This window comes from Variovorax sp. LjRoot130 (assembly GCF_964253755.1).
GTDB lineage: Bacteria > Pseudomonadota > Gammaproteobacteria > Burkholderiales > Burkholderiaceae_C > Variovorax.
Window position 1 is genome coordinate 4,959,828 of record NZ_CAXURM020000001.1, and the last position, 55,583, is coordinate 5,015,410.

The following is a 55,583-nucleotide window of genomic DNA, read 5'->3' on the forward strand; positions in this document are numbered from 1 at the left end:
AAGCGAGAAAGCCGTCGAAGCCCTGGAACACGGGGACGATGCGACGCGCGAGCGACGGCTGGTTGAACACGGCTGACATGGGCGCGGATTATCCGCGTCCCGGCGCGCTTCCGTAACAATCCAGCAGCATGAACCCGTTGCCCGCCACCCATTTGTTGTATCTCCATGGCTTTCGCTCCTCGCCGCTGTCGACCAAGGCGCGGCAGATGGCGCAGCGCGTGGCCGAACGGCACCCGCAACTGCAGTGGTGGTGCCCGCAACTGCCGCCCTCCCCCCGCGAGGCCATCGATCTCGTGATGAACGGCATCGCGCAATGGCCGCGCAGCTCGATGGCGGTCGTGGGTTCCTCGCTCGGCGGCTTCTATGCCACCCATGTGACCGGCATGACAGGCTGCCGCGCCGTGCTGCTGAACCCCGCGGTCCATCCGGCACGCGACCTGGCGAACTACATCGGCGAGCAGAGCTCCTGGCACGACCCGGCCGGGCACTTTTTTTTCCGGCCCGAGTACATCGATCAACTGCGTGCGCTCGAACTCGGGCCGCTGGCACAGCCCGAGCAGGTCTTCGCCGTCATCGCCAAGGGCGACGAGCTCCTGGACTGGCGCGAGATGTCGGCCCGCTACCCCGGAAGCCGCATCAAGCTGCTCGAGGGCAGTGACCATGCGCTGTCCGATTTCGAGCGCCATCACCTGGACGATGTGATGGCCTTCATCGACCCGGCCTGAACGCGGTCCGCGGCCGGCGTTCATCGCCGCGCATGGGACAATCCGCGTCATGTTTGTTTTGTTCGAAGAAGCCGGCAAGTACCTCGGCGGCCGCGTGTTGTCGGAGGCCGAGGCCTCGGCGCAGGTCGAGCTCGAGTCCGGCAAACGCGTCAAGGTCAAGGGCGCCAACATCGTGCTGCGCTTCGAGAAGCCGGCTCCGGCCGAATTGCTGGCCGAAGCGCGCACCCTGGCCGCCGGCATGGATCTCGACCTGGCCTGGGAATTCGCGCCCGAAGGCGAGTTCGCCTTTGCCGAGCTCGCGGTTGACTACTTTCAGGCTCATCCGACGCTGGCGCAGCAGGCCGCCGCGCTGCTGGCGCTGTTCGAGGCGCCGCACTATTTCCGCCGCGCGGGCAAGGGCCGCTTCAAGAAGGCGCCGGCCGAGATCGTGCAGCAGGCGTTGGCCGCTATCGAGAAGAAAAAAGCGGTACAGGCGCAGATCGCCGAATGGTCCGCGCAGCTGGCGGAAGGCGTTTGCCCGGCGCCGGTGCGCGAGCAGCTCTTCAAGATCCTCTTCCGGCCCGACAAGAACGCGCCCGAGTACAAGGCCGTGGTCGAAGCCGCGCGTGCGACGCAGCGACCGCCGCTCGAGTTGCTCAAGCAGGCGGGCGCGATCGATTCGCCCTACCAGTTCCACTGGCGCCGCTTCCTGTTCGAGAACTTCCCCAAGGGCACCGGCTTCCCGGCCCTGCAAGCGCCAGCCATCACCGACGAACTGCCGCTCGCCGAGGTGCAGGCCTTCTCGATCGACGATTCGCAGACCACCGAGATCGACGATGCGCTCTCGGTCACGGGCCTCGGCAGCGGCACGGTGCGCGTCGGCATCCACATCGCGGCGCCCGGCCTGGCGCTGGCGCCGGGCAGCCCGATCGACCAAGTGGCGCGCGCGCGCATGTCGACGGTCTACATGCCGGGCCACAAGATCACCATGCTGCCCGACGACGTGGTGGAGGCCTACACCCTGCAGGAAGGGCGCGACTGCCCGGCCGTCTCGCTCTACGCCAGCTTCGACGAAGCGACGCTGGAACTGAAAGGCGCAGAGACCCAGCTCGAGCGCGTGCCGATCGTGGCCAACCTGCGCCATGACCAGCTCGACGGCGTCGTCACGCAGGGCTGGCTCGAAGATGCCTCGGTGGACGGCGAGAACACGCCCGAGGTCGCGAAACGCGCGCGCGCCCCGCTGTCCTTCCTGTTCCGCCTCGCGAAGCAGCTGAAAGCGCAGCGCGAAGTGGTGCGCGGCAAGCCCGAGAGCTTCAACCGGCCCGACTACAACTTCCGACTGATCGGCAACGACAGCGAACCCACCGGCAACGAGCAGGTGCAGATCAGCACCCGCCAGCGCGGCGCACCGCTCGACCTGATCGTTTCCGAGGCCATGATCCTGGCCAACAGCAGCTGGGGCGGCTGGCTCGGCGAACTCGGCGTGCCCGGCCTCTACCGCAGCCAGGCCAGCCTGGCGCCCGGCATCAAGGTGCGCATGGGCACGCGGGCCCTGCCGCATGCCGGCCTCGGCGTGAAGAGCTACGCCTGGAGCACCTCGCCGCTGCGCCGCTACACCGACCTCGTGAACCAGTGGCAGATCATCGCGGCCGCGCGCCACGGCAAGACCGCGGCGTTGGCTGCGCCTTTCAAGCCCAAGGACGCCGACCTGTTCTCGATCCTCTCGGGTTTCGACGCGGCCTACGCCGCCTACAACGCCCACCAGGGCGGCATGGAGCGCTTCTGGACGCTCAAGTACCTCCAGCAGCGGGGCATCGCCGAACTCGACGCGACCCTGATCAAGGACGTGGGCAACGGCGCCCTGGTGCGCGCCGACACGCTGCCGCTGGTGTTCCAGGTCACCGGCACGCAAGGCTTGATGCGCGGCGCTCGCGTGCGCGTCAGGCTCGGTGAGATCGACGAGATCGCGCTCGACGTGCACGGCACCGTCATCGAGCGCCTCGATGCGGCGCCGGCCGAGGCTGCCGCGGAAGACGAGAGCGGCGAGGACGAGGAAGAAGTGGCCGGGCCGATCGCCATTGCGGTCGACCTCGCCGACAGCGACGAGGCTGCCCCGGAGAAGGTAACAGCATGAACCTGCGCGACCTGAGCAGCCTGCAGATCGCGCTCGGCCTGTCGGTCGCGGCGCACGCGCTGCTGCTCGGGCTGCGCTTTGCCGACCCGGAGACTTTCAACCGCGTGTTCACCGAAACGCCGCTCGAGGTCATCCTGGTCAACGCCAAGACCAACGAGCGCCCCGACAAGGCCCGGGCCATCGCCCAGACCTCGCTGGCCGGCGGCGGCGATCTCGAACGCGGCCGCGCCACCAGCCCGCTGCCGCCCTCCACCTTCACCGCCGTCGGCGACTCGATGGAAGACGCGCAGCGCCAGGTGGAGGCGATGCAGGCGCAGCAGATGCTGCTTTTGGCGCAGATCAAGCAGCAGCTCGCCGCCATGCCGATGCCCGACCCGCGCAACCAGGGCAGCCCGAGCGAGAACGCGGCGCGCGAGGAAAAGCGCCGCCAGCTGATCAAGATGCTGGCCGAGATCGAACGCCGCGTGAACGAAGAGAACGCGCGGCCCAAGAAGCGCTATCTGAGCCCGGCGACCCGCGAAGCCACGTATGCCGTCTACGTCGACGCGCTGCGCAGGCGCATCGAGCAACGCGGCACCGAGAACTTCCCCGAGCTCGCCGGCAAAAAACTGTACGGCGAGCTCACGATGATGGTGACCGTCAACTTCGACGGCTCGATCCTCGGCACCGAGGTCATCGAAGGTTCGGGCAACCAGGCCTTGGACCGGCGCGCCCAGGCGATCGTGCGCAGCATCGGCAATTTCGGCAAGTTCACCGACGCGATGCGCCGCCAGACCGACCAGATCGTGCTGCCCTCGCGCTTCAAGTTCACCCGCGACGAGACGCTCGAAACCCAGGTGTCTTCTTCATCGAGGCAATGAGCATGGACCAGTACTGCGTGATGGGCAATCCGGTGGAGCACAGCCGCTCGCCATGGATCCATGCGCGCTTTGCCGAACTGACGGGCCAGACGCTGGACTACGGCCGCCGGCTGGTGCCGATCGACGGCTTCGATGAAGCGGTGGCGGCCTTCCGCGCCGAACCGGCCGGCACCGCGCGCGGCTGCAACATCACCGTGCCCTTCAAGTTCGACGCGGCGGCACTCGCCCAGCACCTGAGCCCGCGCGCCGCGCTGGCGCGCGCCGTCAATGTGCTGAGCTTCGAGGAAGACGGCATTCATGGCGACAACAGCGACGGCGCCGGCCTCGTCAACGACATCACGGTCCATGCAGGGGTGTCGCTCGCCGGCAGCGAGCTGCTGCTGCTCGGCGCCGGCGGTGCCGCGGCCGGCGTGCTGGGCCCGCTGCTGGAAGGCGGCCCGCGCCGCGTGGTGGTCGCCAACCGCACGCTGGCCAAGGCCATCACGCTGGTGCAGCGCCATGCGGCGCTCGCGCTTGCGCACCACGTCACGCTGGAAGCACAGGAACTGCACGCGGTGCCCGGCAACTTCGACATCGTGGTGAACGCCACGGCCTCGAGCCTGGCGGGCGGCGAAGTGCCGGTCGCGGCGAGCGTGCTGAAGCGCGGCGCGCTGGCGGTCGACATGATGTACGGCCCCGCCGCCGCGGGCTTCATGAACTGGGCGCGCGACCACGGCGCCGTGCCGCGCGACGGCCTCGGCATGCTGGTCGAGCAGGCGGCCGAGGCCTTTGCGCTCTGGCGCGGCGTGCGGCCGCCCGCGGCACAGGTGCTGGCCGAGCTGCGCGCCATTGTTGATCGGACGTGAAAGCGCTTCTTCGCTGGGCGCTGTGCCTGATCGTCGCGGGCTTCGCGCTCGAAGTCTTTTTCATCGCGCGCATCGCCGCGATGGCGGCGATCGATCCGCAGTCCACCGCCTTCCAGCGCTCCGAGGCCTGGCAACTCGCCACCGAGGGGCGCAGCAATGGGGAGCGGGACTGGAAGCAGCGCTGGGTCCCCTACACGCAGATCTCCGACACGCTCAAGCGCGCGGTGATCGCCAGCGAAGACGACCAGTTCATCTACCACCAGGGTGTCGAGTGGGAAGCGATCGAGCGCGCGCGCCAGCGCAATGCCAAGGCCGAGCAGATCGCCGCGCGGCGTGCTGCCAAGATGCGGGCACGCGGCAAGGAACCGCGCCCGCCCCAGCTGCGCGGCGGTTCGACCATCACCCAGCAGCTCGCGAAGAACCTGCTGCTCTCGGGCGAGCGCACGCTGCTGCGCAAGGGCCAGGAGCTGGTGCTGGCCACGGCACTGGAGCTTCTGCTCGACAAGGAACGCATCCTCGAGATCTACCTCAACAGCGTGGAATGGGGCGAAGGCGTGTTCGGCGCCGAAGCGGCCGCACAGCACTACTTCAGGAAGCCGGCCGCGCGGCTTAGCGCCGGCGAAGCGGCGCGGCTCGCGGTGATGCTGCCGAGCCCCAAGTCCTACGAACGCCGGTCCGGCTCGGCCTATCTCTCGGGCCGCGCGGCCACGATCGCGGCGCGCATGCCGTCGGCGGAACTGCCCTGAGTTCCCCAAACCGTTCGGGCTGAGCCTGTCGAAGCCTTGCGCAGCCCTTCGACCCTTCGACAAGCTCAGGACAGGCCAAGCTCAGAGTGAACGGGTTCGGGCCCGTATCATCGCCGCCATGCTTGCAAAGTTCACGGGGTGGGCCCTGCTGGTCGTGATCCGGCTCCTCACCGGCGCCCAGGCGCGCTGGTGGGGCTGCCCGCCCAAGGCCGAGCAGCGCATCTATTTCGCCAACCACCAGAGCCATCTCGACCTGGTGATGATCTGGGCCGCGCTGCCCGAGGAACTGCGCAGCATCACGCGGCCGATCGCGGCGCGCGACTACTGGGCCACGACGCCCTTCAAGCGCTGGATCACGACCGAGGTGTTCAATGCGATCTATGTGGAGCGTGGCGGCAGTGCGCCGGTTCCGCCGCCCACCGCGGCGCCAGGGCCCGCGGAGCGCATCGAGCCCTCGTTCGACGGGGTGGTGCAAACGGAACTGCCGCTCGCGCCGCCGGCGGCCGAGATCGCGGAACCGGCGGCTGCGGTAGTGCCCGGCAGCGCCGAAGCCCTCGCGCCGCTGCAGCCCCTGATCGAGGCGCTGCAGAGCGGCGACTCGATCATCATCTTTCCCGAGGGCACGCGCGGCCACACGGGCGAGCCGCAGAAGTTCAAGTCGGGCCTCTTCGCGCTGGCCCAGATGTTCCCGGAGGCGGTGCTGGTGCCGGCCTGGATCGACAACGTGCAGCGCGTGATGCCCAAGGGCGAGGTCGTGCCGGTGCCCATTCTTTGCTCGGTCACTTTCGGCGAGCCGGTTCGCCTCGAAGAAGGTGAAGAGCGCCGGCCCTTCCTCGATCGGGCGCGCGAAGCGGTCGTCGCGCTGCGCTACGTATGAACGAATACCTGCGCCATCTCGCGCCGAACCACCAGGTCGCGGCCCTGTTCCTGATCGTCTTCGGCCTGCTCGTCATCGTCAGCACCGTGGCCTTCCTGCTGACCTTCAGGGAGCGCCGCAACCCGGTGCACGACGAGACCTGGCAACGCGAACTGCTGCACTTCCTCACCCTGCTGCGCACCACCTGGGTCATGGTGGTGATCTTCTGGATCGGCTGGGCGCTGGGCGAAACGGTCGCCACCGTGCTGTTCGCGCTGATCTCTTTCTTCGCGCTGCGCGAGTTCATCACGCTCTCGCCGACGCGGCGCGGCGACCATCGCAGCCTGATCCTGGCCTTCTTCGTCGTACTGCCAATCCAGTTCTGGCTGGTCGCAACCGCGCACTTCGACCTGTTCACCGTGTTCATCCCGGTCTATGTGTTCATCGCGATTCCCGTGGTGAGCGCGCTGGCCGACGACCCCAACCACTTCCTGGAACGCAACGCCAAGCTGCAGTGGGGCATCATGGTCTGCGTCTACGGCATGAGCCATGTGCCGGCGCTGCTCCTGCTGTCCTTTCCGGGCTACGAGGGTAAGAGCGCCTTCCTCGTGTTCTTCCTGGTGTTCGTGGTCCAGACCTGCGTGCTGACGCAGCATTTGATCTCGCGGCGCAGCACCATGCCCGGGGATGCTTCCGCACCGGCGCCCGAGGAACAGGCCAAGGCCCGGCTCGGCAAGCTCGGGCACTGGCTGTTCCGGCAGGAACCCGTCGCACCCCACGTGAGCCGCAGCTTCAACTGGACCAGCTGGGCGATCGGCATGGGCATCGCGAGCCTGGTCGGCGCGCTGTTCTCCTTCATCACGCCCTTCAAGTTCGCCCAGGCGCTCGCGGTGTCGCTGATCGCCTGCGTCGCCGGCTCGATGGGCCACCTCGTGATGAAGGCGCTCAAGCGTGACCGCGGCATTCCCAACTGGGGGCAACGCGGCGTCGGCGTGACGGGCGCCAACGGCCTGCTGGACCGCGTCGATGCGCTCTGCTTCGCGGCACCCGTGTTCTTCCATTCGGTGCGCTGGTATTTCGGCGCATAAGGCTCGCATGCGCATCCTCGGCATCGACCCCGGCTTGCAGACCACCGGCTTCGGCGTGGTGGACATGGACGGCCACACGCTGCGCTATGTCGCGAGCGGCACCATCAGCACCAAGCGCGTCGCGCAGGGCGAGCTGCCGGCCCGGCTGAAGGTGCTGTTCGACGGCATCTGCGAAGTCGTCGAGCGCTACAAGCCCGATGCAGCAGCGGTGGAGATCGTGTTCGTCAACGTCAATCCGCAATCGACCCTGCTGCTCGGGCAGGCGCGCGGCGCCTGCCTCACGGCGCTGGTGACGAGCAACCTGTCGGTCGCCGAATACACCGCGCTGCAGATGAAGCAGGCGGTCGCGGGCCACGGCAAGGCCGCGAAGGCGCAGGTGCAGGAGATGGTCAAGCGCTTGCTGCAACTACCCGGCCTGCCCGGCAGCGACGCGGCCGATGCGCTCGGCATCGCGATCACGCACGCCCATGTCGGCAGCTCGATGGCCCGGCTCGGCCAGGCCGCGGTGCTCGCACGCAGCACCAGCGGGATGTACAGGCAGGGGCGGACGCGCTGATTCGGACGCGTCAGCGCAGCAACCGATGCGTTGGTGTTTTGGCCGCCTTCTTATCGAAGGTCAGCACCGGCGCGTAGCCGGCGGCCTGCGCACGCACGGCCAGCAGGTAGTCCGAAAAGTCGGCCGGACCAGCTTCGTACAGGCCAAGCGCCTGCCGAACCAGGCCCGGTGATTCGACCTTGAGTTGATCATGGTTCAGCAATGCGCTCATGGCTTGGTGAACAGCATCACGCGCGTAGCCATAGCTGCGCTCCAAGACCCAACTCAGCTCGCAAAGAACGACGTGATCGACGTAAGCCGGTGAACGCGCGCTGGCGTTGTCGCGAAGCCAAGCTTCGGCTTTGGCCGCCTGCCGCGCATCGTCGTTGGTGAGGAGCCTCACCAACAGGTTGGTATCGAGCGCGATCACTTCGCCGTGCCGGGGCGATGTTTCTCGCCCAGGTGGGCCGCAACCCCAACGTCCATCTCTTCGACGGTCAGCGCCCGCTTGGGCCGCGCCAGCAGACCCCGCAGCGCCTTGACAGGCGTTGGTGTCGGCCTTTTCAGAACGATGGTGTCGTCGTCCACCACCGTCACCAGAAGCCGATCGCCTGCCTCCAGGCCTAGCCGCGCCCTGGCGGCACTTGGCAGCGTCATCTGGCCCTTTGATGTCAGGGTGGTTTGCATGCTAACCTTCCTTACCAAAAGGTAAGGATATCACGTCAAACCACGCGCTCCGCGATCAGCACCGCGAAGAAGCCGAAGGCCGCGAACAGCGTCCACTTGAGCACGATCCAGCCGAAGCGCTTGTACTTGGGCTGCCCGGTGCCGGCGAAGAAGGCGAAAGAGATGCCGGCCACCAGCAGAAGCAGCAGGATGGCCCAGCGAAACAGCAGCATCGTCTGGAAGGCCCCGCGCTACCAGGCGCGCGCGACTTCGGCGAAGCCAGCCGGCGCGCGACTCTGGTCGTCGAAAGTGACGATCTCGTAGGCGTCTTCGTGCGCGAGCAGTTCGCGCAGCAGCTTGTTGTTGAGCGCGTGGCCCGAGCGGAACGCGCTGTAGGCCGCGAGCAGCGGCCGGCCGATGACGTAGAGGTCGCCCATGGCGTCCAGAATCTTGTGCTTGACGAACTCGTCGTCGTAGCGCAGTCCGCCCGCATTCAGCACCTTGGTGTCGTCCATCACGATCGCGTTGTCGAGCCCGCCGCCGAGCGCCAGGCCCTTGGAGCGCATGTACTCGACCTCCTTGGTGAAGCCGAAGGTGCGCGCGCGCGCGATGTCGCGGCTGTACGAGCCCGACCCCAGGTCGAACTCGACGCGCTGGCCGGTCGAATTGACCACGCGATGATCGAAGTCGATCTCGAAGCTGAGCTTGTAGCCGTGGTAGGGCGAAAGCCGCGCCCACTTGGTATCGGCCCCCTCGCCTTCGCGCACCTCGACCGGCTTGGTGACGCGGATGAAGCGGCGCGGCGCCTTCTGCAGCTCGATGCCCGCGCTTTGCAGCAGGAACACGAAGGACGATGCCGAGCCGTCGAGGATCGGCACCTCGTCGGCCGTGATGTCGATCAGGAGGTTGTCGATGCCGAGGCCCGCGCAGGCCGACATCAGGTGCTCGACGGTCTGGACCTTGGCACCCTTGGACGACACGGTGGACGCGAGCCGCGTGTCGGTGACGGCCTCGGCCGTCATCGCGATCTCGACCGGTTCCGGCAGGTCGACGCGGCGGAACACGATGCCGGCATCGATGGGCGCCGGCCTGAGCGTGAGTTCCACGCGCTGCCCGCTGTGCAGCCCCACGCCGACCGCGCGGGTGATGGATTTGAGGGTACGTTGTTGGAGCACGGCAGCGATTTTAGGAGGGCGAGGCGCCCGGCGTGCCGTGCGCCTCGCTATGTCCGTGATAGCTGCCATCTGGGACGGTCAATCGGCCTGGCGGCGGAGAAAGGCCGGGATCTCGAAATCATCCATCCCACCCGAGGACAGCGCATCCACTTTGGCAGCGGCCATGGTGCGGTTGGTGCGCCACACGCTGGGCACCGCCATGCCGTCGTAGTTGGGCTGGCCGCTCGCATGCCCGTGGCCCGCGCCGCCGAGCGTCGGCACGTTGAACGGGATGTTGTCGGTGCCGGTGCGGATCACTTCCAGCGTCGGCGCCTGGCGGCGCGCATCCGCGCGCGAGAGGCCGGTCGCGACCACGGTCACGCGCATCTCGTCGCCCAGGTTGTCGTCGTAGGCAGCGCCGTAGATCACGTGCGCGTCCGGCGAAGCGTAGGCACGGATGGTGTTCATCGCGAGCTTCGATTCGCTGAGCTTCAACGAGGACTTCGACGCCGTCACCAGCACCAGCACGCCCTTGGCGCCCGAGAGGTCGATGCCTTCGAGCAGCGGGCAGGCCACGGCCTGTTCGGCGGCGATGCGCGCGCGGTCCGGGCCGGCGGCCGCGGCGGTGCCCATCATGGCCTTGCCGGGCTCGCCCATCACGGTGCGCACGTCTTCGAAGTCGACGTTCACGCCGCCGTACTCGTTGATGATTTCCGAGATGCCGCCGACCGCGTTCTTGAGCACGTCGTTGGCATGCGCAAAGGCCTCGTCCTGCGTGACGTCCTCGCCCAGCACGTCGAGCAGCTTCTCATTGAGCACCACGATCAGCGAATCGACATTCGCCTCGAGCTCGGCCAGGCCGGCATCGGCGTTGGTCATGCGGCGGCCGCCTTCCCAGTCGAAGGGCTTGGTCACCACGCCCACGGTGAGAATGCCCATCTCCTTGGCCACGCGCGCGATCACCGGCGCCGCGCCGGTGCCGGTGCCGCCGCCCATGCCGGCCGTGATGAACAGCATGTGCGCGCCGGCGATGGCTTCGCGGATGTCGTCGATCGCGGCTTCCGCGGCATCGCGCCCCTTCTCGGGCTTGCTGCCGGCGCCCAGCCCGTTGGTACCGAGCTGGATGGTCTTGTGCGCGTTGCTGCGCGAGAGCGCCTGCGCGTCGGTGTTGGCGCAGACGAACTGAACGCCCTGCACGCCGCGCTCCATCATGTGCGCGACCGCATTGCCGCCGCCGCCGCCGACGCCGATCACCTTGATCTGCGTGCCTAGGTTGAACTCTTCGATTTCGATCATTTCGATGGCCATTTCTGACTCCTTGAATATTTGCAGTTGCCGTGTATGTATCAGTGAATTTTTTCTAGGGAACCGTCAACGATCGAGCGGTGGGCCGGTTCGTCGCCATCGCTCGTTGAAATGACGTTGAGGACTTCCGCGTGCCAACCAAAGTGGGTAGAAGTTCATGATCAGAAGTTCCCCACAATGAAGTCCTTGAAGCGTCCGAAGGCCGTCTTGACAGAGCCGTTCTTCTGCGCCACCTTGAAGCCGCGCAGCCGCGCATAGCGCGCCTCCTCGAGCAGGCCCATCACGGTCGCGGCGCGCGGCTGCGCCACCATGTCCGACAACGCGCTCGAATACTTCGGGATGCCGCGCCGCACCGGCTTCAGGAAGATGTCTTCGCCGAGCTCGACCATGCCGGGCATCACGGCGCTGCCGCCGGTCAGCACCACGCCCGAGGAGAGCACCTCTTCGTAGCCCGACTCGCGCACCACCTGCTGCACCAGCGAGAAGATCTCTTCCACCCGCGGCTCGATCACGCCGGCCAGCGCCTGCTTGCTCAGCATGCGCGGCCCGCGGTCGCCCAGGCCGGGCACCTCGACCTGCGTGTCCGGATCGGCCAATAGCTGCTTGGCATAGCCGTTCTCGACCTTGATGTCCTCGGCGTCCTTGGTCGGCGTGCGCAGCGCCATCGCGATGTCGCTGGTGATCAGGTCGCCGGCGATCGGGATCACCGCCGTGTGGCGGATCGCACCGTTGGTGAAGATCGCGACGTCGGTGGTGCCGGCGCCGATATCGACCAGCACCACGCCCAGCTCGCGCTCGTCCTCGGTCAGCACCGCCAGGCTGGAGGCCAGCGGGTTCAGCATCAGCTGGTCGACCTCCAGGCCGCAGCGGCGCACGCACTTGATGATGTTCTCGGCCGCGCTCTGGGCGCCGGTGACGATGTGCACCTTGGCCTCGAGACGCATGCCGCTCATGCCGATCGGCTCCTTCACGTCCTGGCCGTCGATCACGAACTCCTGCGGCTCCACCAAGAGCAGGCGCTGGTCGCTCGAGATGTTGATCGCGCGCGCCGTCTCCACCACGCGGGCCACGTCCGCCTGCGTGACTTCCTTGTCCTTGACCGCGACCATGCCGCTCGAGTTGATGCCGCGGATGTGGCTGCCGGTGATGCCGGTGTAGACGCGGCTGATCTTGCAGTCGGCCATCAGCTCGGCTTCCTTGAGCGCCTGCTGGATGCTCTGCACGGTGGCGTCGATGTTCACCACCACGCCGCGCTTGAGCCCGTTGCTGGGCGCAATGCCGAGCCCGGCCAGCTTGAGCTCGCCGTTGGGCAGCACTTCGGCCACCACCGCCATCACCTTGGCGGTGCCGATGTCGAGTCCGACAACCAGGTCTTTGTATTCCTTGGACATGAAGCTTCCTCAGTTCCTATTTCTTCTTGGGGTCGGTGACGACCGTGGTGACACCGCGCAAGCGCAGCGCGTAGCCTTCGTTGTGCCGCAGGTCGGCGCCCTCGACCGAAGCGACCGTGCGCCCGTACTGCCGCGCGACCGGCGCCACCGTGACCAGAAAACGCTGCGTGCGCGCCGCCACTTCCTCGCTCTGCCCGCGGCCGAGTTCGATCGCGGCGCCGGTGTCCAGCACCGCGCGCCAGCTGCCGCGGCTCGACAGCGTGAGCGCGTCGAGCGACAGCTCGTAGGGCGCAAACAGCGGCTGCAGCACGCGGTACATGCCCAGCACCTGGCCGGACTGCTCGGTCGGCCCGTCCAGCCGCGGCAGGCTGTCGTCGACCTCGGCCACGTTGGCCTCGAACACTTCGCCGAAGCCGTTGATGAGGCGCGATTGCGCCTCATCGCCCCAGTGCGCCACCGGCACATGCTCGGTGAGGGTGGCGCGCAGCTTGTTCGGGAACTCGCGCCGCACCACCGCCTTGCGCACCCAGGGTACGGCCTCGAAGGCGACACGCGCGCGCGCCAGGTCGACCGTGAAGAAGTTGCCCGCCAGCTGCGGCGCGACGTTGGCGCGCAACGTGACCGCGTTGTTGTGCGTGACCTCGCCGTCGACCTTGATGCCGGCCAGCGGGAAGAAGGGCTGGCGCAGCACCCACCATGCGCCCGCCGCCAGCAACACGAGCGCGAACAACGCGTACACCAGGGTCGCGGTCACGTTCATGAGCTTGACGTCGAAGGGCACGGGGATGCTGGCAGCCATCAGACCTCCGCTTTCGAGTCCAGGGTGGCCGATGCCAGCACGCGCAGGCACAGGTCCTCGTAGGAGATGCCGGCCGCGCGCGCCGACATGGGCACCAGCGAATGGGTGGTCATACCGGGCGAGGTGTTCATCTCCAGTAGGAAGGGCTTGCGGTCGCTGGCGCGGATCATCAGGTCGGCGCGGCCCCAGCCGCGGCAGCCGAGCTGGTGGTAGGCCGCCAGCGTGATGCGCCGGATCTCCTGCTCCTCCGCATCGGGCAGGCCGCTCGGGCAGTGGTACTTCACGTCGTCGGTGAAGTACTTGTTCTGGTAGTCGTAGGCGCCCTCGGGCGCGGCGATGCGCACCACCGGCAGCGCCTCGGCGCCGAGGCCGCCGCCGAGCACGGCGCAGGTGACTTCCTCGCCCTCGATGAACTCCTCGCAGAGCACGTCGGTGTCGTAGCCGACGGCCAGCGTCACGGCGTCCTGCATCTGCGAGTAGCCCTCGACCTTGGTCACGCCGATGGAGGAACCCTCGCGCGGCGGCTTCACGATCAGCGGCAGCCCCAGCACGTCGGGCACGGCCAGCACCTGCTCGCGGCTCTGCTGGTCGAAGGCCAGGCGCACATAGCGCGGCGTCGGCAGGCCGTCGGCCTGCCAGATGCGCTTGGTCATGACCTTGTCCATCGCCACGCTCGAGGCCATCACGCCGGAGCCGGTGTAGGGAATGCCGAGCAGTTCCAGCGCGCCCTGCACCGTGCCGTCCTCGCCGTGTCGGCCATGCAGCACGACGAAGCAGCGTGCGAAGCCTTCGTGCTTGAGCTCGACCAGCTCGCGCTCGGCCGGATCGAAGGCGTGGGCGTCGACGCCGCGCGAGCGCAGTGCCTCCAGCACGCCGGTGCCCGACATGATGGAAATCTCGCGTTCGGCCGACGTGCCGCCGAAAAGCACGGCCACCTTGCCGAAGTCCTGCGGGTTCACAGTGCTCTCCCTTCGCGCGTGAAGCGCTCCGATTTCTTGGAAGAGGCCGCGCCGCCGAGCTCGACCACCTTGGCGGGCACGGCTCCGATCGAGCCCGCACCCATGCAGATCACCACGTCGCCCTCGCGCGCGTTGTCGAGGATGGCCTGCGGCATGTCCGCGATCTCGTCGACGAACACCGGCTCCACTTTGCCCGCCACGCGCAGCGCGCGTGCCAGCGAGCGGCCGTCGGCGGCCACGATCGGCGCTTCACCGGCCGCATAGACCTCGCCCAGCAGCACCGCGTCGGCCGCGCCGATGACCTTGACGAAATCCTCGAAGCAGTCGCGCGTGCGCGTGAAGCGGTGCGGCTGGAAAGCCAGCACCAGGCGCCGCCCCGGGAAAGCGCCGCGCGCGGCGGCGATGGTGGCCGCCATCTCGACCGGGTGGTGGCCGTAATCGTCGATCAGCGTGAAGCTGCCGGGCCCGTGTGCGCGCGGCAGCTTGACCTCGCCGTAGCGCTGGAAGCGCCGGCCCACGCCCTTGAAGTCAGCCAGGCCGCGCTGCACCGCCTCGTCGGGCACGTTGAGCTCGACCGCCACCGCGATCACTGACAGCGCATTGCGCACGTTGTGCTCGCCGGGCAGGTTCAGCACGATGTCCAGGTCCGGCAGCGTAACGCCGTTGCGCCGCTGCGCGGTGAAGTGCATCTGCGCGCCGACCGCGCGCACGTTGACCGCACGCACCTGCGCGTCCTCGCTGAAGCCGTAGCTGGTGACCGGGCAGGACACCTCGGTCACGATCTCGCGCACCGCCGGATCGTCGGTGCAGAGGATCGCCGTGCCATAGAAAGGCATGCGATGCAGGAAATCGACGAAAGCCTTCTTGAGCTTCGCGAAATCGTGCCCGTAGGTCTCCATGTGGTCGGCATCGATGTTCGTGACCACCGCCATCACCGGCAGCAGGTTCAGGAAGGAAGCGTCCGACTCGTCGGCCTCGACCACGATGTAGTCGCCGCTGCCGAGCTGCGCATTGGCGCCCGCGCTGTTGAGCCGGCCGCCGATGACGAAGGTCGGATCGAGCCCTGCCGCCGCGAGCACGCTCGCGACCAGGCTGGTCGTCGTGGTCTTGCCGTGCGTGCCGGCGATCGCGATGCCCTGCTTGAGCCGCATCAGCTCGGCCAGCATCAGCGCCCGCGGCACGACAGGGATGCGCTTCTCGCGCGCGGCGACCACCTCGGGGTTGTCGGCATTCACGGCGGTGGAAGTCACGACCGCGTCGGCGCCCGCGATGTTCGCCGCGTCGTGGCCCACGAAGGTGGTGATGCCCAGCCCCGCGAGCCGCTTGAGCGTCGCGCTGTCGGCCAGGTCGGAGCCGGTGATCTTGTAGCCCAGGTTGAACAACACCTCGGCGATGCCGCTCATGCCGGAGCCGCCGATGCCGACGAAGTGGATATGACGAATTGCGTGCTTCATTTGACAAGCTCCTCACAGGCCTGCACGAGCACGTTGACCGCCTCGGTTTTCTGCATCGTCTTGGCCTTCACGGCGCGTTCCATGAGCGCAGGGCGCCCGGTTTTCTGTAGCAAGTCGGCCAACAATTCGGGAGTCAATTCGGTTTGCTGAACGAGCCAGCCGCCGCCTGCGTCGACAAGAAAGCGCGCATTGGTGGTCTGGTGGTCGTCCACGGCGGATGGAAATGGCACGAACAGCGCTGCTGCGCCGACGGCCGCGATTTCGGTGACGGTGCTCGCGCCGGCGCGCGCGACGATCAGGTCGGCGTCGGCATAGGCGCTTGCGGTGTCTTCGATGAAAGGGGTGAGCTCGCCTTCGACGCCGGCAGCCGCATAGTTGGCGCGCAGCTCGTCGATCTGCTTGGCGCCGCTCTGGTGCGTGACCGTCGGACGCTGCTCGGGTGCGATGCGCGCGAGCGCCTTCGGCACGACGGCGTTGAGCGCCTTCGCGCCCAGGCTGCCGCCGACGACCAGCAGCTTGAGCGGACCGCTGCGGCCCGCGAAGCGCGTGGCCGGGTCGGGCTGCGAAGTGAAGGCCGCGCGCAGCGGGTTGCCGACCCACTGGGCTTTCTTCATCACGTTCGGGAACGCGGTGAAGACGCGGTCCGCGACGCTGGCAAGCACCTTGTTGGCGAGCCCGGCGACCGAGTTCTGCTCGTGCAGCACCAGCGGCTTGTTGAGCAGCACGCTCATCATGCCGCCCGGAAAGGTGATGTAGCCGCCGAGGCCAACCACCACATCGGGCTTGACGCGGCGAACGACGGCGATGCTCTGCAAAAACGCGCGCAAGAGGCGCATCGGCAGCAGGAACAGCGTGATCGGCCCCTTGCCGCGCACGCCGCCGAAATGCACCGGCTCGAAGGCGAAGCCGCGCGGCGGCACCAGCTTTTCTTCCATGCTGCCGGGCGCGCCCAGCCAGTGCACGCGCCAGCCGCGCTCGCGCAGGGCCTCGGCCACGGCCAGTCCCGGGAAGATATGCCCGCCCGTGCCGCCCGCCATGACCAGTGCCGTCCTGCTCATACGCGGCCTCCGCGCATGAGAACCCGGTTCTCATAGTCGATGCGCAGCACGATCGCGAGCGCGACTACGTTCATCAGGATGGCCGAGCCCCCGAAGCTCATCAGCGGCAAGGTCAGCCCCTTGGTCGGCAGCGCACCCAGGTTCACGCCCATGTTGATGAAGGCCTGGAAGCCGATCCAGATGCCGACGCCCTGCGCCACGAGGCCGGAGAACACGCGGTCGAGCGCGATCGCCTGGCGGCCGATGTGCATGATGCGGCGCGTGAGCCAGAGGAAGAGGCCGATCGCGAGCAGCACGCCGACCAGGCCGAACTCCTCGCCGATCACCGCGAGCAGGAAGTCGGTGTGCGCCTCGGGCAGCCAGTGCAGCTTCTCGACGCTGCCACCGAGGCCGACGCCGAAGATCTCGCCGCGGCCGATCGCGATCAGCGAATGCGACAGCTGATAGCCCTTGCCCAGCGCATGCTCTTCGCTCCACGGATCGAGGTAGGCGAAGATGCGCTCGCGCCGCCACGGACTGGTGGCCACGATGGTGCCGAACGCGACGACCACCAGCGCGGCGATCACGAAGAACATGCGCGCGTTGACGCCGCCGAGGAACAGGATGCCCATCGCGATCACCGCGATCACCATGAAGGCGCCCATGTCGGGCTCCGCCATCACCAGCATGCCGACCACCACCACCGCGATGCCCATCGGCAGCACGGCGCGGAAGAAGCGCTCCTTGATTTCCATCTTGCGCACCATGTAGCTGGCGGCGTAGAGGATCATCGCGAGCTTGGCCAGCTCGGAAGGCTGGAAGCGCATGAAGCCCATCGGCAGCCAGCGGCGCGCGCCGTTGACGTTGATGCCGATGTGCGGAATCAGCACCGCGACCAGCAGCAGCAGCGAGGCGACGAAGAGCCAGGGCGCCGCGCGCTCCCAGATCGCCATCGGGATCTGGAAGGCCAAGAGCGCGGCGATGAAGGCGATCACCACCGAGGCCGCATGGCGCGTGAGGAAGAAGGCCGGGCCGTAGCCCTGGCGCGCGAAGCGCGGGTTGTCCGGCAATGCGATGGAGGCCGAATAGACCATCACCAGGCCCCAGGCGAGCAAGGCGACCGTGACCCAGACCAGCGCCTGGTCGAAGCCCAGCACGCGCACCGGCGCCGCCTTGGTCTGCGTCATCCCGGCATTGCCGAGACGCACCGGCAGGTGCATGGGCAACGCGTCGATGCCGCTCGTGGCGCGGCTGAACCAGCCGGCGAAGCGGCTCGTCTTGTTGGGGGTGGCTGCGGCGGTCGTGCTCATGCGAGCTCCTCCCCGCCGGTGCCACGCGGTGCCTCGGCGAGTTCCTGCACCGCCTCGCAGAACACCGTCGCGCGGTGTTCGTAGTCCTTGAACATGTCGAAGCTCGCGCAGGCCGGCGACAGCAGCACGGCATCGCCGGGATGCGCGCGGCCGGCGGCCAGCGTCACGGCCTCGGGCAGCGAGGCGGCGGGCAGCAGCGGCACGCCGGTCGATGCCAGCGCCGCCTCGATCAGCGGCGCGTCGCGGCCGATCAACACCACGGCGCGCACGTACTGGCGCACCGGTTCCGCGAGCGGCGCGAAGTCCTGGCCCTTGCCCTCGCCGCCGAGGATCACGACCAGGCGGCGCTCTTCGCCCAGCCCGATCAGGGCCGCGACCGTCGCGCCCACGTTGGTGCCCTTGCTGTCGTCGAAATACTCGACCTCGTCGACGATCATGACCGGCTCGACCCGATGCGGCTCGCCACGGTATTCGCGCAGGCCGTAGAGCATGGGCGCGAGCTGGCAGCCGGCCGCGGCGGCGAGCGCGAGCGCCGCCAGGGCGTTGAGGGCGTTGTGCCGGCCGCGGATGCGCAGCGCATCGGCCGGCATCAGGCGCTGGATGTGGATCTCTTCCTCTTCGGCCGCGGCGCCGCGCTTGCGCTTCTGCGTCTCGTCGGCTTCCAGCGCGCGCACCAGCCAGGGCATTCCATTCAGCCGTTCGAGCCCGTAGTCGCCGGGACGCAGCGGCATGCCGGCGCCGAACGTGACGATGCTGCGCGGCGACTGGCCCTTCGCCAGCTTCACCGGCGCGGGCTGCATCGCCATCACCGCCTCGTCCTCGCGATTGAGCACCATGGTGCCCTTGGCGCCGAAGATACGCGCCTTGGCCGCTGCGTAAGAAGCCATGTCGCCATGCCAGTCGAGGTGGTCCTGCGTCAGGTTGAGCACCGCGGCCGCGGTCGGCTCGAAGCCCTGCACGCCGTCGAGCTGGAAGCTCGAGAGCTCGAGCACCCACACCTCGGGCAGCGTGCCGGCGTCGAGGTGCGCGGCCAGCGTGTCGAGCAAGGTGGGGCCGATGTTGCCGGCCACCGCGACCGTCTTGCCGGCGCGTTCCACCAGTTGGCCGGCGAGCGCGGTGACCGTCGTCTTGCCATTGGTGCCGGTCACGGCCAGCACCGCCGGCGTGTAGCCCTGGGGCGCCGGCGGGACGGGCACGAGGATCGGGGTCGGCGCTTCGGCGTCGTCGTCGTCGTCCTCGATAGCGGCGGATTCGGCTTCCTGCTCCTGCGGCGGCGACACCGGCGCCGGCTCGGCCTCTTCCACCGGCGCATCAACTGCGTGGGCAGCTTCCACGGTGCGCAGGTCCGCCAGCGCCTGCGCGAACAGATCGAGCTCGCCGCCCACGGGAAGGCCCATGGCGCGCGCCGCATCGACCACCACCGCGATCGAAGCCGGCGACAGGCCCGGCGAGCGATAGACGGCGCGCACCGACGTGCCTTCGACCAGTGCGGCCGAGAACGGCCCGCCGACAAAATCCGCTTCGGGCAGCTCGGCAAGCAGCGCATCGCGCTGCGGCGGCGCCTCGCGCGTGTCGGCCACGGTCAGCCTGGCGCCATGGCGCGCGCACCAGCGCGCCATCGCCAGTCCCGAGGCGCCCAGGCCCAGGATCAGCACGTGTTGGTCTTGAAGATGCCGCATGTGTCCTACCGCAGCTTCAAGGTGGAAAGACCCACCAGGCACAACAGCATGGTGATGATCCAGAAACGCACCACGACCTGCGTCTCGCGCCAGCCGCTCTTCTCGAAGTGGTGGTGCAAGGGCGCCATCTTGAGCACGCGGCGGCCTTCGCCGAAGCGCTTCTTGGTGTACTTGAAGTAGGTCACCTGCGCCATCACCGAGATCGCCTCGACCACGAAGATGCCGCCCATGACGAAGAACACGATTTCCTGGCGCACGATCACCGCGATGGTGCCGAGCGCGCCGCCCAGCGCGAGCGCGCCCACGTCGCCCATGAAGACCTGCGCCGGATGGGTGTTGAACCAGAGGAATGCGAGCCCGGCGCCGGCCATGGCCGAGCAGAACACCAGCAGTTCGCCCGAGCCCGGGATGTGCGGGAACAGCAGGTACTTGGAATAGACCGCGCTGCCGGTCACGTAGGCGAACACGCCCAGGGCGGAGCCGACCATCACCACCGGCATGATCGCCAGGCCGTCGAGCCCGTCGGTCAGGTTCACCGCGTTGCTGGCGCCGACGATCACGAGGTAGGTCAGGATCACGAAGCCGATGCCGCCGAGCGGGTAGCTCACTTCCTTGAAGAAGGGCACCAGGAGGTTGATCTTGGGCGGAAAGTCGAGGTCGAAGCCCGAGCCGACCCAGCTGTAGAACAGCTCGAGCACGCGCCAGTTGGAGCTTTCGGAGATGCTGAACAGCAGGTAGAAGCCCGCCACCAGCCCGACCACCGATTGCCAGAAGTACTTCTCGCGCGAACGCATGCCTTCCGGATCTTTGCGCACCACCTTGCGCCAGTCGTCGACCCAGCCGATGGCGCCGAAGCCCAGCGTGACCCACAGCACGATCCAGACGAAGCGGTTGGACGGGTCGAACCACAGCAGCGTCGCGAAGGCGATCGAGAACAGCACCAGCACGCCGCCCATGGTGGGCGTGCCGCTCTTGGTCAGGTGCGTCTCCATGCCGTAGCCGCGTATCGGCTGGCCGATCTTGAGCGCGGCAAGGCGGCGGATCACGTAGGGCCCGGCCAGGAGGCCGACCAGCAGCGCGGTCAGCGCGGCCATCAGCGCGCGGAAGGTCAGATACTGGAAGACGCGCAGGAAGCCGAACTCCGGCGAGAGCGTCTGCAGCCACAGGGCGAGGCTCACTAGCATGATGCGCAGGCCGGGTTCATTGGCTGCCCTCCTTGTCTTGTTGTTCTTTGGCAGCCGCCGCGACGGCCTGCACCACACGCTCCATCTGCATGAAGCGCGAGCCCTTGACCAGCATGCTGGCCGTGCGCGGCACCTGCGCCAGGACCGCCGCGTTGAGTGCCGCGATGTCGTCGAAATGCCGGGCCTCGGCGCCGCCGGCGGCCTTGAAGGCCGCGATGCCGTGCGCCGATTCGCGGCCGAGCGCGAAAAGTGTTTCGATGCCGCGCTGGCTCGCCCATGCACCGACCTCGGCGTGGAATTGCGGTCCCTGGTCGCCGACCTCGCCCATGTCGCCCAGCACCAGGAGGCGCGGGCCCGGCAGGCCGCTCAACACATCGATCGCGGCGCGCACCGAGTCGGGGTTGGCGTTGTAGCTGTCGTCGACCAGCGTGATCGTGTGCCGACCCGCGAAACGCAGCTCGGTGGCCTTCGAACGCCCCTTGACCGGCTCGAACGCGGCCAGCCCCTCGGCAATCTTCTCGAGCGACACGCCGCTGGCGAGCGAGCAGGCCACGGCGGCGAGCGCATTGACCACGTTGTGCCGGCCGGCGATCCGCAGGGTGGACTTGATGTCGCCGAGCGGCGTGCGCGCCTCGAAGCGCCAGGCGTCGCCCCGCCATTCGGCGCCGGCCAGCGCGATGTCCGCGTCGGGCCGCTCGCCGAAGGTCAGGCAGCGGCGCGATGCACCCTCGTGCGCCATTTCGTTCCACAGCGAGGTGAAGGCGTCGCCGTAGGGGAACACGGCGGTGCCGCTGTCCGGCAGCGCGCTGATCGCGGCGCCGTTCTCGCGCGCCACCGCGTCGACGCTCGCCATGAACTCCAGGTGCTCGCGCTGCGCGTTGTTGACCAGCGCGATGGTGGGACGCGCAATCGCCGCCAGCCGCGCGATCTCGCCCGGGTGATTCATGCCGAGCTCGACCACCGCGAGCTGGTGCTGTTCGCGCAGGCGCAGCAGCGTCAGTGGCACGCCGATCTCGTTGTTGTAGTTGCCGGCCGTCGCGAGCGCGCGCTCGGCACCGGCGGCGCGCAGGATCGACGCAATCATCTGCGTGACGGTGGTCTTACCGTTGCTGCCGGTGACCGCGACCAGCGGCAGCTCGAACTGCGCGCGCCAGCCCGCAGCCAGGGCGCCGAGCGCAGCCAGCGTGTCCGGCACCTCGAGCCCCGGCAGCCCGGCGGCCGCCAGTCCGCGGTGCGCGATCGCAGCGACCGCGCCGCGCGCGCGCGCATCGGCCAGGAAGTCGTTGGCGTCGAAGCGTTCGCCCTTGAGGGCGACGAACAGGTCGCCGGCCGCCAGCGTGCGCGTGTCGGTGTGCACGCGCGAGATGGGCGTGACGGGATCGCCGACCAGGCGCGCGCCCGGAATCCAGGCCTGTGCCTGGCCGAGCGTCATCATGGGTGTTCCTGGCTGATGAACGCTCATGCGCCACTCCTTAGCGTCAAGGCTTCGATCGCATGCGTTCGATCGGAAAACGCGATGCGCTCGCCGGCGATTTCCTGCCAGGCCTCGTGGCCGCGCCCGGCCAGCAGCACCACGTCTTCGGGCGCGGCCTGAGCCAGCGTCTCGCGGATCGCCTTCGCGCGGTCGGGCTCGACCTGGGCTGCCTCGGGACGCGCGAGCCCGAGGAGGATCTGGCTGATGATGGCGTTGGGCTTCTCGCTGCGCGGGTTGTCGCTGGTCAGGACCAGGCGGTCGGCCTGCTTTTCGGCCACCGCGGCCATCATGGGCCGCTTGGCGGTGTCGCGGTCGCCGCCGCAGCCGAACATGCACCAGAGCTGCCCGCCGCGCAGCCGCGCCAGCGGACGCAGGCCAGCCAGCGCCTTGTCGAGCGCGTCGGGCGTGTGCGCGTAGTCGACCACCGCCAGCGGCTGGCCCGCGATGGCGACGCGCTCCATGCGGCCCGGCACGCTGTCGAGCCGCGCGCAGGCCGCCACCGCTTCCTTCAGCGACAGCCCGAGCGCGCGCAGCGTGCCCAGCACGCCCAGCAGGTTCGCGACGTTGTACTGGCCGATCAGCTGCGTCTTCAGGTGTTCGGCCGGCACGCCCTGCTCGACCACCGAGAACTGCAGGCCCTGCGCGTCGTAGCCGATCTCCGTCGCCCGGAGGCGGGCCGGCGCGCCGGCGGCCGACACGGTCCAGACGTCGAGTGCGCCGACGCCGCGCTCGATCAGGTTCGCGACCAGGCTGGCGCCGTGCACGTCGTCGATGTTGACCACCGCGGCGCGCAGGCCCGGCCAGCCGAACAGCTCGGCCTTGGCCCGCCAGTAGGCATCCATGCTGCCGTGGTAGTCGAGATGGTCCTGCGTGAAATTGGTGAACACCGCGACCGCGATCCGCGTGCCGTCGAGCCGGCGCTCCGCGATGCCGATCGAGGAGGCCTCGATCGCACAGGCGCCGAAGCCGCGGTCCGCGTAGTTGCGCAGCTCGCGCTGCAGCATCACCGGGTCGGGCGTGGTCAGGCCGGTATAGCTCAGGTCCGGCGGCACGCCGATGCCCAGCGTGCCCATCACGGCACAGGGCGAGCGCCCCGCGAGCGCCTGCGCCAGCCACCAGGCGGTGGAGGTCTTGCCGTTGGTGCCGGTGACAGCAAGCACGTCGAGCCGGGTCGAAGGATCGTCGTGGTAGGCCGCGGCGATCGGCCCGGTCGCGGCCTTGAGGCCGACGTAGCGCGCAATGGTCTCGCCTTCGAAGCCGAAGGCCTCGACGCCCTCGGCTTCGACCAGGCAGGCCGCGGCGCCCTGCGCCAGCGCGGCCGCGACATGGCGCCGGCCGTCGGTGGCCGCGCCAGGCCAGGCGACGAAACCGTCGCCCGCGCCCACCGGCCGGCTGTCGGCATGCAGCACGCCGCGCACGCGGGCCTTGAGCCAGCCGGCGGCCTCGAGGGGACTGTGCAGCGTCAGCATCAGAAGCTCTCTTCCACGCCGTTGGTCACGACCAGCGGTTTGACTGCCATGTCGGGCGGGACGTTCATCATGCGCAGCGTCTGCTGCACGACCTCGCTGAACACGGGCGCTGCCACCAGGCCGCCGAAATACTGGCCGGCGCTCGGCTCGTCGATCATCACCGCCACGATGATGCGCGGTTTCTCGATCGGCGCCATGCCGGTGAACCAGGAACGGTACTTGTTGCTCGCATAGCCCTTGCCGACCTGCTTGTGCGCGGTGCCGGACTTGCCGCCCACCGAGTAGCCGATGGTCTGCGCGCGCTGGCCGGTGCCGCCGGGACCGGCCGCCATCTGCAGCATCTTGCGCACCGCGAGCGCGTTCTGCGGCGAGAACACCTTCACGCCCACCGCCGGGTCGGGACTCTTGAGGATGGTCGCGGGAATGAGCTGGCCGTCGTGCGCGAAGGAGGTGTAGGAATGCGCCATCTGGAACAGCGAGGCCGACAGGCCGTAGCCGTAGGCCATGGTGGCCTGCTCGACCGGGCGCCAGCTCTTCCAGGGCCGCAGCCGCCCCGTCACCGCACCGGGGAACTGCAGCTGGGGCTTCTGGCCGTAGCCGAGCGCCGTGTAGGTGTCCCACATCTCGTGCGGGCTCATCTTCTGCGCGATCTTGAGCGCGCCGACGTTGCTCGACTTCTGGATCACGCCCTCGACCGTCAGCGTGCCGTAGTTGTGGGTGTCGCTGATGGTGAAGCCGCCGATGCTGAATCGGCCGGGGCCAGTTTCGATCAGCGTCTGCGGCTTGATGCGGCCGGCTTCGAGCGCCATCGCGACCGTGATCGGCTTCATCGTCGAGCCGGGCTCGAAGGTGTCGGTGAGCGCGCGGTTGCGCAGCTGCTCGCCAGTGAGGTTCTGCCGCTTGTCGGGCACGTAGCTCGGGTAGTTGGCCAGCGCCAGCACCTCGCCGGTGACGGCGTCGAGCACCACCACGCTGCCGGCCTTGGCCTTGTTGGCCGTCACCGCATCGCGCAGCTTCTGGTAGGCGAAGAACTGCACCTTGCTGTCGACGCTCAACTGGATGTCGCGGCCGTCGACCGGCGGGATCTGCTCGCCCACGCCCTCGACCACGCGACCGAGCCGGTCCTTGATGACGCGGCGCGCGCCCGCCTTGCCGGCCAGCTCCTTGTTGAACGCGAGCTCGATGCCTTCCTGGCCGTTGTCCTCGACGTTGGTGAAGCCCACCACGTGCGCGGCCGCCTCGCCCTCGGGGTACTGGCGCTTGTATTCCTTGCGCTGGTAGATGCCCTTGATGTTGAGCTCGGCGATGCGCTTGGCGATGGGCTCGTCAACCTGCCGCTTGATCCAGACGAAGGTCTTGTCCTCGTCCTCCAGCTTCTTGTCGAAGTCCTTCTGCGTCATCTCCAGCAGCCTGGCGACTTGTTTGAGCTTGGCCTTGACCTCGGGGTCGTCGCGCTCGATGTCCTCCGGAATCGCCCAGATGCTGGGCGCCACCACGCTGGAGGCGAGCAAGAGCCCGTTGCGATCGAGGATGCGGCCGCGGTTGGCCGGCAGCTCCAGCGTGCGCGTGAAGCGCACCTCGCCCTGGCGCTGGAAGAAATCGTTGCCGATCACCTGCACGTAGGCCGCGCGGCCGGCCAGCACCAGGAAGCCGAAGGCGATGCCGGCCACGATGAACTTGCTGCGCCAGACCGGGGTCTTGCTCGCGAGCAGCGGGCTGGTCGTGTATTGCACGCTGCGGCTGCTGCGGCGACTCATGGCGTGGCCCTCCGCGTCGTCGCCGCACGCGCCGGCGAGGCCGGCGTTGGCGCGGCTGCAGCCGCGGGCACCGCTGCAACCGCCGGGATCACGGTGCCGTCCTGCCGCACGTACTGGGTGATGGCCGGCGTGGTCGTGCGCATCCTGAGCTGCTCCTTGGCCAGCTTCTCCACGCGCAGCGGCGTTGCCTGCGCGCGCTTCTCGACCTGCAGCCGGTCGTGGTCGAGCTCGAGCCGGCGCGCCTCGTTCTGCACGCGGTGCAGCTCGGTGAACAGCTGGCGCGACAGGTACTGCGTGTGCACCAGGTAGATCGCCGAGGCCAGCACGGCCATGAGCAGGAGCAGGTTGAGGCGGGCCATGTTCAGGCTTCCGTGCGCTCGGCGACGCGCAGGATCGCGCTGCGCGCGCGGGGGTTGCCGTCCACCTCGGCCTTCGACGGCTTGACGCGTCCCAAAGCCTTCAGCTTCATCGCCTTCGGTGCAGCAAAGGGCGCGCGGCGGTCGTAGATCTCGCGCGAATGCTTGGCGATGAACTGCTTCACGATGCGGTCTTCCAGCGAGTGGAAGCTGATCACCGCGAGCCGGCCTTGGGGTTGCAGCACGGTAAGGCTCGCTTCTAGCGCCTGTTGCAGCTCTTCAAGCTCGGCGTTGATGAAAATCCGAAGAGCCTGAAATGTGCGCGTTGCAGGGTTCTGGCCCGGCTCGCGGGTTTTGACCGCGCCAGCCACGAGCTCGGCCAGCTCGGCGGTGGTTGAAATTGCGCCCCGTTCTTGTCGGCGAGCTGCAATCGCCTTTGCAATCTGAACAGCAAACCGTTCCTCGCCATAGTCACGAATCACCTCCGCAATCTGCTGTGGTTCGGCCGTTGCCAGCCATTCGGCCACGCTCTCGCCGCGCGTGGTGTCCATGCGCATGTCGAGCGGGCCGTCGAAACGAAAAGAAAAACCCCGTGCGGGGTTGTCGATCTGGGGGGAGCTGATGCCGAGGTCCATCAGCAGGCCGGCCACACTCGCCGGCGGCAGTTCCCCCACGTCCTTGAAACCCTGGTGCCGGATGGAAAAACGCGCATCCTCGATGCGCGCTGCTTCGGCCACCGCTTCCGCGTCCTTGTCGTACGCGATCAGCCGGCCGGCCGGCGCCAGCCTCTCGAGGATGGCGCGCGAATGGCCGCCGCGGCCGAAGGTGGCATCCACATAGGTGCCGGAGGCCCGCGACGCATCGGGAAGGAGGGCTTCCACCGCTTCCTTCAACAAAACCGTCGTATGGGTCCATGCCTGTTCCACTGCCGGCCTCAGAACGAAAAGTCCTGGAAAACATCGGGCATCTCGCCCTGCGTGGCTTCGGCCTCCTTGGCGTCGTAGGTGGCCTTGTCCCAGAGCTCGAAGTTGTTGCCCATGCCCAGCAACAGAACGTCGCGCGTGATCCCCGCCGCCGAGCGCAGCTCGGGCGAGATCAGCACACGGCCGGTGCCGTCCATTTCGACATCCATCGCATTGCCCAGGAAAACGCGCTTCCACCACTGTGCCGACATCGGCAGCGCGGCGATGCGCTCGCGGAATTTCTCCCACTCGGGACGAGGGAACAGCATCAGGCATCCGTGCGGATGCTTGGTGATCGTGAGCTGACCGGCCGCGGTGGCGCTCAGGACGTCACGATGCCGGGTCGGCACGGAGAGCCGCCCCTTGGCATCCAGACTGAGCGATGAAGCGCCTTGAAACACGACCACGAACCCCTGTGGTGGGAGGCGTCGCGCACCCAAAAGAGGCACCGCTCGACACTTTTTCCCACTTAACTGCACTTTTTTGCACTGTAGCAGGAAACACTTAGCGCGCAACGGGCCGTCGCAGGTATTTTTTGTAATGGAATCAACGACTTAGCGGTGTTTTTGCAATTCCAAGAACACCGAATTTCGTTGCAGATGAAGCACTTAGCTCACGCAATGAATGTGATGCGTGAACCGTACAAGTGAAAAGCGCCGATCAGAGGATGAATCGAGAGAGGTCTTCGTCGTGACTTAGTGCCGAGAGGCGTGCGTCCACGTAGGCGGCATCGATGCGGATCGCCTGGCCTTCGAGCTTGGTGGCGTCGAAGCTCACTTCGTCGAGCAGCCGCTCCATGACGGTCGACAGGCGCCGCGCGCCGATGTTCTCGGTGCGCTCGTTGACATCGTAGGCGATGCTCGCCAGCCGCGTGATGCTGTCGGGCGCGAATTCCAGCGTCACGCCCTCGGTCGCCAACAGCGCCTGGTACTGCTTCACCAGCGAGGCCTGGGTCTGGGTCAGGATGCTCTCGAAATCCGCCACCGAGAGCGACTGCAACTCGACGCGGATCGGGAAGCGGCCCTGCAATTCGGGGATCAGGTCGCTCGGCTTGCTCAGGTGAAAGGCACCGCTCGCGATGAAAAGGATGTGGTCGGTGCGCACCACGCCGTACTTGGTGGTCACGGACGTGCCTTCGACCAGCGGCAGCAGGTCGCGCTGCACGCCCTGGCGCGACACGTCGGCGCCCTGCGCCTCGGTGCGCGTGGCGACCTTGTCGATCTCGTCGATGAAGACGATGCCGTTCTGCTCGGCGTTGTGGATCGCCTGGGTGCGGATCTCGTCCTCGTTGACCAGCTTGGCGGACTCCTCGTCGATCAGCAAATGCATCGCCTCGCCGATCTTGAGCTTGCGCGTCTTGCGCCGGCCCTGACTCAGCTGGCCGAACATGCCGCGCAGCTGTTCGGTCATGTCCTCCATGCCGGCGGGGCCCATGATCTCGAGCGGCGCGCGCGCTTCGGCCAGGTCGATCTCGATCTCCTTGTCGTCGAGCTGGTGTTCGCGCAGCTTCTTGCGGAAGGCCTGCCGCGTGGCATTGCCGCTGCCGTCTGTGGCGGCGCCATCGGCCAAACGCGCCGGCGGCAGCAGCACGTCGAGGATGCGCTCTTCCGCCCCGTCCTCGGCGCGCATGCGCACCTTGGCGCTCTCGCTTTCGCGCGTCTGCTTGACGGCGATTTCGGCCAAGTCGCGGATGATCGAATCGACGTCCTTGCCGACGTAGCCGACCTCGGTGAACTTGGTCGCCTCGACCTTGATGAAGGGCGCATCGGCCAGGCGCGCAAGCCGGCGCGCGATCTCGGTCTTGCCCACGCCGGTGGGGCCGATCATGAGGATGTTCTTGGGCGTGATCTCGGCGCGCAGCTTTTCCTCGACCTGCTGGCGGCGCCAGCGATTGCGCAGCGCGATCGCCACCGCGCGCTTGGCGTCGGGCTGGCCGACGATGTGGTGGTCGAGTTCGGAAACGATTTCCTGGGGGGTCATGGACATGGATGGACTCGGAGCGGCCTCACAGGGTCTCTACCGTGTGATGCATATTGGTGTAAATGCAGAGTTCGCCCGCGATCTCGAGCGATTTCTTGACGATGTCGGCGGCGCTCATCTCGGTGTGGTCGACCAGCGCCTTGGCCGCGGCCTGCGCGTAGGCGCCGCCGGAGCCGATCGCGATGATGCCGTTCTCGGGCTCCAGCACATCGCCGCTGCCGGTGATGATCAGCGAGGTGGTGGCGTCGGCCACCGCCAGCATCGCCTCGAGCCGGCGCAGCACGCGATCGGTACGCCAGTCCTTGGTGAGCTCGATGGCGGCGCGCGCCAGGTGGCCCTGATGCTTTTCGAGCTTGGCCTCGAAACGCTCGAAGAGGGTGAAGGCATCGGCGGTCGCGCCGGCAAAACCGGCGAGCACCTTGCCGTGATAGAGCCGGCGCACCTTGCGTGCGCTGCCCTTGATGACGATGTTGCCGAGGGTGACCTGGCCGTCGCCGCCGATTGCGACCTGGTCGCCGTTCGGGGTCTTGCGCCGCACGCTGATGATCGTGGTTCCGTGAAATTGTTCCATCGAAGCAATATGGCGACGGCTGGCGCGAATGCAAGCCGAATAAGCGTAGTGCCCTCGTGAGCTTGAGAGACTATATCGGCCGCCGCCGGGCCGCCCCAAGGCGGCCGAGCCCCCCTCGGGGGGTGGAGAGAAAAACACGCAGCGAAGCGAAGTGAAAAGCCGGGGGCCTAGTTCGTTCTGACTGCGACCTCGGCGTGGTCGGCAATGCCGATCACGCCGAAGAAGGCCGCGATTAGCCGGTGCGCGTCCACGAAGGCCACGCGCTGTTCGCGCGCATCGCGGGCCGTGACCCAGTTCAGGAGCGTGCCGGCCGCCACGAAATCGATGCGCACCAGCGCTGCGCACGACACCGACAAGTTCGGTGCGCCGACCAGCTCCGCATCGAGTCGCTCCCAGGTCGAGAGCGACTCGCCCACGAGCTCCCCCGCCAGCGTGCTGTGGCCGATGGGTCCGGCCGGCGCCAGGTCGTCGCCGGGCTCGTCGTCGATGGCCGAGATCGCGAATCCGGACGCCGCCTCCGGTGCGGGCCCCTGCGGCTGTGCTTCGAGCTCGCCGAAATCGCCCTTCGGGTCTTCCCAGGGCGGCGGCGACACCTCGTAGGTGATGCAGTAGTTGAGCGCCAGCAGTTCGAATTCGTCGGCCCGGTGCATGACACGCAAGGCGGCCATGTGCAGCTGCCACCAAACCGCATCGACCTGGCGGTTGTTGACGGGCGTGGCCTCGGTGAGCACGATCAGCAGGCGATCGCTGCCGGCAAAGCGCAGTTGCACCGCCGAATCGGCCCAGTGGTTGAACAAGGCGCGCAGCGGCCCGGCGGCATCGGCTTCGATGGCGTCGAGCGCATTCCAGTCGAGCTTCCACGACGCGCCGGCCGCGGCGAGCGCACGGGTGAGGCCGAGCAGGCTTTCGCGCGTCAGCCGCGCGGGGCTCGCCCAGTCGGCGCCGCCGACCGGTGCCGCCCTCGGCGCCGATTCGCTATCGGCAGCCGCCGAGGCCTGGACATTGCGCGCCAGCGCGCGCAGCGAAATCCATTCGGGCGCAGCCCGCTTCATGTGCTGCGCATAGCGAACGCCGGCGGCCGCGAACTTCTCGGCATCGCCGGTGGCCCGGTAAAGGTCGAGCAAGGCGAGCCAGGTGTCGTCGTGATCGGCGCTCGGGCTGTCCGGTGCCAGCGTCTGCAACAGGATGGCTTCGGCGCCGGCATCGTCGCCGTGGGCGAAGCGGATGGCGGCTTCCTCGATGCTGCCGTCGTAGACGGAGCGTGCGCCCTGCTGCCCGGTCGCCCCGGGGGGCGGCGGCACGCCGGGTACGGTGTCGGCATAGGCGCGCGCATGCTGAGCGGCCATGTCGGAGTTCCGGGAAGCCGCGCCGTCGGGGCCGGCTGCGCCTCCAGGCCCGCGGTTCTTCCACCATTGCTGCGACATCTGCTCTTCGATCTCGTCGATCTTCTTGAGCGTGAGCGCCCGGCCCTCGGTCTTGCCCGAGGTGCTGCTGACGTTGAAGGAGGACGGCGTGGCCGCGGCATCCCGGCCGCCGGCCGCCTCGCGCTGGCGCAACTTGCGCAGCATGTCGAACTCACGGCGGCGCACGAAGTCGTTGCGCTGCCGCCGCTCGATCATTTCCTTGAGCATCTCGCGGCTGTAGCCGTTCTCGAGCTGCGACGACTCCTCGGCGTCGAGCTCGGACCAATCCTTGAGCGGATTGCGAACGAACTTCGCAACCTTCGACAACAAGCGACCGGAATCTTCCTTGGCCATGCGCAGCGTCTCCCCTTCGGCTTCGTGAAAGATCAGTCGCCGAACATCTTCTGCTTCAGTTCACGACGCTGTTGCGCCTCCAGGGACAGTGTGGCGGTCGGCCGGGCCAGCAGGCGGCCGACACCGATCGGCTCGCCGGTTTCGTCGCAGTAGCCGTAGTCGCCGGCGTCGATGCGCTGGATCGACTGCTCGATCTTCTTGAGCAGCTTGCGCTCGCGGTCGCGCGTGCGCAGTTCGAGCGCGTGCTCTTCCTCGATGGTGGCGCGGTCGGCCGGGTCCGGCACGACCACCGTGTCTTCGCGCAGATGCTCGGTGGTCTCGCCGGCGTTCTCGAGGATGCCGCGCTTGAGCTCCTGCAGCTTGAGGCGGAAGAAGGCCATCTGCTTCTCGTTCATGTACTCCGAATCCGGCATCGCGATCACCTCGGCATCGGTGAGTTCGTGGGCCGGCTTGCTCTTCCAGTTGTTGGCCAGCTTCGGGTCCTTCTTGACGGCGATGGGCGGCGGCGGCACCAGCGGGTTCGTCGTGATCTGGACGAAGCTCGATTTGGCCGCGGTGGAGGCCACCGACTGGGGCATGGAGGGCACGGTCAGCTGCGACAGCCGCGAAACGCGTCCGCCGCGTGCGGGGGCAGGCGTGGCGGCGGGGGTATTGGTGGGGGTGGTCGGAGTGGTCATGGAAGGTGTCGCCGTGGCGGGAGTGGAGGCGGCAGCCGCTTTTTTCACGGGAGTCGGTGATGCAGCATGTGCGGTGGCACGAGGGCCGGCCGCCTTGGTTGACGAAGCGCCTGCACTCGCCGTCGTGGTCTTGCTCTTGGCAGGGGCCTTCGACGGCGCGGCAGACTTGACTGGCTTGACCGGAGAAACCTTCTTCGCCGCGGGCACAGCCTTCTTGGCAGCCGGTGTCTTCTTGACCGCCGGCTTGGTCACGGGCTTGGCTTTGGCGACGGGTTTCTTCACGGTGACTGGCTCCTTCGACGAACGTTGTCAGGGTGCTCGCCGGTGGCGAACCCCGGGGTTATACCCCCGAAAGCAGGCCAGAAACGTGCGCAGTCCTATGCCGAAAGTCACACATCCCCATAAAGACAGGACAGGTGCGCTCCCGGAACAGGCGCGCGATTGTATAGACAAAGAATGTTGGCCCCCGGCTTTTCACTTCGCTACGCTGCGTGTAACTCCACCCCCCGAGGGGGAGGCGCAGCTCGCCTTGGGGCGCCCCGTCGGCGGCCGCCTCGCACTCGATCATCAGACCAGGCACTGCTCCAGGCCCTGCTCCAGGATTTCGCGCGGCAGGTCGATGCCGATGAAGACCATGCGGCTGTTGCGTTTTTCGTCCGCGCCCCAGGCCGGGCCGAGGTCGCTGCCCATCAGCTGGTGCACGCCCTGGAAGATCACCTTGCGCTCGGTGCCCTGCATGTGGAGCACGCCCTTGTAGCGCAGCATGCGCGGGCCGTAGATGTTGACGATGGCGCCCAGGAAATCCTCCAGCCGCGCCGGGTCGAAGGGCCGGTCGGCGCGGTAGACGAAGCTTTTCACGTCGTCGTCATGGTGATGGTGGTGGCCGTGGCCCTCGTTCGCATGCGAAGGGTGGTCGCAATCCTCGCCGTGTTCGTGGTCGTGGTGCTCGTGCTCGTCTTCCTTGAGAAAGTCCGGGTCGATGTCCAGCTTGGCGTTGAGGTTGAAGCCGCGCAGATCGAACACGTCTTTCAGCGGCACCTCGCCGAAATGCACCTTCTGCTGCGGCGCGCGCGGGTTCATGTGCTTGAGCCGGTGGATCAGCGCCTCGGTCTCGTCGGCGGCGACCAGGTCGCTCTTGCTGATGAAGATCTGGTCGGCAAAGCCGACCTGGCGGCGCGCCTCCTGGCGGTCGTTGAGCTGCTGCGGCGCATGCTTGGCGTCCACCAGCGTGAGGATCGAGTCGAGCAGGTAGCTCTCGGCGATCTCGTCGTCCATGAAGAAGGTCTGGGCCACCGGGCCGGGGTCGGCCAGGCCGGTGGTCTCGATCACCACGCGGTCGAAATCGAGCAAGCCCTTGCGCTTCTTGGCCGCCAGCAGTTGCAGCGCCTCGCGCAGGTCCTCGCGGATGGTGCAGCAGATGCAGCCGTTGCTCATCTGCACGATCTGCTCCTTCGACTCGGTGACCAGGATGTCGGTGTCGATGTTCTCTTCGCCGAATTCGTTCTCGATCACCGCGATCTTCTGTCCGTGCGCCTCGTTCAGGATGCGCTTCAGCAAGGTCGTCTTGCCGGCGCCGAGGAAGCCGGTCAGGATGGTGGCGGGAATGAGGGCCATGAAGTGCTCCGGGGGTGGAATCGGGGAAAGGCGGAAAGTTTAGCGACGGCGGTCCGGCCGCGCTCCGGCAAGGGCAAAAGCTATTTGCGCACCACCACCAGGCCCTTCAGGTACTCGCCCTCGGGGAACTCGATGGTCATCGGGTGGTCCGGCGCGGCGCCCAGGCGCTCGCTGATGTAGCCGTCGACGCCGGCATCGATGCCGGCGCCGGCCACGATCTTGTGGAACAGGTCGGCGCCGATGCCGCCCGAGCACGAAAAAGTCAAGAGCACGCCGCCCGGCGCCAGCAGCTTGAGCGCCAGCCGGTTGATGTCCTTGTAGGCCCGCGCGGCGCGCTCGGCGTGGGCGACGGTGGGCGCGAACTTGGGCGGATCGAGCACGATGGCGTCGAACACCCGTCCCTCCTCGATGAAGCGGCGCAGCGCGGCATTGACGTCGGCATCGAGGAACTCGGTGCGCGCGCCTTCGAAGCCATTCAAGGCGACATGCGCACGCGCACGCTCCAGCGCCGGCAGCGAGGAATCGATGGACACCAGCTCGGCGCCCTCGACCGCGCCGGCCGCCTTCAAGCCCGCGAGCGCCGCGACCGTGAAGCCGCCGGTGTAGCAGAAGCAGTTGAGCACGCGGCGAAAGCGGCGATGCCGGGCCAGTTCGGCAAAGCGCCGGCGGCTGTCGCGCTGGTCCAGGTAGAAGCCGGTCTTGTGGCCGGTCGCGATGTCGAGCGTGAGCTGCCAGTCGTGCTCGCGGATCGTGAGCTCTGTGGGACCGCTGCCGCGCAGCCAGCCGGTCTGCGGCGCGAGGCCCTCGCGCTCGCGGCCGCTCGCGTCGGAGCGTTCGTAAAGTTTTGCAAGACCGGTGGCAGCCAGCAAAGCATCGGCCAGCACCTCCTTCCAGCGCTCCACGCCGGCCGACAGGAACTGCGCCACCAGCGTGTCGCCATAGCGGTCGACGATCAGACCCGGCAGACCGTCGGCCTCGCCGTGAACCAGCCGCACGCCGTCGCTCTGCAGGTCGAAGAGCTGCCGGGCTGCGACCGCACTCGCGACACGCGCCGCAAAAAAGGCCGCGTCGATGCGCTGCTTCTCGTCGAAGCTCCAGGCGCGGGCGCGAATCTTCGAATGCGGGCTGAAGGCCGCCCAGGCGAGGAACTTGCCCTCGTCCGATTCGATGCGCACCGTCTCGCCCGCATCGCCGCCGCCTTTGGCGATCGCCGATTCGAAGACCCATGGATGGCGGCGCTGCAGCGAGCGCTCCTTGCCGGGCCGAAGACGCAGAAGTTTCATGGCTTGTTCTTGCTTTTATGGGCGCGCACCGATGCGCCCTCGTCGCGCGCGTGCGCCCGCGGATGCGCCGCATCGTAGGCCTTGGCCAGGTGCTGGAAATCCAGCCGCGTGTAGACCTGCGTGGTTGCGATGTTGGCGTGGCCCAGCAGCTCCTGCACCGCGCGCAGGTCGCTGCTGGACTGCAGCACGTGGCTGGCAAAGGAATGGCGCAGCATGTGCGGATGCACCGGCGCGGCCAGGCCGGCCTTGAGGCTGCGCTGGCGCAGCTGCTTCCAGACCGAATGGGGGGAGAAACGCAGGCCGTTGCGGCCGATGAATAGCGCGGCGGCATTCGCCGGATCGCGCAGTCGGGCGGCCTCGAGCGCGCTGCATTCGTCGCGCACCGCGAGCCAGGCCGCAAGCGCCTCGGCCGCCTTGGCGCCCACCGGCACGATGCGGCGCTTGCTGCCCTTGCCGAGCACGCTGGCTTCCTGCGCATCGAGATCGACCCAGCCGCGCGCGGTGTTGCTGGCGCGCACGTCCAATCCGGTCAGTTCGCCGACGCGCAGGCCGCAGCCGTAGAGCAGTTCGACGATCGCGCGATCGCGCGCCTCGGCCCAGGGGTCGGCATCGGCGTCGTGCAGGTCGGCGAGCTGCACGGCCTCGTCGACCGCCAGCGCCTTCGGCAAGGGCCGAGCTGCCTTGGGCGCATGAACGTCCTGCACCGGGTTCGCGCCCACCAACCCCTCGTTGCCGAGCCAGCGGTAGAAGCCGCGCCAGCACGAGAGCACCAGCGCGATGCCGCGCGCTTCGCGGCCGGCGCTGTGCAGCTGCGCCATCCAGCGCCGCACGTGGGCGGTCTGGACCTTGTCGAGCGCCAGACCACCCGCCTGGGTCTTCTCGGCCAGCGTCTTCAGATGGATGGCGTAGAGCTCGACGGTGCGCGCCGCGAGCCGGCGTTCCACGCGCACGTGCTCGAGGTACTTCTCGACCAGTGCCGGGGTCGCGATCTGCGACTCAGTGGAGGTATCCATTGGAGGCATTGTTCACGATGGCAAGCGGCTCGCGCAACGCGCCCTTGAAGAGCATGCCCCAGCGGCGCCAGCAGGAGGTCGGCGCCGCGGCGTATTGCAGCTCGAACATCCGGTCGAAGCCGGCCGCGCGCGCCAGGCGCTCCACGCGCCACAGGTGGTAGGGCTCGGACACGATGATCACGCTCTTCACGCCGGCTGCCTGCAGCACGGCGCGCGACATCGAGAGGTTCTCGCGCGTCGTCGACGACACGGGCTCCAACAGCAGCGTGCCCGTGTACCCGGCGTCGCGCGCATGCTGCTGCATCACCTCGGCCTCGACGCGCCCGTCCTCGCGGTCGATGCCGCCGGACAGCACGAGCTGGCGCACACGCCCCTCCCGCGCCAGCGCGATGCCGGTGTCGACACGGCCGGTGAGGCAGGGGTTGGGCTTGCCGTCGCGATACGCGCGGTTGCCGAGGATCAGTGCCGCATCGGCCGCGCGCTGGGGCGGATGGCCCAGCAGGTCGAGCGCATGCAGCCAGATCGTGATCGCGATGGCTGCATAGCCCAGCAGCAGGACCCCCAGCGCGCCGAGTACCGCGCGCCTGAAGCCGCGGATCAAGGCCGCAGCCGCGAGAGCGCGCCCGAGGCCAGCTCGGCGATGCGCTCCAGGAAGTCGGTGCCCATCTCGGCATTGAAGCGCTGCGCGTCGGGCGATGCCAGCACCAGCAGGCCGAAGGCCGGCGCTTCGGCGTCGGGCCGCAGCGGAATCAGCGCGATCGACACCGCGGCACGCGGCTCGGCCAGCCAGTTGGCGGCTTCGAAGCCAGCATTCAGGCCGCAGTACGGCGCCGTCAGCGAGGTGGCCAGCGCCTTCACGTCGTCGCTGACCCACTGCGCGTACGGCTCGTTGAGGTAGCTGCTGTCGCAGTCCCAGATCTTGATCGCGGTCTGCGGCACCAGGAACAGCGTCTGCAGCTGCTCCGCGATCTGGGTCGGCAGCCCGCGCGGGTCGCGCGTGGTCAGGAGGCCTCGCGTCCAGCGCTGCAGCCGGTCGGCCGTGACCACGTTCTCGGTGCCATGGCGCACCATGTCCATCACCCGGTGCTCCAGCGCCTTGATCTTCTCGCGCAGCATCTCGGCCTGCCGTTCCTGCAGGCTCACCGCGCGGTTGCCGTGCGGGCTGGTGAGCTGCACCTGGCCCAGCAGCTGCGCATGGCGTTCGAAGAAGTCCGGCGTGTTCGAGAGGTAGTTGGCGATGTCGTCTTCGGTGATCGGGTTCATGGCGTTGGAGTTGAATTTGTTCATGGCACTTCGATTTCGCCTTCGAACACGGTGTCGGCGGGCCCGGTCATCAGCACCGGAGCGCCGTCGCCGGCCCATTCGATGGTGAGCAGTCCGCCGCGGGTCTGGACGTCGACCCCGGTGTCGAGCCGGCCGAGACGGATGCCCGCGACCACCGCGGCGCAGGCGCCGGTGCCGCAGGCCAGCGTTTCGCCGGCGCCGCGCTCGAACACGCGCAGGCGCACGTGCGTGCGGTCGACGACCTGCATGAAGCCGGCGTTGACGCGCTGCGGGAAGCGCGGATGGTGCTCGATCGCCGGACCCTGGGTGGCCACCGGCGCCGTCTCGACGTCCGGCACGATCTGCACCGCATGCGGGTTGCCCATCGACAGCACGGCCACCGACACCTTGGCGCTTTCGGCGTGCGTGCCCAGGGTCAGGTGCCAGGTGTGCCAGGCGCCGTCGTGCTGCGGGTCGAGGCCGGCGGTGTCGAAGGGCACGCGTGCGGGCTCGAAGATCGGCGCGCCCATGTCGACCGTCACGCGGCCGTCGGCACCCATGTGCGGCTCGATCACGCCCGAGAGCGTCTGCACGCGCACCGTGTCCTTCGGCGTGAGGCCGTGCTCGCGCACGAAGCGCATGAAGCAGCGCGCGCCGTTGCCGCACTGCTCGACCTCGCCGCCGTCGGCGTTGTGGATCACGTATTGGAAATCGATGCCCGCCGCCGGCGAAGGCCGCACGGTGAGGATCTGGTCGGCGCCGACGCCGAAGTGGCGGTCGGCCAGGAAGCGGTACTGCGCCGCACTCAGGCCCAGCGCGCCACGGGTTTCGTCCAGCACGACGAAGTCGTTGCCGGCGCCCTGCATCTTGGTGAAGCGGATTCGCATCGGGGGATTATCCGCCGCGGCCAGCCCTGATCCGGTCGAGCGCCCGGTCGAGGAAGGCCAACCGGTCCTGCCCCCAGAAGCGCTCGCCCTCGAGGATGAAGGTCGGCGCGCCGAACACGCCCTTCTCCACCGCCTCGGCGCTGTTGGCACGGTAGCGGGCCTGAGTTTCGGGCCCCTGCTCCAACGCCTGCAGCGCGGCGCCGTCGTAGCCGTTCTCGTCGGCGACCGCGATGCGCACCGCGGCATCCGAGGTGTCGCGTTCCTCGGCCCACAGCGCGCGCAAGAGCGCATGCGAGAGCGGCTGCGCATCGAGCCCCTGCAGCTGGGCGGCGATCACCATCCAGCCCGGGTACTTGTTCCAGTTCGGATCGGCCGGCGGGCCCTTGGGATAGTGCTTCGGCTCCAGGTTGAGCGGCATGCCCAGGTACTCGCGCCAGCGCGCGAGTTCGAGCGCATGGTAGGTGCGGCGCGGCTCGGGCCGCGTCTTGAGCGGAATGCCGCCGGTGTGCGGCACCACGGCCTGGAAATCGTAGGGCTTGAGCACGAGCCGCACGTGGTGGCGGCGCACGATGTCCTGCAGTTGCGGACCGCCGAGATACGCCCAGGGCGAAGAGAGGCTGTAGTAGCAGTCGAGTTCGATCATGTTCTGGATTATCTTCAGGCGATGCCTGACGACCTCTCTTCCGACGCCCTGCCGCCGGTGCCTGTGCAATTCACCGCGAGCCCGCGCGATGCGGCGGCGCTCGAAAAGCTGGCTGAGCAAGTGCGCGCCGATCTCGAGCGCATCAACCTGCCGCCGCCCGCCTGGGTGCTGCCGGCCGAATCGGCCGATGCCGACACGCCAGTGCTCGACGTGCTGGTGGCCGGCGCCGGCATGTGCGGCCAGACCGCCGCCTTCGCATTGCGCAAGGAAGGCGTGACCCACATCCGCGTGATCGACCGCGCCGCGCGCGGCGACGAAGGCCCATGGGGCACCTATGCGCGCATGCTCACGCTGCGCAGCCCCAAGCAGGTCGGCGGCCCCGAGCTCGGCGTGCCATCGCTGTCTTTCCGCGCCTGGTACGAGGCGCAGCACGGCATCGAAGGCTGGGCTGCGCTGCACAAGATAGGCCGCATCGACTGGCGCGACTACCTGCTGTGGGTGCGCGACACCGTCGGCCTGCCGGTGGACAACGGCGTCGCGCTGCGCTCCGTGTCGCACAGCGACGATGGGCGGCTGCTCGCGGTCGAACTCACGGACCCGCAGGGCCGGCGCGAAACCGTGCGCACGCGGCAGCTGGTGCTGGCGCTGGGCCGCGACGGCAGCGGCGCGCCGCGCTGGCCGTCTTTTCCGTCCTTGCGGCGCGACGACCCGCACGCGGCCGGCCGGGTGTTCCATTCGGCCGACGCGATCGACTTCGCCTCGCTCGCCGGCAAGCGCATCGGCGTGCTGGGCGCCGGCGCCTCGGCCTTCGACAACGCGGCCTGCGCGCTGGAGGCCGGTGCCGCGGAGGTCGTGCTGTTCGCGCGCCGGCCGCAATTGCCGCAGGTCAACAAGAGCAAGGCCGCATCAAGCCACGGCTTCCTGCGCGGCTTCGAAGGTCTGGACGATGCGCGCAAGTGGCGCGTCTACACCTACATCTTCGACGAGCAGGTGCCGCCGCCCTGGGAAACCGTGCGCCGCTGCGATGCGCATGCGGCCTTCACGCTGCTGCTCGGCACGCCCTGGCTGGACGTGGCGCCCGATGCGCAAGGCGTGGAGGTCAGCACGCCGAACGGCGGCAGCGAACGCTTCGACGCCGTGATCTTCGGCACCGGCTTCGACGTCGACCTGCTCGACCGCCCCGAGATCGCGCGCTACACGCCGCTGGTCGACACCTGGGCCCAGCACGTGCTGCCCGAGGAGGCGCAGCGCTATCCCGAGCCGGCGCGCTTCCCCTACCTGGGTGCGGGCTTCGAACTGCGCGGCCGCACGGGCGTCGCCGGCAGCACCGAGGCCGAGGCGCTCTCGCGCATGCGCCTGTTCAACTGGGGCGCCACCATGAGCCACGGCGCGCTGGCGGGTGACATCCCCGGCCTCGCGATCGGTGCCACGCGCCTGGCCCACGCGATCGCGCGCGACCTGTTCGTCGAGGACGCCGACCGCCACTGGGCGCGCCTGCTGGCACACGATGAGCCGGAACTGATCGCGACCCGCTGGTACGCGCCGGACAAGCGAAGCTGATGGACACCCGCCAGATGCGCTGCATCCTCGCGGTCAGCGAGGCCGGCAGCCTCACGCGCGCGGCCGAGCAATTGGGCCTCGCGCAGCCGGCGCTCACGCAGACGCTGAACCGGCTCGAGCGCGAGATCGGCACGCCGCTCTTCACGCGCACGCGGCGCGGCGCCACGCTGACCGAGGCCGGCCTCGCGATCGTGGAGGACGTTCGCGCCAGCCTGGCCCACGCCGACGCGGCGGCCGAGCGCGCACGGGCCATGGCGGCGGGCCGCGCAGGCCGGCTCACCATCGGCTTCGTGACCCATGCCATCTACGAGGTGTTGCCGCGCGCGCTGCGCCTGCTGCGCGCCGCCCATCCGCAGCTCGACGTGGTGCTGCGCGAGATGAGCAATGCCGAGCAGGTCGACGCGCTGGCGGGCGGCCGCATCGACATCGCGCTGCTGCATCCGCCCGTGTCCTTCAATGCCAAGGTGAACGAGCTGCGCCTGGGCGAGGAGCCGATGGTGGCCGCACTGCCCGCCGGCTACGAGGTGGCAGCCGACGGTTGCGTGTCCCTGGCCGAGATCGCGCAGCATGGGCTGGTCTGGTTTCCCGAGCAGCAGATTCCGGCCTTGCGCAGCCAGCTGCTGGGCGCGATCCGCCGCGCCGGCCATCAGGTGCAGGTGGTGCAGGACGCCAACCGCACGCTGACCGTGCTGGCCTGCGTGGCCGCAGGCCTCGGCTGGTCGCTGCTGCCGCGCTCGGTGCATGCGCTGCGCCATGAAGGCGTGCGCTATGCCGAGGTGCGCGACGGCGCGGACCTGCCCGCCTTCGAGCTGTCGGCGATGTGGCTGGCGCGCTCGCGACCCACCTTTGCCGATGCGTTCGCCGAATTGCTGGGCCCCGTACCTCAATCGAGCTGAAGCTTGTTCTCCTTGGCGAGCCGGCTCCACTTCGCGAGCTCGGCGCGGCGGAACGCATCGAGCTCTGACGGATCGGAGCCGATCACCTCGGCGCCCATGGCCTCCAGCCGCTGGCGCACCTCCGGGTCCTTGACGGTGGCGGCGATCTCCTTCGAGAGCCGCGCGATCACCGCAGCCGGCGTGCCCGCCGGCACGAAGACCGCATTCCACTCGTACATCTCGTAGCCCGGCAGGCCCGACTCCGCGAGGGTCGGCACCTCGGGCAGCACCGGCGAGCGCGTCTTGCCGCCGATTGCGAGCGGCCGCAGCTTGCCGCTCTGGATGTAGGGCATGCCCGAACCCAGGCTGGCGAAGAACACCGGCACCTGGCCCGCCATGACGTCGGTGAGCGCCGGGCCGCCGCCCTTGTAGGCCACGTGCGTCATGCGCGTCTTGGCCATCGAATCGAAGAGCTCGGCCGCCAGGTGCGGCGAGGAGCCGTTGCCCGAGGAGGCGTAGTTGATCTCCCCCGGCCGCGCCTTGGCTTGGGCGATCAGGTCCTTGATGCTCGCGATCGGCGCACCGGGATGCACCACGAGGATGTTGGGCACCTTGACCAAGAGCGAGACCGGCGCGAAGTCGCGCAGCGTGTCGAAGGGCATCTTGCTGCGCAGCGCCGGGTTCTGCGCATGGTTGGAGGCATCGAGCATCAAGGTATAGCCGTCGGCCGGGCTCTTGGCGACGATGTCGCCGCCGATCGCGCCGCCGGCGCCGCCGCGGTTGTCGATCACCACCGGCTGGCCGAGCCGGGCCGAGAGCTTGGGCCCGATGATGCGCGCCACCGCATCGACCGTGCCGCCCGGCGGATAGGTCACGACCAGGCGCACCGGCTTGGCCGGCCAGGCTTGCGCCTGTGCGCCGAGGGCTGCGAGCAGCAAGGTCGCGCCGCCCGCGGCACGGAAGATGGCGCGCACGAGGCGCGAGGGATGGAACATCGGTGTCTCCTTCGGGCGCCGATGCCGGCACCCCTTTTCTGTTGATGACTCAGGCGAAACGGAACAGCGCGGCCGGTGTGTCGACCAGGATGCGCCGGCGCGCCTCGGCATCCGGCACCCAGTCGGCCAGCGCCGCCTGGGTGGATCCGTAATCGGCCAGATCCTGGTGTTGCGTGTGCGGCCAGTCGCTGCCCCACAGCAGGCGGCCGGCACCCAGCGCCTGCAGCAGGGCCTGTGCAGCGGCGCGGGCCGCGCTGCCGCGCTGGTCGGGCCAGTTGCGGTAGGCCGCGGAGAGCTTGACCCACACGCGCCCGGTCGAAGCGCTGCGCAGCAGCCAGGCGAAGCCTTCGTCGTCGCCGGGCGCCGGGCCGGGCCGGCCGAAGTGGTCCACCACCAGCTTGCAGCCGGCATCGAGGATGGACTGCCCGGCCAGCGGCAGGTCGCGCGATTCGCGATGCAGCTCCACATGCCAGTCGAGCACACGCACACGCTCGAACAGGCGCTGCCATTCGGCAAGCGCGAAGTCGGGAATGGGCAGCCCGACGAGGTTGAGCCGGATGCCGCAGACGCCTTGCCGGTCCAGCGCCGCCAATTCGTTCTCGCCGATGCTCGGCTCGACGATCACGACGCCGCGCAGCCGCTCTGGACAGGCGCGCAGCGCATCGAGCAGGAAGCTGTTGTCGGTGCCCAGGAAGCTCGGCTGCACCAGCACCGCATGCGAGACCGCATGCGCGTCGAGCAGCGCGAGGTAGTCGGGCAAGAGCGCGTCGTAGTCGGGCGCGTGGCGATGCACCGGCGCCAGCCGCAGGCCGCGCCGGAACACGTGGGCGTGGCTGTCGATCGCGGCGATCGCCTCAGGCATAGCGCGCATCGAGCTCATCGAATTCCTTCTTGCGCACCAGCGCCTGACGCTCGGCGAAAGTCGCGACCAGGCCGCTCGCCTCGTCCAACCGGCCGCGCTCGCGCAGGCCTTGCAGCGCCAGCGTCATGCCGCGCACCGCGCCCTGCAGCGCCGCGTTGGCATAGAGCACCAGGCCGAAGCCCATGGCGCCGAACTCGGCCGCGTCCAGCGTCGGCGTCTTGCCGCCGATCACCACGTTGACCACCTGCGGGCAGGCCAGCTCGCGCGGAATGCGGCGCAGCGCTTCCAGCGACTCGGGCGCCTCCACGAAGGTGATGTCGGCCCCGGCCTCGGCATAGGCCGCGGCGCGCGCGATCGCAGCGTCGATGCCTTCGACCGCGGCCGCGTCGGTGCGCGCGATCACCAGGAAGTCGGCATGCACCCGGGCATCGACCGCCGCCTTCACCTTGCCGAGCATCTCGCCCTGCGCGATCACCGCCTTGCCCTCGAAATGCCCGCACTTCTTGGGGCTCACCTGATCTTCCAGCTGGATCGCGTTGGCGCCGGCGCGCTCCAGCGTGCGCACCGTGTGCTGCACGTTGAGCGCATTGCCGAAGCCGGTGTCGGCGTCGACGATGATGGGCAGCTTCACCGCATCGCGCAGCGCGGCCGTGTGCTGCGCGAGATCGCCCAGGTGGACGAAGCCCAGGTCGGGGATGCCGTAGAAGGTGTTGGTGAGCCCGGCGCCGCTCAGGTAGACGGCCTCGAAACCGAGCTCCTCGATGACGCGCGCGGCCAGCGCGTTGGCCGCGCCCGGCACCAGCAGGCCGCGCTTGGCTTCGACCTTTTGCCGCAACAGCGTGCCGGGATGGATGGCCTTCGTCATCGTCATTCGTCCTTCATGCCCGTGGCCTTGACCACCGCGCCCAGGCGCGCGCGCTCGGCATCGACGAACTGCACGAAGGAGGCGCGCGTGCCGCCGACCGGCTCGATCCCCATCCCCTTGAGCTTGTCGGCGATGGCCGGGGTCTTCATGGCCGCGTCGATGGCGGCGCTCATCTTGTCGAGCACCGCCTCGGGCGTGCCGTGCGGCGCATGCACGCCGGCCCAGTGGGCGATGCGCACGTCCGGGAAGCCTTGCTCCGAGGCCGTGGAGAGCTCCGGATAGGCCGAGATGCGCGTGGTCCAGGTGTTGGCCAGCGCCTTCAGCTTGCCGCTCCTGAGGTAGGGCAGCGCGACGATGCTGGCCTCCGACGTCGCCTCGACCTGCTTGCCGAGCACCGCGGTGATCGACTCCGAGCCGCTCTTGTAGGGCACCACGTCGAGCTTGGCGCCGTACTTCGTCTCCAGCATGCCCTCGACGAAATGCGGCGTGCTGCCGGTGCCGGCGGTCGCCCAGTGGAAGCCGGCGCCCGTCTTGGAGGCCGCGATGAATTCCTTCAGGTCCTTGTAGGGCGCGTCGGCCGGCACCAGGATCACCGAGGGCGCGAGGCCGATCATGCCGACCGGCACCAGGTCGCTGTCCTTGTAGGGCAGGTGCTTCTTGATCATGCTGTTGGAGATCACGCCGGCCGCGCTCACCAGGAAGGTGTAGCCGTCGGGCGCGCTCTTGGCGACGATGTCCGCGCCCAGCGTGGCGCCGGCGCCGGGCTTGTTGTCGACCACGATGGGCTGGCCCAGCGCCTTCGATGCGCCTTCGGCCGCAGCGCGCGCCATCAGGTCGTTGGCGCCGCCGGCCGCGAAGGGCACGACCAGTCGGATCGGCTTGGCGGGCCAGGTCTGGGCGGACACAGTCCCGCAGGCCAGCGCGGCTGCCAGGCCGGCGAGCAGGACGAGTCGGGAAGAAAGATGCATGGCGATGTCTCCAGGTACGTGTTGTGAGGGATGCCGCAGCGTGGCTGGCGGCAAGTATCGACACGCACAGTACTGAAGGGAACGCCGTTTTGCGTTGCTTTTACATAAGCGCGGCTTATGGGCGCGCGGCGCTGCGCAGAATCAGGCGATGCGTGCCGGTGGCTGCGGAGCCCTCTTCTTTCGCGCTCCGACAGCGCCGGTCGCGGCGGCCTGCAGGATGCGACGGAAGGTGGGGCATTCCATGTGGCTCGGTGCGGGGCAGGCAGCGGCGTGCAGCAGGCCGTCGCGCATGGCGCTCAGTTTGCGGATCGTCTTGTCCAGCTCCTGCGCCTTGGCCGCGAGCATCTGGCGGTCGATGCGCGGCTGCGCCTCGCGCGTGAACAGGAGCGCGATCTCATCGAGCGAGAAGCCGGCCGCGCGCCCCAGCGCGATCAGCGCCAGCCGCTCCAGCACGCCGGGATCGAACAGGCGGCGCAGGCCGCGCCTGCCGGTGGAGGCGATCAGCCCCTTTTCGTCATAGAAGCGCAGCGTCGACGCGGGAACGCCGGATCGCTGCGCCACCTCGGCGATGTCCAGGTGCATCATTCTCTTGACCTCAAGTCGACTTGAAGTTGCACAGTCTAGCTTCCGCCTCTCGAGGGCAAGCAAAGGAAAACGACCATGGATGCCACACTCCAGACCGACAACAACGAGCAGACGGCGCTTTGGAACGGCCGCGCAGGGCGTGCCTGGGTCGAGGCACAGGAGGTGATCGACCAGGTGCTCGAGCCCTTCGAAGACCTGCTCGTCGAAGCGGTCCGCGCCGGCCCCGGGCAGCAGGTGCTCGACGTCGGCTGCGGTACCGGCAGCACGACGCTCGCCGTTGCGCGGCTGCTCGGCGCGACGGGCCACTGCATCGGCGTCGACATTTCGGATCCGCTGATCGCCGCCGCCCGGGCACGCGCCGAACGGGAAGACACGCCGACAAGCTTCATCCGTGCCGACGCGCAAATCCACGCCTTCGAGCCCGCAAGCTTCGACCTGATCATGTCGCGCTTCGGCGTCATGTTCTTCGACCACCCGGTCCTGGCCTTCGCGAACCTGCGGCGCGCCGCACGGGACGACGCCAGGCTCCGCTTCATCGTCTGGCGGAGTGCCGCGGAGAACCCGTTCATGACGACGGCCGAGCGCGCGGCGGCACCGCTGCTGCCGAACATGCCCGCCCGCCAGCCGGGCGCGCCGGGACAGTTCTCCTTCGCAGACCGGCATCGGGTCGCTGCCATCCTGCAAGAGAGCGGCTGGGCCGGGATCGACATCCGGCCGATCGATGTCGACTGCACCCTGCCCGAGAAGGAGTTGGTCGGCTACTTCACCCGGCTCGGTCCCGTCGGCCTGATCCTTCAGGAGGTGGACGAGCGGACGCGCGCGCAAGTCATCGACACCGTCCGCGCCGCCTTCGATCCCTATGTGCACGGAACCGAGGTTCGCTTCGCCGCCGCCTGCTGGATGGTCAGTGCCCGAGCGCCGTCTGCGTAAGCCGCACAAGAGGAGGCCGCCAGTGTCTGAGGGGCAGTGCAGCGGCTCTTAATCGAAGCCCGTTCCAGAAACACCACGGAACCGGCTTTGCCGGGCCGTCGGTGTTGCCTCCGGGGAGGGTGTTGGCGTAGCGACACGAAGTGCGCGAAGCCTGGGGGGAGTTCAAGTCTCCGAACGGATGCCCCGCATCAGGATCACGCCGCCCAACTGCGAGGTGTCGGAGCGCATCCGGTAGGCCAGCGCTTGTGGCGTGCCGGCCTGCGCTTGCCAGCCCGCCTTCAGCAGTTGCTGCTGCACCTCGGCGGAGCGAAGCACCTCGCCCAGCGCCGCGTTGAGCCTGGCCACCGCCGGCTTGGGCAGGCTGGCCGGGGCCGCGAGCGCGGTCCAGATCTCGAGGTCGGCGCCGCGCACGTCGGCTTCGCGCAGCGTGGGCAGCTCGCTGAACAGCGGGCTGCGCAGGGGAGAAGTGACGCCGAGGGCCTTGAACTTGCCCGAGGCCACATGAGGCTTCGCGAGGCCCGGCGGCAGCAGCGCCATCTGGATCTGTCCCGCCAGCATGGCGGCGATGACCTGCGGATTGCCGTTGAAGGGCGCGTGCTGCGGCGAGATGCTGGTGCGGGTCTTCAGCAGTTCCATGCCCAGGTGGCCCACGGTCCCGACGCCGGGCGTGCCGTACTTGCCCTTGTCGCCGAGGTTGCGCGCCCACAGCAACAGCTCGGTGGCGTTCTTGCCCACGGCGTCGCCCGAGACCGCGAGCACCAGCGGCGCGGTGCCGATCAGGCCCACGGGCGCGAAGTCTTTCTCGGGGTCGAAGGGCGTGGCGGGATTCAGCAGCTTGGCGATCGTCAGGTTGCCGTTGATCAGTGCGCCGATGGTGTGATCGTCCTGCGCCTTGGCCACCAGGTCGGCCGCGAGGTTGCCGCTGGCGCCGGGCTTGTTCTCCACCGTCACCGGTTGGCCCAGCAGCCTGGAGAGCGGCTCGGCGATGGCACGCGCCGCGAGGTCGGGCGAGGCGCCGGCCGGGAAGCCGACCAGGATGCGCACCGGCTGGGTCGGCCAGGCGCCGGGGGCGGCGGAACCGGCGGGGCGCGCGGCGCGCGGCGCGGTGGAAGACGTTGCCTGTTGGGCCCACGCGGCCGGGGCACAGGCCGAGGCGGCGAGGCTTTGGAGCAAGCGGCGTTTGGAGATCATGAAGCGGCGGATGTTGCAAAAATAAGTAACACGACGTTACGCGACACCGTCTTCCGGCGCAAGACAACCAAATGCTTCGTCGGGCCCGCACGCCCACCGGTGCTCAAGCCTTTTTCGACGCGGCCCAGGTCGCCAGGATCTGCACCGCTTCGCGATCCATCTTCTGCTCCGCGGGCAGCGTCCGCCGCTCGATCGGCGCACCGGCCTCGGCACGCAGGTCTTCGATGTCGATCGGGTGGCGCGCCTCTGTCGGCAGCCCGGCGAAGGCCTGGCCCGACTGCGCAAGGGAGGCCGCGTAGTAGAGCCTGGCGATGCCCGCGATGCGCATGGCGGCCACACACAGGGCGCAGGGCTCGCACGAGGTGTAGAGCTCGCAGCCGCTCAGGTCCACGCGCTGCAGATTGCGGCAGGCATCGCGGATGGCCTCCACCTCGCCGTGCGAGGTCGGGTCGAAATGGGCCACCGAGTGGTTGAAGCCCTCACCCACCACGCGGGCGTCCTGCACGACGACGGCGCCGAAGGGTTCGGTGCCCGGTGTGTGCAGCGCCTGCGCCGAGAGCGCGATGGCGCGCCGCATGAATTCTTCCTGGTACATCGTCGTCTGCTCCTTCACACGGGAACCGCATCCGACAGCAGCGCCCCATCGCGCGCCACGATGCGGCCGCCCGCCACCACGAGCCGCCGCGCCGGCCGCGCCACCACCGCCTCGGCGACGGTCTGCGCATCGACCAGCACCAGGTCGGCCCGGCAGTCCGGCGCCAGGCCATAGGCTTCGAAGCGCAAGCCGCGCGCGCCCGCATGGGTGACGCAGTCGAGCGCGACCTCGATCTCGTCGTCGCGCCGCAGGTTGTAGCGCAGGCCGATCAGCATCGCGCGCTCCAGCATGTCGGGGCTGCCGTAGGGCGTCCAGGTGTCGCGGATGCCGTCGTTGCCGCCGAGCACGGTGACGCCGGCGCGGCGGCAGGCCATGAGCGGCGGCACGCTGCGCGAAGGCGGCGCACTGGTGACCAGCACCACGCCGAGCGCGGCCATGCGCGCCAGCAGCGCCTCGCATTCGCGCTCGGGCAGGTCGCCCAGGCAGAAGCCGTGGCTGATCGCGACCTTGCCTTGCATGCCGAGCGCTGCCGTGCGCGCGAGGATCAGGTCGAGCGAAAAGGCGCCCATGGCGCCGGGCTCGTGCAGATGGATGTCGAGCGGGCAGCCGCGGCGCTCGGCGATGGCGAAGAGCGCGTCGAGCGAGCGCACCGGATCGCCGTCGATCGCGCACGGGTCCAGGCCGCCAAGCACGTCGGCGCCGCGGGCGATGGCCTGGTCCAGCAGCTCGGCCGTGCCGGGCCGGCCCAGGAGGCCCGATTGCGGGAAGGCGACGATCTGGATCTGCTGCAGCGCCTGCATCGTGTCGCGCGTCTGCAGCACGCCTTCGAGATGGCGCAGCCCTGCCTGAGTGTCGATGTCCACGTGGGTGCGCAGCCGCGTCGTGCCGCGCGCCAGGAAGGCCCGGGCCAATGCCAGCGACTGCGCGGCCGCGTCATGGCCGCTGGCCTGGCGAAAGGCGCGCTCGTTGTCGATCCTGTCGATGAGCCGGGTGCCGACCTCGTTGCGGTACCAGTCCATGCCCCACAGCGTCTTGTCCAGGTGCGTGTGGCCTTCGACCAGGCCGGGCAGCAGGAGCGCGCCGCCGCCCTCCTCCACCGCGCAGCCGGCTGCGGCGTGCAAGGCCGGGCCGAGGGCCGCGATGCGGCCGTCCTGCACCAGCACGTCGGCAGGGGCGGCGCCCATGGGGCGCACATGGCGGATCAGAAGCATGCTCACACCCAGCCCGCACGCCGGAAGCGGTAGTACACGTAGGCGCAAAGGCTCGCGATGAGCGCCAGCGCGGCCGCATAGCCGTAGCGCCATTTCAGCTCGGGCATGTGCTCGAAGTTCATGCCCCAGAGGCCGGCGAAGGCGGTGCACACGGCGAAGATGGCGGCCCAGGCCGCGAGGCGCTTGGTCACTTCGCCGTCCTCGATGGTGACCATCGAGAGGTTGACGTGGATCGCGATGCCGATGGTGTCGCGGATCGAGTCGATGGTGTTGTTGATGCGGCTCAGGTGGTCGACCACGTCGCGGAAGTACTCCTGCGTGCTAACGCAGATCTGCGGCACGCGGCCGCCGTGCAGCTTGCCGGTGCCTTCAAGCAGCGGCGCGACCGCGTGCTTGAGCAGCGTCAGCCGCTGCTTCAGTTCGTACAGGCGCTTGATGCTGTCGCGCGCGGCGCCCTTGGTGAAGATGCGCTGCTCGATGGTGTCGAGTTCGTCCTCGAACGCATCGATGATCGGAAAGTAGCGGTCGACCACGGCATCCATCAGCGCGTAGAGCACGAAGCCCGGACCGTTCTTGAGCAGCTCGGGCTCGCGCTCGCAGCGCTCGCGCACTTCGGTGAAGCCGTGATCGCTGCGGTTGCGCACCGACACCACGTAGTTGCGCCCGACGAAGACATCGAGCTCGCCGACCGTGAGCGTGGCGGGCTCGCCGGCACCCGCTTCGAGCAGGTGCATGACGACGAAGAGCGAATCGGCGTACTCCTCCACCTTCGGCCGCTGGTGGCCGTTGTGGGCATCTTCCACGGACAGCGGATGAAGACCGAACTCGGCCTGCACTTCGGCCAGCTCTTCGGGCGTGGCGTCGCGCAGCGCCACCCAGACGAAGCAACGCGGCAGCGACGCGTACTCGCTGATTTCGGAAACGGGAATGTCGGCCAGCTTGGTGCCGTCTTCGTAGACAACGCAGTTGATGAGCATGCGGGGCGCCGGGGCAATAGGGAAGACGAGGCATCTTGCCACGCGCGAGCGGCGTCGCAAGGGCGCGCAAGTCTTTACGCGCAACCGCTGATCGTCACGCTGACCAAGACGCTGTAGGTCGCCCGGGCGCCGGCGCTACGGCGCGTCGGCCTTCTTCTTGATCCATTGCAGCAAGGGTCCGATGACCTCCAGCGGCAAGGGAAACACGATGGTCGAATTCTTGTCGGCGGCGATCACGGTCAGGGTTTCCAGATAGCGCAACTGCAGCGCCTGCGGCTGGCGCCCCAGAATCTCGGCCGCTTCGGCCAGCTTGACCGAGGCCTGCAGTTCGCCCTCTGCATGGATCACCTTGGCGCGCCGTTCGCGCTCGGCCTCGGCCTGCCGCGCGATGGCGCGCACCATGTTCTCGTTGAGGTCGACGTGCTTGATCTCGACGTTGGTCACCTTGATGCCCCAGATGTCGGTCTGCGCCTCGAGGATCTTCTGGATGTCGAGATTGAGGCGCTCGCGCTCGGACAGCAAGTCGTCGAGCTCGTGCTTGCCGAGCACGGCACGCAGCGTGGTCTGCGCCAGCTGGCTGGTGGCCTCGAGGTACTTCTCGACCTGGATGATCGCTTTCTCCGCATCGATCACGCGGAAGTAGAGCACCGCGTTCACCTTCACCGACACGTTGTCGCGCGTGATCACGTCCTGGCTCGGGATGTCGAGCACCATCACGCGCAGCCCCACGCGCACCATCTGCTGGATGCCGGGGATCAGGATCACCAGGCCCGGTCCCTTGACCTTCCAGAAGCGGCCGAGCTGGAACACCACGCCTCGCTCGTACTCGCGCAGGATGCGCAGCGACGCCGCGGCGAGCATCACCGCCAGCACCAGGAGCAGAGCGATGAGCGCGACGCTGAAATTGAAGAACATGGTCATTGGCCGTCCGGGGCCACCTGCAGCACGACGCCTTGCACGCCACTGACCCGGACTCGTCCGCCGGTATGCAGGTCACCCGCGCCGGTCACGCGCCAGTAGTCGCCCTGGATCTGCGCCCAGCCCTCGCCGTCCGAGAACTCGACCAGTTCGCCGGTGGTGCCCACGAGGGCCGAGATGCCGCTCTTCACCGGCCGCCGGCGCGCCTTCGCGGCCATGCCGGCGACCGCGAGGATGAACAGGGCCGAGACCGCGCTGATCACCGCCACCACCCACAGCGGCACGCCGAAGCCCGGCGCGTCGCTGTCGATCAGGAGCACGGCGCCGATCGCGAAGGCCGCGATGCCGCCCAGCCCCAGCACGCCGAAGCTCGGCAGAAAGGCCTCGGCGATGAGGAAGGCCACCCCCAGCAGGATCAGCGCCAGTCCCGCGTAGTTGACCGGCAGCATCTGCAGGCCGAACAGCGCCAGCGTCAGGCAGATGGCGCCCACCACGCCGGGCAGCACGAAGCCGGGGTTGGAGAACTCGAACAGGAGGCCGTAGATGCCGATCATCAGCAGGATCAGCGCCAGGCTGGGCTCGGTGATCACCGACAGCAGCCGGCTGCGCCAATCGGCGTCGAAGGCGAGCAGCTGCGCGCGCTGGGTGGCCAGCCGCACGGTGCCATGCGCCAGGCTCACTTCGCGCCCATGCACCTGCATCAGCAGGTCGGCCACGTCGCGCGCGACCAGGGTGATGACCTTTTTCTCCAGCGCCTCTTGCGCCGACAGGCTCACCGACTCGCGCACCGCCTGCTCGGCCCAGTCGGCATTGCGCCCGCGCAGCTGCGCCAGGCTGCGGATGTAGGCCGAGGCATCGGCCAGCCGCTTGGCGCTCATCGCATCGGGAGCGGGCTCGGCACCCTTCTCGGAAGAGGACGGCGGCTTCGGCTCCGGCCGGCCCGGCGTCGGCATGCCGATGGCCACCGGCGTCGCCGCGCCGAGGTTGGAGGCCGGTGCCATGGCTGCGATGTGGCTCGCGTAGAGGATGTAGGTGCCGGCACTCGCGGCGCGGGCGCCGCTGGGCGCCACGAAGGTCGCCACCGGCACGGGCGAAGCGAGGATGTCCTTGATGATGTTGCGCATCGAGGCGTCGAGCCCGCCCGGCGTGTCGAGCTGCAGCACAGCGAGCTGCGCCTGTTCCTTGGCAGCCAGCGCGAGGCCACGGCGCACATAGTCTGCGGAAGCGGGCCCGATGGCGCCCTCGACCTGCATCAGGACCACGATGCGGGGCGCCTCGGGAGCCGCGGCAGACACAGCTTCGGCGCTGGCCACAGCCGCAGCTTGGGCCAGGAGGACCAGTCCCATCAACCATGTTCTGGCGGACCTCATAGCTGGATTCTAGGAGTCGCGGGCGCCGCTGTCACACCCTGCAACAGGCCCTGGTCGAAAAAGAGCAAGGCGGGGCATTCGAGCAAGGCCCGCACGGCCTGCACGAACTCGGCCGCAAGCTGGCCGTCGACCACGCGGTGGTCGAAGGAGGAAGACAGGTTCATCATCCGGCGCGCGACCACCGCGCCGTCCTGCATCACCGGGCGCAGCGCGATGCGGTTGACGCCGACGATCGCCACCTCGGGCGCGTTGATGATCGGCGTGGAGGCGATGCCGCCCAGGGCGCCGAGGCTGGTGATGCTGATGGTCGAGCCGCTCAGTTCGTCGCGCGTGGCCCGGCCCGCGCGCGCGGCCTCGGCCAGGCGCGCGATCTCGGCCGCGCTGGACCACAGGTCGCGCGCTTCCGCGTGGCGCAGCACCGGCACCATGAGGCCGGCCGCGGTCTGGGTCGCGATGCCGACGTGCACTGCGCCGTGACGCGTGAGCACGCCCGCCTCGTCGTCGAAGCGGGCATTGATCTGCGGGAAGCGCGGCACCGCCAGCACGACGGCACGCACGAGCAGCGGAAGCAGCGTCAGGTGGGCCCGCTCGCTGCCCCAGCGTTCGTTGAGCCGCGCGCGCAGCAGCTCCAGTTCGGTCACGTCGATCTCCTCGACGTAGGTGAAGTGCGGGATGCGGCGCATCGCATCCTGCATGCGCTGGGCGATGCGGCGGCGCACGCCGGTCACGGGCACGGCTTCCTCGTCGTCCCGCTGCGCGTAGTGCGCCGCACTCGCCGCCTGCGGACCGGGCCGCCGGACCAGCCAGGCGTCGAGGTCCTCGTGCAGGATGCGGCCGTCCACGCCGCTGCCCGGCACCTGCTGCAGATCGATGCCGAGCGCCGCGGCCCGATGGCGCACCGCGGGCGAGGCAGTCGGCTTGCCGGTGGATGGCAGGCTCGTGCGTTCGGCCGGCGCGGTCTCAGGCGCTGGTGCTGGTGCCGGTGCCGGTGCTGGTGCTGGTGCTGGTGCAGGCGCAGGCGCAGGCGTGGCCGCGGGCGTGGGCGTGGGCGGCGCCGCGCCGGTGTTGTCGCCACCCTCCACATCGATGCGGATCAGCTCCGCACCCACCGCCATCTGCTGCCCCACTTCGCCGCCGAGCGCAAGCACCTTGCCCGCGACCGGCGACGGGATCTCGACGGTCGCCTTGTCGGTCATCACGTCGGCCAGCACCTGGTCTTCGGCCACCGTGTCGCCGGGCTGGACCCGCCATGCCACCAGTTCCACTTCGGCGATGCCTTCGCCGATGTCCGGCACCTTGATCGCATGCGTGCCCATTCAGTTCTCCATGACGCGCCGGAAGGCCGCGCCCACGCGTGCCGGGCCCGGGAAGTAGGCCCACTCCTGCGCATGCGGATAGGGCGTGTCCCAGCCGGTCACGCGCTCGATCGGCGCCTCGAGGTGATGAAAGCAGTGCTCCTGCACCAGCGCCGTCAGCTCGGCGCCGAAGCCGCTGGTGCGCGTGGCCTCGTGCACGATCACGCAACGGCCGGTCTTCTTGACCGAGGCGACGAGGGTCTCCAGGTCCAGCGGCCACAGGCTGCGCAGGTCGATGATCTCGGCATCGATGCCGGCTTCGCGCGCGGCCGCCTCCGAGACGAAGACCATGGTGCCGTAGCTGATCACCGTCAGGTCGGCGCCGGGGCGGAACACGGTGGCCGATTCGAGCGGCACCGTGTAGTAGCCCTCGGGCACCTCGCCCAGCGGATGGGCCGACCAGGACACCAGCGGCCGGTCGTGGTGGCCGTCGAAGGGGCCGTTGTAGAGGCGCTTGGGCTCCAGGAAGATCACCGGGTCGTCGTTCTCGATCGAGGCGATCAGCAGGCCCTTGGCATCGCGCGGATTCGAGGGCATCACCGTGCGCACGCCGCAGACGTGCGTGAACAGCGCCTCCGGGCTCTGGCTGTGCGTCTGGCCGCCGTAGATGCCGCCGCCGCAGGGCATGCGGATGGTGATCGGCGCGCTGAAGTCGCCGGCCGAGCGGTAGCGCAGCCGCGCCGCTTCGGAAACGATCTGGTCGTAGGCCGGATAGAAGTAGTCGGCGAACTGCACCTCGACCACCGGGCGCAAGCCGTAGGCGCCCATGCCGATGGCCGAGCCGACGATGCCGCCTTCGGAGATCGGCGCATCGAACACGCGCGAGCGGCCGTACTTGGCCTGCAGGCCCTCGGTGCAGCGGAAAACGCCGCCGAAGTAGCCCACGTCCTGGCCATAGATGACGACGTTGTCGTCGCGCTCGAGCATCACGTCCATGGCGGAGCGCAAGGCCTGGATCATGGTCATGGCGCTCATGACGCTGCTCCGGACTGCATCTGCTCGCGCTGCCGCTTCAGGTGCTCCGGCATGTCCTTGTAGACATCCTCGAACATCGCCGCGGCGCTGAACAGGTGCCCATCGGCCAGCGAGCCGTAGCGCTCGGCTTCCTTCAGCGCGGCGTTGACCTCGGCCTCCAGTTTCGCCTGCGTCTCCTCGTGCTCCTGCTGCGACCAGGCGCCGATGCCCGTCAGGTGCTGCGCCAGCCGCGCGATCGGATCGCCGAGCGGGAAGTGCGCCCAGTCGTCGGCCGGCCGGTAGCGCGAGGGATCGTCCGAGGTCGAATGCGCCCCGGCGCGGTAGGTGACCCACTCGATCAGCGTCGGCCCGAGGTTGCTGCGGGCGCGCTGCGCGGCCCAGCGCGAGGCGGCCAGCACGGCGAGGAAGTCGTTGCCGTCGACGCGCAGCGAGGCGATGCCGCAACCCACGCCGCGCGCCGCGAAGGTGGTGGCCTCGCCGCCGGCGATGGCCTGGAAGGTCGAGATCGCCCACTGGTTGTTGACCACGTTGAGGATCACCGGCGCTCGGTAGACGTGGGCAAAGGTCAGCGCCGTGTGGAAGTCGGACTCGGCGGTGGCGCCGTCGCCGATCCATCCCGAGGCGATCCGGGTGTCGCCCTTGATCGCCGAGGCCATGCCCCAGCCCACCGCCTGGATGAACTGCGTGGCCAGGTTGCCCGAGATCGAGAAGAAGCCGACGCGCTTCATCGAATAGCACACCGGCAACTGCCGCCCCTTGAGCGGGTCGCGCTCGTTGGACATCAGTTCGCAGATCATGTCCACCATCGACACGTCCTCGCGCGCCAGCAGCAGGCCCTGTTGGCGGTAGGTGGGAAAGCACATATCGCCCTGCTGCAGCGCCAGCGCATGGCCAATGGCGATGGCCTCTTCGCCCAGGCACTGCATGTAGAAGGAGATC

Annotated in this window: 56 protein-coding genes (2 of these 56 cut by a window edge); 11 read left to right on the plus strand and 45 right to left on the minus strand. The window is 68.7% G+C overall.

Annotated features, from left to right (window positions below):
• Nucleotides 1–79: the beginning of a rod shape-determining protein RodA gene (rodA, locus tag ACSQ86_RS24615; RefSeq protein ID WP_436305441.1), read on the minus strand. It extends 1,076 nt beyond the left edge of the window; 79 of the gene's 1,155 nt are visible here — the first part of the coding sequence; the start codon lies at nt 77–79; its stop codon lies off the left edge, out of view.
• Between the two features lie 49 nt (nt 80–128).
• On the opposite strand from rodA, the gene ACSQ86_RS24620 reads away from it, so the two are divergent.
• The 8 genes from ACSQ86_RS24620 to ruvC all read left to right on the plus strand — a co-directional run bounded on the left by ACSQ86_RS24620 (nt 129) and on the right by ruvC (nt 7,789).
• The gene (locus ACSQ86_RS24620) at nt 129–725 is read left to right on the plus strand and encodes a YqiA/YcfP family alpha/beta fold hydrolase (RefSeq protein ID WP_436309735.1); all 597 of its coding nucleotides are present in this window, start codon (nt 129–131) and stop codon (nt 723–725) included.
• 49 nt (nt 726–774) lie between these two features.
• Nucleotides 775–2,838: a ribonuclease catalytic domain-containing protein gene (locus ACSQ86_RS24625; protein ID WP_436305443.1), complete on the plus strand. Its 2,064-nt coding sequence runs from the start codon at nt 775–777 to the stop codon at nt 2,836–2,838.
• Complete coding sequence (locus tag ACSQ86_RS24630; protein WP_093104036.1) at nt 2,835–3,698, plus strand: energy transducer TonB; 864 nt, start codon at nt 2,835–2,837, stop codon at nt 3,696–3,698. Before ACSQ86_RS24625 ends, ACSQ86_RS24630 begins: the two co-directional genes overlap by 4 nt.
• 2 nt (nt 3,699–3,700) lie before the next feature.
• Nucleotides 3,701–4,543: a shikimate dehydrogenase gene (aroE, locus tag ACSQ86_RS24635; protein WP_436305444.1), complete on the plus strand. Its 843-nt coding sequence runs from the start codon at nt 3,701–3,703 to the stop codon at nt 4,541–4,543.
• On the plus strand, nt 4,540–5,289 hold the full coding sequence (gene mtgA / locus ACSQ86_RS24640; RefSeq protein ID WP_436305445.1) for a monofunctional biosynthetic peptidoglycan transglycosylase: 750 nt from the start codon (nt 4,540–4,542) through the stop codon (nt 5,287–5,289). Before aroE ends, mtgA begins: the two co-directional genes overlap by 4 nt.
• 118 nt (nt 5,290–5,407) lie before the next feature.
• Nucleotides 5,408–6,166, plus strand: coding sequence for a lysophospholipid acyltransferase family protein (locus tag ACSQ86_RS24645; protein ID WP_436309736.1), 759 nt, complete (start codon nt 5,408–5,410; stop codon nt 6,164–6,166).
• The gene (locus ACSQ86_RS24650) at nt 6,163–7,233 is read left to right on the plus strand and encodes a phosphatidate cytidylyltransferase (RefSeq protein WP_436305447.1); all 1,071 of its coding nucleotides are present in this window, start codon (nt 6,163–6,165) and stop codon (nt 7,231–7,233) included. Before ACSQ86_RS24645 ends, ACSQ86_RS24650 begins: the two co-directional genes overlap by 4 nt.
• A 7-nt stretch (nt 7,234–7,240) precedes the next feature.
• A complete protein-coding gene (gene ruvC, locus ACSQ86_RS24655) occupies nt 7,241–7,789 on the plus strand; it encodes a crossover junction endodeoxyribonuclease RuvC (RefSeq protein ID WP_093104029.1) in 549 nt (182 codons plus the stop codon).
• A 10-nt stretch (nt 7,790–7,799) separates the two neighbouring features.
• Here ruvC and ACSQ86_RS24660 read toward each other — a convergent pair whose 3' ends face one another.
• From ACSQ86_RS24660 to ACSQ86_RS24805, 30 genes are all read right to left on the minus strand, one after another.
• The gene (locus tag ACSQ86_RS24660) at nt 7,800–8,198 is read right to left on the minus strand and encodes a PIN domain-containing protein (protein ID WP_170855530.1); all 399 of its coding nucleotides are present in this window, start codon (nt 8,196–8,198) and stop codon (nt 7,800–7,802) included.
• Complete coding sequence (locus tag ACSQ86_RS24665) at nt 8,195–8,455, minus strand: AbrB/MazE/SpoVT family DNA-binding domain-containing protein (RefSeq protein ID WP_170855529.1); 261 nt, start codon at nt 8,453–8,455, stop codon at nt 8,195–8,197. Before ACSQ86_RS24665 ends, ACSQ86_RS24660 begins: the two co-directional genes overlap by 4 nt.
• A gap of 35 nt (nt 8,456–8,490) precedes the next feature.
• On the minus strand, nt 8,491–8,667 hold the full coding sequence (locus ACSQ86_RS24670; RefSeq protein WP_170855528.1) for a hypothetical protein: 177 nt from the start codon (nt 8,665–8,667) through the stop codon (nt 8,491–8,493).
• 18 nt (nt 8,668–8,685) lie between these two features.
• Nucleotides 8,686–9,609 (minus strand): UDP-3-O-acyl-N-acetylglucosamine deacetylase, encoded by a 924-nt coding sequence (gene lpxC / locus ACSQ86_RS24675; protein WP_093104026.1) that lies wholly within the window; start codon nt 9,607–9,609, stop codon nt 8,686–8,688.
• Between the two features lie 78 nt (nt 9,610–9,687).
• The gene (gene ftsZ / locus ACSQ86_RS24680; protein WP_093104025.1) at nt 9,688–10,896 is read right to left on the minus strand and encodes a cell division protein FtsZ; all 1,209 of its coding nucleotides are present in this window, start codon (nt 10,894–10,896) and stop codon (nt 9,688–9,690) included.
• 158 nt (nt 10,897–11,054) lie between these two features.
• Complete coding sequence (gene ftsA / locus ACSQ86_RS24685) at nt 11,055–12,284, minus strand: cell division protein FtsA (RefSeq protein ID WP_093104023.1); 1,230 nt, start codon at nt 12,282–12,284, stop codon at nt 11,055–11,057.
• Between the two features lie 16 nt (nt 12,285–12,300).
• On the minus strand, nt 12,301–13,083 hold the full coding sequence (locus ACSQ86_RS24690; protein ID WP_436305448.1) for a cell division protein FtsQ/DivIB: 783 nt from the start codon (nt 13,081–13,083) through the stop codon (nt 12,301–12,303).
• On the minus strand, nt 13,083–14,042 hold the full coding sequence (locus tag ACSQ86_RS24695) for a D-alanine--D-alanine ligase (RefSeq protein WP_436305450.1): 960 nt from the start codon (nt 14,040–14,042) through the stop codon (nt 13,083–13,085). The genes ACSQ86_RS24690 and ACSQ86_RS24695 overlap by 1 nt, the downstream gene beginning before the upstream one ends.
• Nucleotides 14,039–15,496: a UDP-N-acetylmuramate--L-alanine ligase gene (gene murC, locus ACSQ86_RS24700; RefSeq protein WP_093104019.1), complete on the minus strand. Its 1,458-nt coding sequence runs from the start codon at nt 15,494–15,496 to the stop codon at nt 14,039–14,041. Before murC ends, ACSQ86_RS24695 begins: the two co-directional genes overlap by 4 nt.
• Complete coding sequence (murG, locus tag ACSQ86_RS24705; RefSeq protein ID WP_093104017.1) at nt 15,493–16,554, minus strand: undecaprenyldiphospho-muramoylpentapeptide beta-N-acetylglucosaminyltransferase; 1,062 nt, start codon at nt 16,552–16,554, stop codon at nt 15,493–15,495. Before murG ends, murC begins: the two co-directional genes overlap by 4 nt.
• Complete coding sequence (ftsW, locus tag ACSQ86_RS24710) at nt 16,551–17,843, minus strand: putative lipid II flippase FtsW (RefSeq protein WP_093104016.1); 1,293 nt, start codon at nt 17,841–17,843, stop codon at nt 16,551–16,553. The genes murG and ftsW overlap by 4 nt, the downstream gene beginning before the upstream one ends.
• Complete coding sequence (murD, locus tag ACSQ86_RS24715; protein ID WP_436309737.1) at nt 17,840–19,522, minus strand: UDP-N-acetylmuramoyl-L-alanine--D-glutamate ligase; 1,683 nt, start codon at nt 19,520–19,522, stop codon at nt 17,840–17,842. The genes ftsW and murD overlap by 4 nt, the downstream gene beginning before the upstream one ends.
• Nucleotides 19,523–19,527: 5 nt before the next feature.
• Nucleotides 19,528–20,706: a phospho-N-acetylmuramoyl-pentapeptide-transferase gene (gene mraY / locus ACSQ86_RS24720; protein WP_093104012.1), complete on the minus strand. Its 1,179-nt coding sequence runs from the start codon at nt 20,704–20,706 to the stop codon at nt 19,528–19,530.
• A gap of 16 nt (nt 20,707–20,722) precedes the next feature.
• Nucleotides 20,723–22,168, minus strand: coding sequence for a UDP-N-acetylmuramoyl-tripeptide--D-alanyl-D-alanine ligase (locus ACSQ86_RS24725; protein WP_436309738.1), 1,446 nt, complete (start codon nt 22,166–22,168; stop codon nt 20,723–20,725).
• Nucleotides 22,165–23,649 carry a UDP-N-acetylmuramoyl-L-alanyl-D-glutamate--2,6-diaminopimelate ligase gene (locus ACSQ86_RS24730; RefSeq protein WP_436309739.1) on the minus strand — a complete coding sequence of 495 codons (1,485 nt, stop codon included), beginning with the start codon at nt 23,647–23,649 and terminating at the stop codon, nt 22,165–22,167. The genes ACSQ86_RS24725 and ACSQ86_RS24730 overlap by 4 nt, the downstream gene beginning before the upstream one ends.
• Complete coding sequence (locus ACSQ86_RS24735) at nt 23,649–25,406, minus strand: peptidoglycan D,D-transpeptidase FtsI family protein (RefSeq protein WP_436293630.1); 1,758 nt, start codon at nt 25,404–25,406, stop codon at nt 23,649–23,651. The genes ACSQ86_RS24730 and ACSQ86_RS24735 overlap by 1 nt, the downstream gene beginning before the upstream one ends.
• Nucleotides 25,403–25,765 (minus strand): cell division protein FtsL, encoded by a 363-nt coding sequence (gene ftsL / locus ACSQ86_RS24740; protein WP_093104006.1) that lies wholly within the window; start codon nt 25,763–25,765, stop codon nt 25,403–25,405. The genes ACSQ86_RS24735 and ftsL overlap by 4 nt, the downstream gene beginning before the upstream one ends.
• Nucleotides 25,766–25,767: 2 nt before the next feature.
• On the minus strand, nt 25,768–26,688 hold the full coding sequence (gene rsmH, locus ACSQ86_RS24745) for a 16S rRNA (cytosine(1402)-N(4))-methyltransferase RsmH (RefSeq protein ID WP_436309740.1): 921 nt from the start codon (nt 26,686–26,688) through the stop codon (nt 25,768–25,770).
• An 8-nt stretch (nt 26,689–26,696) separates the two neighbouring features.
• Nucleotides 26,697–27,125, minus strand: a complete 429-nt coding sequence (gene mraZ, locus ACSQ86_RS24750) for a division/cell wall cluster transcriptional repressor MraZ (protein WP_093104177.1) — start codon at nt 27,123–27,125, stop codon at nt 26,697–26,699.
• Between the two features lie 259 nt (nt 27,126–27,384).
• Entirely contained in the window at nt 27,385–28,710 is a 1,326-nt protein-coding gene (hslU, locus tag ACSQ86_RS24755; protein ID WP_436305456.1) for an ATP-dependent protease ATPase subunit HslU, read from the minus strand.
• Nucleotides 28,711–28,729: 19 nt separating this feature from the next.
• Nucleotides 28,730–29,275, minus strand: coding sequence for an ATP-dependent protease subunit HslV (gene hslV / locus ACSQ86_RS24760; RefSeq protein ID WP_436293632.1), 546 nt, complete (start codon nt 29,273–29,275; stop codon nt 28,730–28,732).
• 167 nt (nt 29,276–29,442) lie between these two features.
• Nucleotides 29,443–31,032 (minus strand): STAS domain-containing protein, encoded by a 1,590-nt coding sequence (locus tag ACSQ86_RS24765; protein ID WP_436309741.1) that lies wholly within the window; start codon nt 31,030–31,032, stop codon nt 29,443–29,445.
• A gap of 32 nt (nt 31,033–31,064) precedes the next feature.
• Entirely contained in the window at nt 31,065–31,709 is a 645-nt protein-coding gene (gene dksA, locus ACSQ86_RS24770; RefSeq protein WP_093104176.1) for an RNA polymerase-binding protein DksA, read from the minus strand.
• 567 nt (nt 31,710–32,276) lie between these two features.
• A complete protein-coding gene (locus ACSQ86_RS24775) occupies nt 32,277–33,323 on the minus strand; it encodes a CobW family GTP-binding protein (RefSeq protein WP_436305458.1) in 1,047 nt (348 codons plus the stop codon).
• Nucleotides 33,324–33,403: 80 nt separating this feature from the next.
• A complete protein-coding gene (locus tag ACSQ86_RS24780) occupies nt 33,404–34,606 on the minus strand; it encodes a class I SAM-dependent rRNA methyltransferase (protein WP_436305459.1) in 1,203 nt (400 codons plus the stop codon).
• Entirely contained in the window at nt 34,603–35,619 is a 1,017-nt protein-coding gene (locus ACSQ86_RS24785) for a tyrosine recombinase XerC (RefSeq protein WP_436305460.1), read from the minus strand. Before ACSQ86_RS24785 ends, ACSQ86_RS24780 begins: the two co-directional genes overlap by 4 nt.
• Nucleotides 35,603–36,220: a YdcF family protein gene (locus ACSQ86_RS24790; RefSeq protein WP_436305461.1), complete on the minus strand. Its 618-nt coding sequence runs from the start codon at nt 36,218–36,220 to the stop codon at nt 35,603–35,605. The genes ACSQ86_RS24785 and ACSQ86_RS24790 overlap by 17 nt, the downstream gene beginning before the upstream one ends.
• Entirely contained in the window at nt 36,217–36,906 is a 690-nt protein-coding gene (locus ACSQ86_RS24795; RefSeq protein ID WP_093103992.1) for a DUF484 family protein, read from the minus strand. Before ACSQ86_RS24795 ends, ACSQ86_RS24790 begins: the two co-directional genes overlap by 4 nt.
• Entirely contained in the window at nt 36,903–37,769 is an 867-nt protein-coding gene (gene dapF / locus ACSQ86_RS24800) for a diaminopimelate epimerase (protein WP_093103990.1), read from the minus strand. The genes ACSQ86_RS24795 and dapF overlap by 4 nt, the downstream gene beginning before the upstream one ends.
• Nucleotides 37,770–37,776: 7 nt before the next feature.
• Nucleotides 37,777–38,412 (minus strand): 2-hydroxychromene-2-carboxylate isomerase, encoded by a 636-nt coding sequence (locus ACSQ86_RS24805; RefSeq protein WP_436309742.1) that lies wholly within the window; start codon nt 38,410–38,412, stop codon nt 37,777–37,779.
• A 21-nt stretch (nt 38,413–38,433) separates the two neighbouring features.
• Here ACSQ86_RS24805 and ACSQ86_RS24810 point away from each other — a divergent pair, with 21 nt between their 5' ends.
• Both ACSQ86_RS24810 and ACSQ86_RS24815 read left to right on the plus strand, forming a co-directional pair.
• Entirely contained in the window at nt 38,434–39,972 is a 1,539-nt protein-coding gene (locus ACSQ86_RS24810; RefSeq protein ID WP_436309743.1) for a SidA/IucD/PvdA family monooxygenase, read from the plus strand.
• Entirely contained in the window at nt 39,972–40,868 is an 897-nt protein-coding gene (locus ACSQ86_RS24815) for a LysR family transcriptional regulator (RefSeq protein ID WP_436305464.1), read from the plus strand. The genes ACSQ86_RS24810 and ACSQ86_RS24815 overlap by 1 nt, the downstream gene beginning before the upstream one ends.
• On the opposite strand, the gene ACSQ86_RS24820 is transcribed toward ACSQ86_RS24815, so the two are convergent.
• From ACSQ86_RS24820 to ACSQ86_RS24840, 5 genes are all read right to left on the minus strand, one after another.
• The gene (locus tag ACSQ86_RS24820) at nt 40,856–41,842 is read right to left on the minus strand and encodes a tripartite tricarboxylate transporter substrate binding protein (protein ID WP_436309744.1); all 987 of its coding nucleotides are present in this window, start codon (nt 41,840–41,842) and stop codon (nt 40,856–40,858) included. The two genes, ACSQ86_RS24815 and ACSQ86_RS24820, sit on opposite strands and share 13 nt — an antisense overlap.
• A 49-nt stretch (nt 41,843–41,891) precedes the next feature.
• Entirely contained in the window at nt 41,892–42,722 is an 831-nt protein-coding gene (locus ACSQ86_RS24825; RefSeq protein ID WP_436309745.1) for an amidohydrolase family protein, read from the minus strand.
• Nucleotides 42,697–43,569, minus strand: coding sequence for an isocitrate lyase/PEP mutase family protein (locus ACSQ86_RS24830; protein WP_093104172.1), 873 nt, complete (start codon nt 43,567–43,569; stop codon nt 42,697–42,699). Before ACSQ86_RS24830 ends, ACSQ86_RS24825 begins: the two co-directional genes overlap by 26 nt.
• Before the next feature lie 2 nt (nt 43,570–43,571).
• Nucleotides 43,572–44,537, minus strand: a complete 966-nt coding sequence (locus ACSQ86_RS24835) for a tripartite tricarboxylate transporter substrate binding protein (RefSeq protein WP_436309746.1) — start codon at nt 44,535–44,537, stop codon at nt 43,572–43,574.
• Nucleotides 44,538–44,678: 141 nt separating this feature from the next.
• Nucleotides 44,679–45,122 (minus strand): helix-turn-helix domain-containing protein, encoded by a 444-nt coding sequence (locus tag ACSQ86_RS24840; protein ID WP_093103981.1) that lies wholly within the window; start codon nt 45,120–45,122, stop codon nt 44,679–44,681.
• Between the two features lie 75 nt (nt 45,123–45,197).
• Between ACSQ86_RS24840 and ACSQ86_RS24845 the strand changes: the two genes are divergently transcribed.
• Entirely contained in the window at nt 45,198–46,052 is an 855-nt protein-coding gene (locus tag ACSQ86_RS24845; protein WP_436309747.1) for a class I SAM-dependent methyltransferase, read from the plus strand.
• A 162-nt stretch (nt 46,053–46,214) separates the two neighbouring features.
• On the opposite strand, the gene ACSQ86_RS24850 is transcribed toward ACSQ86_RS24845, so the two are convergent.
• The 9 genes from ACSQ86_RS24850 to ACSQ86_RS24890 all read right to left on the minus strand — a co-directional run.
• Entirely contained in the window at nt 46,215–47,243 is a 1,029-nt protein-coding gene (locus tag ACSQ86_RS24850) for a Bug family tripartite tricarboxylate transporter substrate binding protein (protein WP_436309748.1), read from the minus strand.
• A 103-nt stretch (nt 47,244–47,346) separates the two neighbouring features.
• A complete protein-coding gene (locus ACSQ86_RS24855) occupies nt 47,347–47,838 on the minus strand; it encodes a nucleoside deaminase (RefSeq protein ID WP_436309749.1) in 492 nt (163 codons plus the stop codon).
• Nucleotides 47,839–47,852: 14 nt separating this feature from the next.
• Nucleotides 47,853–49,055: an amidohydrolase family protein gene (locus ACSQ86_RS24860; RefSeq protein WP_436309750.1), complete on the minus strand. Its 1,203-nt coding sequence runs from the start codon at nt 49,053–49,055 to the stop codon at nt 47,853–47,855.
• Complete coding sequence (locus ACSQ86_RS24865; RefSeq protein WP_436309751.1) at nt 49,052–50,026, minus strand: magnesium and cobalt transport protein CorA; 975 nt, start codon at nt 50,024–50,026, stop codon at nt 49,052–49,054. The genes ACSQ86_RS24860 and ACSQ86_RS24865 overlap by 4 nt, the downstream gene beginning before the upstream one ends.
• A 135-nt stretch (nt 50,027–50,161) precedes the next feature.
• Nucleotides 50,162–50,941: a slipin family protein gene (locus ACSQ86_RS24870; protein ID WP_093104171.1), complete on the minus strand. Its 780-nt coding sequence runs from the start codon at nt 50,939–50,941 to the stop codon at nt 50,162–50,164.
• A gap of 2 nt (nt 50,942–50,943) precedes the next feature.
• On the minus strand, nt 50,944–52,290 hold the full coding sequence (locus ACSQ86_RS24875) for an NfeD family protein (protein WP_436293649.1): 1,347 nt from the start codon (nt 52,288–52,290) through the stop codon (nt 50,944–50,946).
• A 20-nt stretch (nt 52,291–52,310) separates the two neighbouring features.
• Complete coding sequence (locus ACSQ86_RS24880; RefSeq protein WP_436309752.1) at nt 52,311–53,630, minus strand: dihydrolipoamide acetyltransferase family protein; 1,320 nt, start codon at nt 53,628–53,630, stop codon at nt 52,311–52,313.
• The gene (locus ACSQ86_RS24885; protein ID WP_093103968.1) at nt 53,631–54,644 is read right to left on the minus strand and encodes an alpha-ketoacid dehydrogenase subunit beta; all 1,014 of its coding nucleotides are present in this window, start codon (nt 54,642–54,644) and stop codon (nt 53,631–53,633) included.
• Nucleotides 54,641–55,583, minus strand: the 3' portion of a protein-coding gene (locus tag ACSQ86_RS24890) for a 3-methyl-2-oxobutanoate dehydrogenase (2-methylpropanoyl-transferring) subunit alpha (protein WP_436309753.1). The gene runs 305 nt beyond the window's last position; only the last 943 of its 1,248 coding nucleotides appear in the window; its start codon lies beyond the right edge, outside the window — the gene reads right to left on this strand; the stop codon is at nt 54,641–54,643. The genes ACSQ86_RS24885 and ACSQ86_RS24890 overlap by 4 nt, the downstream gene beginning before the upstream one ends.

Coding starts and splice junctions, on each gene's coding strand:
- ACSQ86_RS24620 (WP_436309735.1), top strand. CDS start 129: ATGAACCCGTTGCCCGCCACCCATTTGTTGTATCTCCATGGCTTTCGC.
- ACSQ86_RS24625 (WP_436305443.1), top strand. CDS start 775: ATGTTTGTTTTGTTCGAAGAAGCCGGCAAGTACCTCGGCGGCCGCGTG.
- ACSQ86_RS24630 (WP_093104036.1), top strand. CDS start 2,835: ATGAACCTGCGCGACCTGAGCAGCCTGCAGATCGCGCTCGGCCTGTCG.
- aroE (WP_436305444.1), top strand. CDS start 3,701: ATGGACCAGTACTGCGTGATGGGCAATCCGGTGGAGCACAGCCGCTCG.
- ACSQ86_RS24645 (WP_436309736.1), top strand. CDS start 5,408: ATGCTTGCAAAGTTCACGGGGTGGGCCCTGCTGGTCGTGATCCGGCTC.
- ACSQ86_RS24650 (WP_436305447.1), top strand. CDS start 6,163: ATGAACGAATACCTGCGCCATCTCGCGCCGAACCACCAGGTCGCGGCC.
- ruvC (WP_093104029.1), top strand. CDS start 7,241: ATGCGCATCCTCGGCATCGACCCCGGCTTGCAGACCACCGGCTTCGGC.
- ACSQ86_RS24665 (WP_170855529.1), bottom strand. CDS start 8,455: ATGCAAACCACCCTGACATCAAAGGGCCAGATGACGCTGCCAAGTGCC.
- ACSQ86_RS24670 (WP_170855528.1), bottom strand. CDS start 8,667: ATGCTGCTGTTTCGCTGGGCCATCCTGCTGCTTCTGCTGGTGGCCGGC.
- ftsZ (WP_093104025.1), bottom strand. CDS start 10,896: ATGGCCATCGAAATGATCGAAATCGAAGAGTTCAACCTAGGCACGCAG.
- ftsA (WP_093104023.1), bottom strand. CDS start 12,284: ATGTCCAAGGAATACAAAGACCTGGTTGTCGGACTCGACATCGGCACC.
- ACSQ86_RS24690 (WP_436305448.1), bottom strand. CDS start 13,083: ATGGCTGCCAGCATCCCCGTGCCCTTCGACGTCAAGCTCATGAACGTG.
- murC (WP_093104019.1), bottom strand. CDS start 15,496: ATGAAGCACGCAATTCGTCATATCCACTTCGTCGGCATCGGCGGCTCC.
- murG (WP_093104017.1), bottom strand. CDS start 16,554: ATGAGCAGGACGGCACTGGTCATGGCGGGCGGCACGGGCGGGCATATC.
- ftsW (WP_093104016.1), bottom strand. CDS start 17,843: ATGAGCACGACCGCCGCAGCCACCCCCAACAAGACGAGCCGCTTCGCC.
- murD (WP_436309737.1), bottom strand. CDS start 19,522: ATGCGGCATCTTCAAGACCAACACGTGCTGATCCTGGGCCTGGGCGCC.
- mraY (WP_093104012.1), bottom strand. CDS start 20,706: ATGCTAGTGAGCCTCGCCCTGTGGCTGCAGACGCTCTCGCCGGAGTTC.
- ACSQ86_RS24725 (WP_436309738.1), bottom strand. CDS start 22,168: ATGAGCGTTCATCAGCCAGGAACACCCATGATGACGCTCGGCCAGGCA.
- ACSQ86_RS24730 (WP_436309739.1), bottom strand. CDS start 23,649: ATGCTGACGCTGCACAGTCCCCTCGAGGCCGCCGGCTGGCTCAAGGCC.
- ACSQ86_RS24735 (WP_436293630.1), bottom strand. CDS start 25,406: ATGAGTCGCCGCAGCAGCCGCAGCGTGCAATACACGACCAGCCCGCTG.
- ftsL (WP_093104006.1), bottom strand. CDS start 25,765: ATGGCCCGCCTCAACCTGCTCCTGCTCATGGCCGTGCTGGCCTCGGCG.
- hslU (WP_436305456.1), bottom strand. CDS start 28,710: ATGTCCATGACCCCCCAGGAAATCGTTTCCGAACTCGACCACCACATC.
- hslV (WP_436293632.1), bottom strand. CDS start 29,275: ATGGAACAATTTCACGGAACCACGATCATCAGCGTGCGGCGCAAGACC.
- ACSQ86_RS24765 (WP_436309741.1), bottom strand. CDS start 31,032: ATGGCCAAGGAAGATTCCGGTCGCTTGTTGTCGAAGGTTGCGAAGTTC.
- dksA (WP_093104176.1), bottom strand. CDS start 31,709: ATGACCACTCCGACCACCCCCACCAATACCCCCGCCGCCACGCCTGCC.
- ACSQ86_RS24775 (WP_436305458.1), bottom strand. CDS start 33,323: ATGGCCCTCATTCCCGCCACCATCCTGACCGGCTTCCTCGGCGCCGGC.
- ACSQ86_RS24780 (WP_436305459.1), bottom strand. CDS start 34,606: ATGAAACTTCTGCGTCTTCGGCCCGGCAAGGAGCGCTCGCTGCAGCGC.
- ACSQ86_RS24785 (WP_436305460.1), bottom strand. CDS start 35,619: ATGGATACCTCCACTGAGTCGCAGATCGCGACCCCGGCACTGGTCGAG.
- ACSQ86_RS24795 (WP_093103992.1), bottom strand. CDS start 36,906: ATGAACAAATTCAACTCCAACGCCATGAACCCGATCACCGAAGACGAC.
- dapF (WP_093103990.1), bottom strand. CDS start 37,769: ATGCGAATCCGCTTCACCAAGATGCAGGGCGCCGGCAACGACTTCGTC.
- ACSQ86_RS24805 (WP_436309742.1), bottom strand. CDS start 38,412: ATGATCGAACTCGACTGCTACTACAGCCTCTCTTCGCCCTGGGCGTAT.
- ACSQ86_RS24810 (WP_436309743.1), top strand. CDS start 38,434: ATGCCTGACGACCTCTCTTCCGACGCCCTGCCGCCGGTGCCTGTGCAA.
- ACSQ86_RS24815 (WP_436305464.1), top strand. CDS start 39,972: ATGGACACCCGCCAGATGCGCTGCATCCTCGCGGTCAGCGAGGCCGGC.
- ACSQ86_RS24820 (WP_436309744.1), bottom strand. CDS start 41,842: ATGTTCCATCCCTCGCGCCTCGTGCGCGCCATCTTCCGTGCCGCGGGC.
- ACSQ86_RS24825 (WP_436309745.1), bottom strand. CDS start 42,722: ATGAGCTCGATGCGCGCTATGCCTGAGGCGATCGCCGCGATCGACAGC.
- ACSQ86_RS24830 (WP_093104172.1), bottom strand. CDS start 43,569: ATGACGAAGGCCATCCATCCCGGCACGCTGTTGCGGCAAAAGGTCGAA.
- ACSQ86_RS24835 (WP_436309746.1), bottom strand. CDS start 44,537: ATGCATCTTTCTTCCCGACTCGTCCTGCTCGCCGGCCTGGCAGCCGCG.
- ACSQ86_RS24840 (WP_093103981.1), bottom strand. CDS start 45,122: ATGATGCACCTGGACATCGCCGAGGTGGCGCAGCGATCCGGCGTTCCC.
- ACSQ86_RS24845 (WP_436309747.1), top strand. CDS start 45,198: ATGGATGCCACACTCCAGACCGACAACAACGAGCAGACGGCGCTTTGG.
- ACSQ86_RS24850 (WP_436309748.1), bottom strand. CDS start 47,243: ATGATCTCCAAACGCCGCTTGCTCCAAAGCCTCGCCGCCTCGGCCTGT.
- ACSQ86_RS24855 (WP_436309749.1), bottom strand. CDS start 47,838: ATGTACCAGGAAGAATTCATGCGGCGCGCCATCGCGCTCTCGGCGCAG.
- ACSQ86_RS24865 (WP_436309751.1), bottom strand. CDS start 50,026: ATGCTCATCAACTGCGTTGTCTACGAAGACGGCACCAAGCTGGCCGAC.
- ACSQ86_RS24870 (WP_093104171.1), bottom strand. CDS start 50,941: ATGTTCTTCAATTTCAGCGTCGCGCTCATCGCTCTGCTCCTGGTGCTG.
- ACSQ86_RS24875 (WP_436293649.1), bottom strand. CDS start 52,290: ATGGGACTGGTCCTCCTGGCCCAAGCTGCGGCTGTGGCCAGCGCCGAA.
- ACSQ86_RS24880 (WP_436309752.1), bottom strand. CDS start 53,630: ATGGGCACGCATGCGATCAAGGTGCCGGACATCGGCGAAGGCATCGCC.
- ACSQ86_RS24885 (WP_093103968.1), bottom strand. CDS start 54,644: ATGAGCGCCATGACCATGATCCAGGCCTTGCGCTCCGCCATGGACGTG.